We start from the raw sequence: 57,671 nt of genomic DNA on the forward strand, positions 1-57,671 counted from the left end.
TGAACCATGCCTTTGACAGCTACGCTCCACTGATCGGTGGCCAGGTTGGCGGACGTCATCAAGGTGTACTTGTATCCAGTGAGACTGGAAATACTACTCTTTACGGCATGATGGGTGTTGAAGACCGTGGTATTCTCTTCCTGGAACCAGGTACTGAAATTTATGAAGGTATGATCGTAGGTGAACATACCCGCGATAACGATATCATCGTCAACATCTGCAAAGAAAAGCAATTGACCAACGTTCGTTCGGCAACGAAGGATGAAACGGTGAAGATGAAGACTCCTCGCCTGTTCTCACTGGAAGGTGCGCTTGAGTACCTGAACGATGATGAATATTGCGAAATTACACCTAAATCTGTCCGTTTGCGCAAAAAGATCCTGAATAAGGGCGAACGCGAACGTGTAGAAAAACAGCGTAAAGCGGCGCAAGCCAGCCAAGCCTAAGTTGTTCTGAACGAATGGTTGTTTGTTCTGCCACAGTACAGCATTCCATTCTTCTTTTAAGCCGCCGGATCATTCCGGCGGTTTTTGATTTAAATAAGCCGATTTGAATTCCCTCAAATTCTTAGGATTCTTGCGGTATAAAAGCGTGTTGAATGTTATAATGTAAGCGAACTAATTCCCGGAGGGAGTGACGAGCTTTGCAGATCTGGTTCGCTGAGCATCCTATTGTCGCTTACATTGTCATTTTTATTTTATTGACTTATGTGTACAACCGCGTTTTCCGCGTGAATCAGAAGCTGCCTATCGGCAAGGAAATTGTGTTATACCTGATGATGGCGGTGGGTTCGGGCATGCTGCTCATCTTCCAGCACGACAAGCTGCCTATTATCCAGTGCCTGCTTGTGGCTGTAGGGCTTATGCTGCTTGTGCGGGTCCGCTACATGGTAGAGGCCCGGCAGAGACGTAAGGCGGCGGCAGCGGGCAAACGACAGTAATCGCAACTTTTGCCGCTTGAATTCGTCTAATAGAGAGAGCGAGCAATCGAATACCAGTTGATATGAAAAGGACCTTATTCCATTATGAGTATAAATAAAGGCAGTTTGCCTCCAAGATCAAGCGGGAATCAGAGAAGCGTCAGACCGCAGCCGAACAGCGCGGCGAGAACCGTGCAGAAGAAGAAACAAGTTAAAAAACGCGGAGCATTGGCAAGAATGGGAAGAACGCTTTTGGTTATTCTAATCATTGTCATTCTTGCCGTTCTAGGATATGGTGGCTTTCTATATTGGAAGTTTGACCAAGGCAGCTTCGGTTTAGACCAGCCGGTAAAGGCGGGACATTCCGCTTCAGAGAAGCCCATCACGATGCTGCTGCTGGGGACAGACAATCGGCCGAAACATCCTTCCAATCTGACCGATGTGATTATGGTCGTATCGCTTAATCCCAAAACCCAGTCCGCTACAGTAGTCTCGCTTCCCCGGGATACTTATGTGGAGCTTAGCGGGTACAAGAAGACCAAGATTAATGAATTTTATGCCCGGTTCAAAAGCAAGGAGAAAACCTCAGGTATTCTTGCCGAAGACGAGATGAAGACCATGATGGGCAAATACCTTGATGTTGATGTGGATTATGTGACTGTCCTTGATTTCCAGGGCTTCCGTGATGTCGTGGATGAACTGGGCGGTGTAGATGTAAATATCAGTGAAAACATGTGCTATACGGACACCGTGGATGGAACGGACATTAACCTAACCAAAGGCGCGGCACAATTGGATGGCGATGATGCGCTCGATTACGTGCGCTACCGCAAGTCGAACTGCAGCCCGAAGACCAAGGCTTCAGATGATTTTGACCGTAACAAGCGCCAGAACGAAGTTCTGCATTCATTGGTTGGACAGATGCAGTCACTGGACGGTGTTCTGAAGATCGGTAAGGTGCTCGATGCTGTAGATGACAATATGAAGACCGATATTGAGAATGAACAGATCAAGAATATGATCACTACCTATTGGAAGATTTCCAAGGAGAACATTGAATTCAAACCGGTGACCGGAACATGGCGCAGTCCATATGTATATATTAACGATGAAGAGCTGGACGCAGCCAAGAAAAGTCTCCATGACCGTATTGCCGGTATTGCACCAACATCTCAAAATTGAATGCAAGTTCGGGCATGTGCTATAATATAATAAATTGAATGTATCCAAGCCGCATAGGGGGCCTGTACTTATGTCCGAAGCCGTTGCACAGCTTAACGAAACATTGCTTACAATGCTGCAGTCGGAAACTTTTGTTCTACTGAACACTGTGGATGCGGAGACAGGCGGACCAACGTCCACCGCGATTTCCTGGATCTATGCAGTGAGCCCTTCTATTGTTCGACTTGCAGTCGACCACCGTTCCAGACTTGTGAACAACATGAAGGTGAATCCGCTGGTCACTATCACTGTTTTTGGCGAGGGTACCGTTCATGCCATTAACGGTCGTGCTTCCGTCAGGCAGGATCCGCTATCCGATGTTCCGTTCAAGATGTGCTGTTTTGATGTTGAAATTGAAGCGGTCCGCAATGCGCTTTTCTATGGCGCACAATTAGAGTCCGCCCCAAAATATGCGAAGGTATACGATGCACGTGCGGCTGATAAGCTGGACGGACAGGTGTTTGCCGCCATGCAAAAAGCCCAGTGATCAAGTCACTAGGCTTTTTTTGTCCAATTCTTTGAACCAAGACAGCTTCTATTGATTGCCTTTCGGCTTGGTATCTTCCGGAAGCTGCGGGATAATACGTCCGATAATGTCTGCCATCTCAGAGGCGAAACCAGACACCGGATGCCCCTTGCTGATGTGTTTGCCCATTTCGGCAAGTCTGCTGGATACATCCATGTCAGCAGTGACGAGCGCTTTTACACTTCTTGGATCCTTACTTCTGGGGTCCTTGCGGATGGCTTCTGCCACAGAATATTTAATGCTTCCGACCCGGGACCGGGTAAGGGCTCCATCAACATCAATACCTACTACAGCGACATTGTTCATGACGACGCAATGAGCGCCTTTTACACCGGGAACTCTTTTGGCGAGACGCTCAAAATGGTCTTTGAGTGCAACATCACTTTCACCTCTGCCGTCAGAAGGCTGTCCGGGCTGTGAATAAGGTATTGGGGCGGCAGTGGCTCCTTCACCCGATAAATTTTGCACTCCCCGGTTCCCCTGGCTGCTTAATGATTTAGCCGATTGTTTATCCTGAGGAGAGGGTGATGACTCTTTATTAGCGATACCGCAGCTTGTCAGCAGCAGCAGTACCAGCAACAGACACATTGATTTTCTCATATGTGCATACTCCTTTCGGCGAAAGATCAGGTCTTTACCTTAGCTTACCCTCGCTGAATAGAGTTATGTATGACCAATCAAACCAGGCGCTGTGGAGGGGATAACATGAAAAAGATATTTGTACTAGACACCAACGTGCTTTTGCACGACCCCAATTCGATTTTTGCTTTCAAGGAGCATGAAGTTGTCATTCCGGCAGTAGTCCTGGAAGAAATCGACTCCAAGAAGCGCAATGCCGATGAAATCGGCCGCAACGCCCGCACCGTGTCGCGCTTATTAGACGGACTTCGTGAACTCGGCCACCTGCATAGCGGTGTGGTACTGGATCATGGAGGCACGCTGAAGGTAGAGCTTAACCACCGCAGCTTCGTAAAAGTTCAAGAAATGTTCGGTGAAGTCTCCAATGATAACCGGATATTGGCTGTCGCGCTTAATTATCTCCATGAGGAGAATGAAAAGGCTGAACCGAGTCCTGTGGTGCTCGTGAGTAAAGATGTGCTCGTCCGCATCAAGGCGGATGTGCTTGGCATAACACCGGAGGATTATTTATCTGACCGTACGGGTGATCTGAATGAGCTGTACTCCGGCTATCAATCGCTGATGGTCCATCCTTCGCTGATCGATGAATATTACAGCCACCGTTCCTTATCTGTCAAACAGTTATCCTTGTCCTATCCGCTATATCCGCATGAATTTGTTATTTTAAAGGATGAGATTGGTACCGGCAAATCGGCCCTGCTCAAAGTCAACAGCGATGCTTCCCGTCTGGAGCCGCTTTATCTCGGAAATGATGCGGTATGGGGAATCAGCGCCCGCAATGCTCAACAGCGGATGGCACTGGAGCTGCTGCTCAATGACGATATCCCGCTGGTCACTATCACTGGTAAAGCGGGAACAGGGAAAACGTTGTTGGCCCTGGCTGCCGGACTGTTCAAAGTAGAAGATGAGCATAAGTACAAGAAGCTGCTGATTGCCCGTCCGGTGGTGCCGATGGGTAAGGATATCGGTTATCTTCCAGGTGAGAAGGACGAAAAGCTGCGTCCGTGGATGCAGCCCATTTATGATAATCTGGAATTTTTGTTCGATACGAAGAAGTCCGGCGATATCGATAAAATATTGATGGGTCTGGGCAGTATTCAAGTGGAGGCCCTCACCTATATTCGCGGACGTTCGATTCCGTCTCAATTCATTATCATTGATGAGGCACAGAACTTGTCCCGCCACGAAGTGAAGACCATTGTCTCTAGGGCCGGAGAAGGCAGTAAAGTCATCCTCATGGGCGACCCCGAGCAGATTGACCATCCTTATCTGGATGCGGCAAGCAACGGACTTAGCTATATCGTGGAGAAGTTCAAGCAACAGGGGATCAGCGGACATATTACCCTTGAAAAGGGTGAGCGTTCACACCTGGCCCAGTTGGCTGCCGACCTTCTGTAGGATCGGGCTAACATATCAGCTACTGTTCCAATTAGTACTCTTTCATCAGTCCAGCCGAAGCAGGGCTGCAATTTACAGCAAACAGCCGGGAGATCATTCCCGGCTGTTTGGCATTGCCCCCAAGGAATGGCGAGGTGGATTTGTGCGTCAGTAGAGCCGTTAGCGGAGAGAGCAGAATTGTTCTGGAGAAGCGTCAGCGTTCGCCTAAAAGCTTTCCGTAGGAAAGCTCGCTTCGGAAGCAGATGCTGTCCCCGGATTTACACCGTGAAATTAAATTCAATAAATCCGGGGACAACAGCGATCGGAAGAACAATCCGCACGCGGAGTGTCCAGGCTCTCCACTAGAACCATTGGTCCTCGCCATTCACACCTATATAATAGAAAGAGAACGTTTTCAACCTGGCAGACAAGCGGAGAAGCATCTGGTAAAATAGGGGGGACGAGTCATAGGCGGGAGGAGAAAGAATCATGCTGAGAAGGAGAAACTACTGGCTGTTGTTTGCTATTTTATTGCTATCGCTGACAAGCCTGTCCCCCAGCATGGAGCTGGACACCAGTGATGATACCTATCCGTTGAAGCAGCCGCTTAACCCATCGGAGCATTCCGAATCTGGCGATAAAGATAATGTTGAAAGCTTGAGCATCCGGGTGTCCATGGGCAAAGAGGAATTTAATGAACTGGAACGGATCAGCAATAACTACAGCTTGTCGAGCGGTACCCGGGTAATCTTGAGCAATGTTGACAGCGATGAAGCTGATGAGATTCTGCAGCAGGATCTGACGATTGGCCAGAGCCCGGATATTATTATGACCGACGGCCGCAACATCACGGACTTGGCGACGCAAGGCTACTTGCTGCCGGTAGATATTTACCAGAGTGTTCCCGGAAGTGCACCGCTGACCACCCTGATTCCGCAAATGCAATGGAATGGCTACGATTGGGGGGTTCCTCTTGATATTGACCCTTATGTGCTTGTATATTCGCCGAAGCGGCTCGCGGAACTGGGGATTACAGGGTTGCCCAGAAGTCTGGAACAGTGGAATGAGCTGCTTAAAGTAATTCGTGAACAGCCAGACAAGCATCGCTATCTGCTGGCAATGGATACACGTAATCCCTACGGGTATTCGGCAGTTCTGGAGAGCATGGGCGGAAGCCTGCAATCGATCAGTCCTGCTCTGCTGGAGTGGACACAATACGCAGGCAATTATTTCTTTCTCACCAGCCGTACGAACACTGACCTCTGGGATATGCTACAGGATGGTAAACTTGCAGTTGCTGCGCTCCCGCTCTCGGAATGGCAGAAGCACGGGAATTCTACACTGTCCGCAGAAGCGCCGCTTACCGCCAGCGGCGGGTCAGGGTATGAGGCAATCTACAGCCGCTTCTTCGCACTCCCCGCACAATCCGGTAATCCGGAGGCAGCTGTCAATTGGCTGTCCTATGTCACATCCAGCGCGGAACAGCTCGATTGGCTGGAGAATACGGGACGGCTTCCCGCGCTCGATGAGCTATACCGTACCGGACTGCCGGAGAGCGTGAAGCTTCCTTTTGACACCGGGCTGCTACTGGCAGACGAAACGAATCTTGAAAGTGAATCAACAGGCGGTTGGACAGCATTATCGCTGGCAGTAACACAACTGCTGACAGGAAAGCTTGATCCGGCGGGTTATGCGGCCGCAACTGAACAGTCGTCAGAATGAGAGGGAGAGCTTCACATGCAGCACACCGTCCCGGCTGCTCACTTCAGTTGCACGGAGGAAAGAGACGATTTTTGCCGGATAGAAACCTAGGTCAAATTCTTCCTCCAAAGTCTTGCGTGTAGTATCGGGCAACTCAAGGCCATTAAATAATACATGATCGACATGGAACATCAATCCGTTGACCGGTTCCTCCTGAATGGTGTAATGGCCGGTCAGCGTCAGCGATAATCCTCCGCTTTTACCGGCAGCTGTTACTTCATTATCATTGAAATGGAAGGCGAAATCCTTGAACAATTCATTCTGCGCCACCAGGAATTCATTTAGATCCTCTTCCTTTAAGGCCAAATTATAGGTCATTCCTTTACGGGTCAAGAGCCCATCGCGGCTTTGAACGAACTCTGGCAGCTGCTTCATGGCAGAGGACAACGCTTTAAAGTAGGTTTTGACTTCGTGAACCCCGATATTCTCCCAATATTTCGTGAACTCCTCCAGTAAGGCGCTCATGCTGGCCGGATCACTGCTGGATTGAATGCCTTTATTAATATCCTCATGTAGTGCCGCGATCCGATCCTTCTGCTCCACCAAAGCTGTTTTGAGCGTCGCAAGCGCTTCTGAACTGCGCTGTGCCGCGGTAAGCGTTGCTTTTAACTTCTTATAATCCACTTCATATTGAGACAGAATGTCCCGGTCTCTTCCAATAATGATTTCATAATAATCATACAAGGCCAGTAATCTGCCAATACTTTTAGCCGAAAGTACCGCAGTCAGGAGACCATCTCTCTCTCCCATATAATAAGAACGTATGATAGCACCGGCCCGTTCCCGCTGATTCTGTATTGCACTTTGCTGTGAAACAGCCCTTTTTTCGAGTAGCGATACCTTTTCCTCAAGAGCCTGCTGCTCAGCGGTGATCCTAGATATCTCCTGCTCAATTTCTGCCGAGGATAACGTCTGTTCCAGCAGCTTGCGGGTGTCCTCGTTATCAGGCATGACGGGAGGAGAGGTGCCGGACAGACCCGTTCCCGGATCCGCACTCAAAAAGTCAGGGGGCGTCAGCGGCAGCACAGTAAAGCAGAGAAGGATAAGGAGAACACAAGTATAACGGCTTTGATTATTGCGGGATCGCACCACTTCACCACCTTATAAGAATTCAGGATATGTATGTTCTATTAATATGATTAGCCCTGCTAAAATATCATACCCTCTTTTCTTTCCAAGACCTACTATGTATGCACAAAAAAACGGAAGCGCTCCTTATTAGAAGGAACAGCCTCCGTTTCTATAAACTTAGAAAAACTTACAGCGGCAGACCCATTTCAAAAATCGTCCAGTAGCTGAAGCCGGTAAATGTCAGAATCATGTATCCCCAAAAAAGCAGAATATAGGTCTTTTCTGTAAACTTCAAATATCCAAGGATCACGAAAAAAGCGGTTTGCAAAAAGAACAGCAGAGCCATCTCCGTTAAATTCCCGGCAAAAGCCATGAGTCCAATAACAAGTGTAAAAAAACCCAAGACACGAAACATGCGGTCCAAGAGAACATCCCCCTCCTGTATGTATCCGGAAATTTCTTCTTTGTAGCTATATTATAACGGCTGAAACAAACGGTGTAAACGAATTCATTGAAAAAAAGCTGATTTTCTGGAATAATTATGATTTTTGTTATAGACACGGCGTTTTATTTTGAAAATAGAGAATTTATAGTATAGCAAGTATGAGGTTTAGCCAAAATGGAAATACAATTTAGTATCAAATAGATTCTATGAACTCTAATAGAGGCATAGAAATGGAGTAAGCAGCTTTTATCCTATTCACTATCCGGCGGAGCTGCCGGTTATGAAGATGGTTATTTCATGATGTTGTTAGGAGGGTTAGGCTTTATGACAGCCGTTAGACAGGATGCTTGGAGCGCGGAAGATGATTTGATATTGGCCGAAATAACGCTGCGTCATATCCGGGAAGGCAGTACACAGCTTGCTGCTTTTGAAGAGGTGGGTGAAAAAATCGGCAGAACCTCGGCAGCATGCGGATTTCGCTGGAACAGCTGTGTTCGCAAGAGCTATGAAGATGCAATTGGAATTGCCAAGAGCCAACGCCAGAAGCGGAGCTATTTGAAAAAGCAGCCTTCCGCGAGAGGTGCACAGGTAGCGGGTCTTATTCTCGGAGACATGGAAGAGGAATACAGCCGGAGCGAGGGAATAGGCGAGAATTCTTTGTCCATTGATGCCGTGATCCGCTTCTTAAGACAGTGGAAGGGCAGTTTTCAGGAAGCTGGCCGTCAGCTGAAAATGCTTGAGAGGGATTTGCGCGAGAAAGAAGATGAATTAACAGAGCTTAGGGTGGAAAATGAAAGACTGTCCAAAGAGGTCAATCTGGCCCAAAGTGATTATCGCGTAGTCAATGATGATTACAAAGCGTTAATTCAGATCATGGACCGGGCGCGGAGACTTGCTTTTCTTAATGAAGAAGAAGATGAAATGAAGACAAGATTCAAAATGGATGCCAACGGTAATTTAGAACGGATTGAATAAACGCATATGCTTCTTCAGATCCCGCATGCAGCGGCTTACCGCCAGCGTTTGCGGGATTTTTTTATAGATAGTGATTGTTTTTCTTTTACTGGAGAAAGGATATAATGAGGAGAAATGTGTAGAAGATGGCAGGTGTCGGCATGAAAATGGATATTATCGGTGCAGGCTCACTTGGCCTTCTGCTTGCCGGAAAGCTGATTCTCTCTGGCGCAGAAGTTAGAGTGTGGTGTCGCAGCGAGGAACAAGCGGGGGAATTAACCCGATCTGGAATAACCTTAAGTTACGAAAACGGGAGGGTTAACCAGCACCTTCCGGGCACAAGCTTTCAAGCAGGACCAATAAGCGGGTTCGCGGATACGATCCTCCAGCAGCCGGGGGAATGGACGGCCATTATGCTAAAGCAAAATACGTTTCACGATACGCTGCCAGAAATTCTGGCGCCTCTTCGGCATATGAGACTCCATGTGGTTTGCTTTCAGAACGGCAATGGACATCTGGAACTTCTTCAGGAGCTTTTGCCAGAGGCTTCAGTCTGGGCTGCAGTGACTACTGAAGCTGCTAAGAGGAAGACATTAACAGAGGTTATTCATACGGGACTTGGGGAAACATTTATAGGAAAACGAAGAAACAAAACCTCAAATGTACCAAAAGACACCTTAGAGGAGGAGGATACAGCGGCAATTAGTTTGACTCATGCTCTCGCAGCAGCAGGATTCCGGGCATTGATGTCGAAAGAAGTGGATACCATGATTTACCGGAAGTTGCTATTCAATGCTGTGATTAACCCGCTTACAGCGATCTGGCGCATTCAGAACGGCGAGTTGACCGCCTCCGAGGAGCGAATACAGTTAATGAAAGAACTGTATCTGGAGGCAACCTGCGTATATGATGCCTGCGGTATCAAGGTTGATGCTCATGCGTGGGAGGATATACTTGAGGTTTGCCGGGCAACTTCGGGTAACATCTCGTCTATGCTCGCTGATGTTCTAGCGTCCAGGGATACGGAAATACGCTGGATTAATGGGAGTATTGTGGCAATGGCGGATAGCGCTGGTATTGCGGTCCCTTTACACCGCTGGATTTGCCGGATGGTAGAAGGCATGAATGTGAAGGAGAGGTGAGGCTGTTTGGAATTTCTGCGGAATTCGTTCATTTCATTAAGCGTTATTCCGGTTGTTCCTTTTTTGATTGTATATTTCATAGGAATTGGCCTCAGAAAAGAAAAGAGAAATACTTTATTACTGGCTATGGATATTACTACTTTATTTTTATTTTTTTCCGTATCGGCCTTGTTCAATAACATTTTTGGTTCGCGTTTTGGATTTTACCTTATACTACTTATTGTATTAATATCCGCTGGACTGATTGGAGGCGCTCAAAACCGCCTAAAGGGAAATGTCGACGGAAAACGTTTACTTCGGGCAGTTTGGAGACTTTCATTCTTTTTTATGGGTACCATGTATGTGCTGTTTATGGTAGTAGGCCTTATCCATTACATATCACAAGCCATGTAATGTTCCATTGCTCCGGTGAAGCGTCAACGTCACAAAACTTTTAAGTTTTAAAAAAAAAGTGTTTTCAGAAAATATTGCTCTAGATTTTTTTGACCACTGGTTGTATAATCATAAACCATATACCACATTCTATTTAGGGGGAACTGCTAGATGAAGAAGAGTAAAAGTCTATTGCTCATGATTGCAATGGTTCTCGTTATCGGCACAGTGCTTGCTGGCTGCGGCGGAAACAATGCAAACAAAGGCAACAACGCTGCGGCAACAAACGCAGCAGGCAATGAAGGCAGCACGAACACAGGCACCGCAACTGGTGACGAGAAATTGGCCGCTGACCAGACACTTAGAGTCAACCTGACTGCAGAACCACCTACTTTTGATCCCGCACAAGCTCAAGACAGCCAAGCAAACACACTGTTGAGAACTATGTATGAAGGTTTGACCCGCATGAATGACGAAACTGGTCAAGCTGAGCCGGGAATTGCTGAGAAATGGGACATTTCTCCTGACGGTTTGGTATATACCTTCCACCTTCGTGATGCTCAATGGAGCAATGGCGACCCTGTAGAAGCAGCAGACTTCGTTCGCGCATGGAAAATCGTGCTCGACCCTAATACAGACCCAACTGCACCATATGCATACCAATTGTATTACCTGAAAAATGCAGAAGAATATTACACTAAGAAAATTACAGATTTCAATGAAGTTGGCGTAAAAGCCGTTGACGCGAAAACTCTTGAAGTTACGCTGAAAGCACCAACACCTTACTTCCTTGGATTGCTGTCCTTCTATACTTACTACCCTGTACACAAATCCGTTGAGGGTAATCCTAAATGGGCAACAAACAAAGACACTATGATTACAAACGGAGCATTCACATTGACTGGATGGACTACTGGTCAATCTCTCGAAGTTACTAAAAACGAAAAATATTGGGATGCAGCTTCCATTAAACTTAGCAAAATCGATTTCTCCATTGTTAACAGTGGTGCAACTGAATTGCTGAGCTACAAAAACGGAGAACTTGATCGTGCAGGTGCACCTCATGGTGAAATCCCGCAAGAACAGCTTCCTATCGTCAAAAAAGAGCTTCCTAACGAATTTGTCTCCAAAGGAATTGCAGCTACTTATTACTATGAATTCAATGTTACTGAGAAACCTTTCAACAATGTTAAAATCCGTAAAGCACTCGCAATGTCGATTAACCGTCAAGCTCTTATCGACAATGTAACACTGGGCGGACAGCTTCCAGCATTCGGTTACGTGCCACCAGGTATCGCTGGTGCTGACGGTGAATTCCGTAATGCGGTTAAAGACGATTACTTCAAAGAAGATATTGAACAAGCCAAAACATTGCTTGCTGAAGGTATGAAAGAAGAAGGTGTGACTACACTGCCTCCAGTAGAACTGTCTTACAACACAAGTGAAGGCCACAAGAAGGTTGCCCTGGCTATCGCTGATATGTGGAAACAAGCTCTGGGTATTACTGTAAACACAGTGAACCAAGAATGGGCTGTATTTATCGACAACCGTCAAAACCTGAACTACCAAGTTGCACGTGCTGGCTGGACTGCGGATTACAATGATCCAATGACCTTCTTGGATATGTGGGTAACAGGCGGCGGTAACAATGACACTGGTTACGCTAACCCTGAATATGACAAGCTGATTGCTGATGCAAAAGCAAGCTCTGACCTGGCTAAACGCCAAGAAGATTTTGCTGCAGCTGAAAAAATGCTGATCCAGGACGATATGGTCCTGATGCCAATTTACTACTACACTAACAACTCCCTGACTAAAGAATACCTTAAAGGTGTATCTCTTGACTTCAGTGGTGCAATTGACTTCACTCGTGCTTACCTGCTTGAGCACTAAGATTCAAACTTTAGAAATTCAATTAAATAGTTAGTCGTCTGAAGGTAGCTGTACACTTCGGGATATATATGTGGAATTCCATATATATCTCTTTTTTTTGTATTTACGGATTTTTGTTAATGTTTTCACAAGCTTACAAAAATAGAAAATGGACAAATGGCCGTTTTTTGAATAGAATTCAATTGTATGTCTAAAAAATATGTCGAGGGAGGTGTTGATGGGGATGGTTCGTTATGTTGCCAATAAGTTTTTCTATATGATCGTATCGCTGTTTGTACTTATATCAGCGACTTTTTTTCTGATGAAAGCAATTCCGGGAGATCCGTTTACTGCCGAGAAAAAAGTTCCGCCGGAAATTAAAGCGCGTTTATACGAACAGTATGGTCTGGACAAGCCGCTCTATCATCAGTATTTTAAGTATTTGGGTGAAGTTGCCCAAGGAGACCTGGGTGTTTCCATGAAACGTCTGAATCAGGATGTAACTCATTTGATTGGTCAGACATTCTCATCGTCCTTGAAGCTGGGGATTTTTGCGATTATTGTGTCGGTTATTGTCGGTGTATTATTGGGAATGCTGGCAGCATTGTATCACCGGAAGTTCATTGATAGCGCTGCGATGGTTCTGGCGGTATTGGGGATTGCAGTCCCGAGCTTTGTAGTCGCGTCACTGCTGCAGTATATGTTTGCCTATAAGTTTCATATGTTTCCGGTTTCAGGATTTAAGGGCCCTATGTATTATTTCCTTCCGGTAACCGCGCTCTCGGCACAGCCGATAGCCTTTATTGCGCGTCTGACACGTTCAAGCATGCTTGAGGTGCTGCATGCAGATTATATCAAGACGGCTAAGGCTAAAGGCCTAAGCTGGTTCGCTATTTTGAGCCGCCACGTTCTCCGCAACGGAATTCTGCCTGTCGTTACATATATGGGACCCATGACAGCCAACATTGTTACCGGTTCTGTGGTTATCGAGCAGATTTTTGGAGTGGGCGGTATCGGAAAACAGTTTGTGGAAGCGATTGGTGTCCGTGACTATACCGTAATTATGGGGATCACTATTTTCTATGGTGTGCTGCTCATGTTGGCCCGCTTCATTACAGACATTGCTTATGTATTTGTAGATCCGCGTATCAAACTATCTGGAGGAAAGGAGGGCTAAAGATTGGCATCTGACAAAAATATGAGTTCGCTGGATGCGAACCTGAAACCAGAGGATTTCCAAAAAATTGGTATTGACGAGAAGCAGGCAGAAGTCATTCAACGTGAAAGTCTTTCAGCTTGGAGGGATTCCTGGGAACGGCTTCGTCAGAACAAAATGGCGATGACTGCTCTGGGTGTTCTAGCCTTGATAATTCTTGCAGCACTGATTGGTCCATTGTTCTCAAAATACAACTACTACTCTAATGATTTGCTCAGCACCAATAAGCCTCCTTCATCCAAACACTGGTTTGGAACCGATGATCTTGGCCGTGATATTTTTGTCCGTACTTGGTATGGAGCACGTATTTCACTGATTGTCGGATTGGCTGCAGCGGCAATTGACTTGCTGATTGGTGTTATTTATGGCGGAATCATGGGCTTCTTTGGCGGCCGTGTGGATAACATCATGAACAAGATTTCCGAAGTGTTGTACTCTATTCCTTATCTGCTGGTGGTTATCTTGCTGCTCGTAGTAATGGAACCAAGCTTGTTTACAATTATCGTTGCGTTGACGATTACAGGCTGGATCACTATGTCCTGGATTGTGCGCGGGGAGATTATGCAGCTGAAGAACCGTGAGTTTGTTCTGGCTTCGCGTTCCATGGGTGCAGGCTCCAGAAGACTCTTGTTCCGCCACTTGCTGCCAAATGCTGTTGGGCCCATTATTGTAACGATTACTTTGTCCGTACCAAATGCCATTTTTGCTGAAGCATTCCTCAGCTTCCTCGGTCTTGGTGTACAGGCTCCAATCGCTTCCCTGGGTTCGATGATCAGTGATTCACTGACTGGCTGGATGTATTATCCATGGCGCTTCCTGTTCCCGGCTATTCTGATCAGCTTGACCATGCTATCCTTTAATATTTTTGGTGACGGTCTACGTGATGCACTGGATCCTAAGCTGAAGAAATAGGAGGTGAATATGATGGAACCCATTCTGCAAGTCAAGGATCTGCATGTTTCCTTTTTTGTAAAAGGCGGAGAAGTACAAGCTGTCCGTGGTATGAATTTTGAAGTAGGCAAAGGTGAAACAGTAGCCATCGTCGGTGAATCCGGCAGCGGCAAAAGTGTTACCGCACAATCGATTATGCGGCTTATTCCTACCCCGCCTTCCCAGGTGAAGAAGGGCGAGATTATTTTTCAAGGACAGAATCTGCTGGACAAAAGCATGAAGCAAATGGAAACGATTCGCGGCAAAGATATTGGCATGATCTTTCAAGACCCGATGACTTCTTTGAACCCAACGATCAAGGTGGGCAAACAGATAACCGAAGTTTTGATCAAACATCAGAAAATGTCAGCGGCCGAAGCGAAAGAGCAAGGTATCGAGATGCTGAAGCTCGTAGGCATCAAAAATGCGGAGGCTCGCTTTAACCAATATCCCCACGAATTCTCCGGCGGGATGCGCCAGCGTGTAATGATCGCTATTGCCCTGGCCTGCCGCCCGGCCCTGCTGATTGCAGACGAGCCGACAACGGCGCTTGACGTAACGATTCAGGCGCAGATCATGGAAGTTATGCAAGATATGCAGCAAAAGCTCGGGACCTCCATCATACTGATTACACATGACCTCGGCGTTGTTGCCGGAATGTGTGACCGGGTCATCGTCATGTATGCTGGTGAAGTAGTGGAAACCGGAACCAGATGGGAAATCTTTAAAAATCCGCAGCATCCGTATACCAAGGGATTGCTGCGGTCGATGCCGCGTCTGGACCAAAAGAAGGGCGAGCCGTTGATCCCGATCATCGGTACTCCCCCGGATCTGATTAAACCGCCGGTCGGCTGTCCGTTCACAGCGCGCTGCAGTGAAGCGATGCATGTCTGCGAACAAATCGATCCCGGTGCAACAGAATTCAGTGAAACGCATATGGCGCGTTGCTGGAATCTGCATTCGATGGCCAAGGAGGTGCAGTTCGTTTGAGTAAGAACCTGATTGAAGTTGAAGGTCTTAAGAAGTATTTTAATGTAGGCAAGGGCAGAGTTCTTAAGGCTGTTGATAATATTAATTTCACGATTCGCGAAGGCGAAACCCTGGGTATGGTAGGGGAATCCGGATGTGGTAAAACAACTGCCGGCCGGACAGTGCTTCGTCTTTACGAACCCACTGCCGGCAGTGTGAAATACAACGGTACGGATATCTACAAATTGCCTCCGGGTAAAATGAAGGCTATGCGCCGTGATATGCAAATGATCTTCCAGGATCCGTATGCATCGCTGAATCCGCGCTTTACAGTTTCGGATATCATCGGTGAGGCACTGGATATCCACGGGATGGCTGGAAGCCGCGCGGAACGCAAAAAACGGATTGAAGAGCTGCTCGATATGGTTGGACTCAACCATGACCACGCAACCCGCTATCCGCATGAATTCTCCGGTGGACAACGCCAGCGTATCGGAATCGCCCGTTCACTTGCGGTTAATCCTAAGTTCATCGTCTGCGATGAGCCAATCTCCGCACTGGACGTATCCATTCAGGCACAGGTAGTCAACCTGCTGAAGGAACTGCAGGATCGTCTTGGACTAACATATCTCTTTATCGCGCATGACCTGTCGATGGTTAAGCATATCAGTGACCGTGTAGCTGTTATGTACCTGGGCAAAATGGTTGAGCTGGCAGAGAGTGAAGAATTGTACGCCAATCCTATCCATCCGTATACGAAGTCGCTGTTGTCGGCGATTCCAGTACCGGATCCGGAGGTTGAAGCGAACAAGAAGCGTATTCATCTGCATGATGAATTGGGTACTCCCATTTATGCGGCAGGGGAAAAAACCAATGACAGTGATTTTGAATTGGTTGAAGTATCGAAAGGCCACTTTGTAGCCAAGCAATACGCGTAAGAATATACATTCAGTCTTACTGCAATATATATTTTAGCGAAGAATACTTAGGCGGGAGCGTTCAGCTCTCGCCTATTGTTTCGTCAGCAGCTGACTGCTGGAGCGGATATGAAATTTGAGAGTATTGTAATAACGGCAGATGGAGGATGTTATTCTTTTGTTGCAAATTTGATAAACAAAGGGATTCTTTGACGCCATCCCTAACTTTGGATACAATCATAAAGAGTTTACCCGACTTAGTGATTACATATAGCATTACAGTAGAACAGGAGGCAATTGCACATGAATGTAAACCCCGAACCTCTTCCGGGCGGATCAGCACTAGCCCGCGATTATATACATCATTATGAAAAGGTAGGACATTTGTATGGCGGAGATTTCCGTAATGTAGACAGCAGAGCAGAACGTGCAGCCTGGCTGGGCAGCACTGAAGAGCTCCGGGCTGACCGTGCCGGGATTGCTGAATGTTTACGTCAATATAATATGAAGTTGAATCCTCACCCTGCAGTGATGGATTCCCTGGCTCTTCTGGAACAGAAAGGGACTTTGGTCGTTACCGGCGGCCAGCAGAGCGGCTTGTTCACGGGTCCGTTGTTTGTGATATACAAGGCAATTACTACGATTCAGGCCGCAAAGGAAGCGGCAGCGCAGCTCGGACGGCCTGTGGTTCCGCTGTTTTGGATTGCAGGTGAGGATCATGACTGGGATGAGGTCAATCATACCTATGTATTGAACCGCACAGGGGAGATCATCAGGCTTAAGCTGGATAAGACAGATGAACTTCGTTCCTCCGTCAGCGCAATCAAGGTGGAGGAAGAAAGCTGGCTGCAAATCACCGGACAATTGGACAACTTGCTGCAGGAAAGTGAATTCAAGCCACAGATTATGGAAGTGATCCGCGAATCTTCGGCTGAGGGATACAGCATGAGTGAAGCTTTTGCGAAGCTGATGGGTTCGCTGTTCGGCAGATTTGGTCTGATTCTGCTGGATTCCGCCGATCCCGCGCTGCGTAAGCTTGAAGCCCCAATGTTCAAATCTTTGATTGAACACAACGATGAATTGGAGTCCGCGTATCATACGGCGGCTGGAAGGATTACGGACAGTGGGTATGAGCTTCAGGCTGCTGTGACGGCTGGCGGGGCCAATCTTTTCTATATACATCAAGGTGCACGCCTGTTGCTCCACAAAGAGGAAGGCAGATTCACCGACCGGAAGGGTGTGGTCTCCTTTTCCCGTGAAGAATTGCTGGAGCAGCTAGAGACTCATCCTGAACGGTTTAGTAATAATGTGCTGACGAGACCGCTCATGCAGGATTATGTGCTGCCGGTACTGGCGACGGTGCTTGGTCAGGGTGAAATCGCCTATTGGGCCATTCCGAAGCCCGCGTTCGAGGTGGTGGGTGAACGGATGCCATTAATCATTCCCCGGATGTCATTCACTGTTGTGGAAGGAACACTGCATAAGCACATGGACAAGTATCAGCTTGCCTTTGGCGATGTTCTTCAGGGCTTGGACGAGAAAAAAAAGAAATGGCTCGCCGCTCAGGATGAGCTGGATCTGGAACGCCGGTTCGAAGATACGAAGACTGCGTTCACTGCAATGTACGAGCCGCTGATTGAACAACTGGGTTCCATTCAGGCGGGACTTCTGAAATTGGGTGCCAACAATAAAGACAAGATTCTGGATCAGATTACATTCCTTCAGGCCAAAGCCCAGGATGCGATGGCTAAGCAGAATGAAGCGGCGCTCCGCCAGTGGGAGCGGATTGAACTGTCTCTTATGCCGCTGGGTAAGCTGCAGGAAAGAGTATATAATGTAATGTATTATCTGAACCGTTACGGCCCGGGCTGGCTGGATGAGCTGATGTCGATCCCTGCGGAGTACAGCGGAACCCACCGCGTGATTTATATGTAAGACCGAGCTTCTTCTCTCAAAACTTTTGGATTATGCTTTCGAAGCGAATTTTGCTGTACAGCTATTCAAAGAAGCGGTTTTTCCGCAAAACTTTCAGGAGGTATCATAATGAGTTCATTGTCGAAGGAAAACAGTATTGTAGCGGATATGTCGCTGGCTCCGGAAGGGCATCTCAAAATCGACTGGGTTCGCCAGCATATGCCGGTATTGAATCGTATTCGGGAGCAGTTCGAAGCGGAGCAGCCGTTCAAGGGTTTGAAAGTGTCGATCACGCTTCACCTGGAAGCCAAAACGGCTTATCTGGCAAAGGTTGTCCAAGCGGGCGGTGCCGAGGTAACCATTACCGGTTCCAATCCATTATCCACTCAGGATGATGTATGTGCAGCATTGGTTGAGGACGGCATTACGGTATTCGCCAAATATAACCCGTCACCTGAAGAATTCAAGGCTCTGAATATCAAGGCTTTGGAAAGCAAACCGGATTTGATTATTGATGATGGCGGTGATTTTGCCACGCTGCTGCACTCGGAGCGTCCCGACCTGATGGAGAATATCCGGGGAGGCGCAGAAGAGACCACTACCGGTATTATCCGGCTGAAAGCATTGCAGAAACAGGGGATTCTCAAATTCCCGATGGTGGCCGTCAATGATGCTTACTGCAAATATTTGTTCGATAACCGTTATGGTACCGGCCAGTCCGCTTGGGACGGGATTGTCCGCACGACTAACCTGATTGTTGCCGGCAAAACAGTCGTCGTGGTTGGTTACGGCTGGTGCGGTAAAGGTGTAGCCATGCGTGCCAAAGGCCTCGGTGCCAACGTGATCGTTACTGAAGTGGACGCGATAAAAGCAGTAGAAGCTCATATGGATGGCTTTCATGTGATGCCGATGCTGGAAGCCGCAAAACGCGGCGATTTCTTCGTTACCGTGACAGGCAACCGTTATGTGATCCGCGGAGAGCATTACGATGTGATGAAGGATGGAGCGATCATGTGCAACGCGGGCCATTTTGACGTTGAAGTGAATAAGCCTGAACTGTCTGAGAGATCCGTATCCCAGCGGACGGTACGCAAGAATATTGAAGAGTACCAATTGAAGGACGGCCGCAAGCTGTACCTGCTTGCCGAAGGCCGCCTGGTGAATCTGGGTGCGGCTGATGGACATCCGGCTGAGATTATGGACACCACCTTTGCGCTTCAGGCACTTTCGCTAAAATATGTAAATGACAACTATAAGAGCATTGGCGTTAAAGTAGAGAATGTTCCTTACGATCTGGACGAGCAGGTGGCCCGCTACAAGCTGGAGAGCCTGGGGATTTCCATTGATAGCCTGACTCCGGCACAGGTCGAATATCTCGACAGCTGGAATCTCGATGCATAAACTATAGAACGTAATACAAGGTGTCCGGGCCATGTAAATGGTTCGGGCACTTTTTTTTGAAATGTAAGGCGTGTATGTGCTGAGCACTATAAAGTATCTTTCCATTCCTCGCTTTAACTGAAAGTGACTCTTGTACAGGAAGGCGAAACCGTTTTGACTTGCCGACTTGACAAATAAGAAAAAATTACCTCGCCTGTGAAAAAGGTTTTTGATTTTTAATGGCGAATCTATTATGCTTAGGTGGTGTAAAGTGGGGTAAAGTGGGGAATTAGAAGTTAGAGGTGGGGAATAATCATGTTTATGGGGGAATACCAGCATAGCATTGATGACAAAGGCCGTATCATTATTCCGGCCAAGTTCCGTGACATGCTCGGAACCTCCTTTGTAGCAACCCGCGGCCTCGACACCTGTCTTTTTGTTTATCCCATGGAAGAATGGGGAATCATGGAGCAAAAGCTCAAAAGCCTTTCACTGATGAAATCGGATGCCCGTGCCTTCAGCCGCTTTTTTTTCTCGGGAGCGACCGAATGTGTATGGGACAAGCAGGGCAGGGTTAATCTGCCGGGGAATTTGCGGCAATATGCCAAGCTGGACAAGGACTGTGTAATTCTGGGCGTTTCGAACCGGGTGGAAATCTGGAACAAGGAGCTATGGGAGCAGTACTTCGAACAGTCAGAGGAAACGTTCAACGAGATTGCCGAGAAATTGGTGGATTTCAACTTCGATCTATAACACATACAAATATTCGAATACTGCCCTGGAGGGATGCAGCTTGTTTCACCACATCACGGTGCTTAAGGAAGAAGCGACAGAAGGGCTGCACATCAAGAAGGATGGCATCTACGTGGATTGCACACTAGGCGGAGCGGGACATAGTTCTCTAATTGCCGGGAAGCTCAGCGGCGAAGGCCGGTTGATTGCCCTGGATCAGGATGACTGGGCGCTGGAGAATGCTAGGGAGCGGCTCGCTGAATACGGAGAGAAGGTAGTTTTGGTAAAAACCAACTTCCGCGATCTGGAGCAAGTGCTTAAGGAACTCCCATTTGTTCCGCAAAAGGATGGCGTTCCCCAAGTAGATGGAATTCTATACGATCTTGGTGTATCCTCGCCCCAGTTTGACGAAGGGGAACGGGGATTCAGCTATAATCACGATGCTCCGCTGGACATGAGGATGGATCAGTCCGCTCAGCTGACTGCAGCCGAAATAGTGAATACCTGGCCTGAACAGGAGATTGCCCGGGTGCTTTTCCAGTATGGGGAAGAGAAGTTCTCACGGCGGATTGCCCGAAAGATTGTTGAGCGGAGAGAAGAACACCCTGTGGAGAGCACGGGAGAGTTGGCGGAGCTGATCAAGGAAGGCATTCCGGCAGCCGCACGCAGAACAGGTGGACATCCCGCGAAACGCAGTTTTCAGGGACTCCGCATTGCTGTGAATGATGAGCTGGGTGCGTTTGAGGAAGGGCTTCACGCAGCGGTGCGCTGCCTGGCACCCGGAGGAAGAGTATCGGTGATCACCTTTCACTCCTTGGAGGACCGGATTTGCAAGCAGATTTTCAGCAGCTATTTAAGCAGATGCACATGTCCGCCCGACTTCCCATATTGTGTATGCGGTGCCGAAGGTACACTGAAGCTGATTAACCGCAAGCCGCTTGTTCCATCAGAAGAAGAGCTGGAGCAGAACACACGTGCACGTTCAGCGAAGCTGCGGATTGCAGAGAAATTGTAAATAACGATAAAGGAGAGTCAGAGATGGCCTATACCCGCGGCAACTTAGCAGTTCAACCCAAAAGAAAAGAAGAGGCAGACAGGCTTTACCGCGAGAAGACAAAAGTAGTCACAAGACGCATGGTGCTTCCGCTGCAGGAGAAACTTCTCTACATGCTGACACTAGGTGTGTTCGTACTGGTGGCTGCCACCCTGATTTGGCGTTACGTCCATATTTACGATTTGAATCTGCAGGCGCAGAAACTGGATGCCCAAATTGCTTCAACCAAGAAAGATATCGCAACGTTTCAGATGGAGAAGCAGAGCCTTGAGCAGACAGTGGCCCAGAGGGCTACTGAGCTTGGATTTATCAAGCCTTCCGAGGATTCGACCATCTATATTCCCCTGAGCAGCACGGCCACTGACGGAGACCATTAATCAGCGATTGGCGGCAATCGCAATAATAGAGTTGGTGAGGTTGGCTTATGGTGAAAAGAATAAAACTTCGCACGCTGTTTATAGGAGGGTGTATTACCCTCTTTTTTCTTGTTTTAGTCGGCCGGGTATTTTGGCTCCAGATTCTGGACGGTGAGTACTGGCAGGATAAGGCCGCAAAGCAGTGGGCCCACTCCGCAACCATCAAAGCGGTCCGCGGTGAGATTGAAGACCGAAACGGCAACGTCCTCGCCAGTGATGTGCCTGCATATACCGTTGTTGTCAACCCTGAGGTCATTGCCGAGCAGGGGATTGGCCAGGAAGTGATTGATGGGCTGCACAAGCTGCTGGGCAAACCGGTGGACGAGCTGAAGCCATTGATCGAGGCCAAGGATGATAAGACTGGCAAGTATCTCAAAAACCGTGAGATCCGCAACGAGGGCTGGAAGATAGATAAGGAGCTTAAGGATAAGGTTGTTGCCTTTTATGAAGAATTGGGCAAAAAACATGATATCCGGGAAACGGGTGTCGGGTATGTTACAGAGCAGAAACGCTATTATCCGAAGGATACACTGGCCGCTCATATATTGGGTTATACCGATAGAGACGGCAAGGCGATCATGGGGATGGAGAAGTATTTTGACAAGCAGCTGAAAGGCACGGACGGCAAGCTACTCTATCAAAGTGACGGTAAAGGGATCAAGCTTCCGGATTCTCAGGATACTTATCAGCCTGTGGTTAACGGGAGCAATATCAAACTGACGATAGACAGCACGATTCAATACTATATCCAAGAGGCTATGCAAAAGGCATATGACAAGTACAAACCCAAGAGTATAAGTGTCATAGCTGCCGACCCCAATACGATGGAAATTCTCGGTTTGGCGAATATGCCTACCTTTAATCCCAATGAGTACTGGGATCCTAATCAGAATGCCGCAGGTTTCTATAACCACGCGATCAAATCCAGATATGAGCCGGGCTCAACCTTTAAGATTGTTACGTTGGCCGGAGTAGTACAGGAGAAACTATTCAATCCAGATGATAAGTTCCAATCCGGTCAAATTTACATCAAAGGATACAGTAGACCGCTGCATGACATCAACAGAGTAGGCTGGGGGAAAATCTCATTCCTGGAGGGCGTTAAGCGTTCAAGTAACGTAGCTTTCGTTAAGCTTGGCTATGAGATGCTTGGTCAGGAGAGATTGCTGAAATACATTAATGAGTTTGGCTTTAATGAAAAAACCGGAATCGACCTGCCGGGTGAAACCATCGGTATCGTCAACCCTGACCCGAACAAGTCTGTCGAAAATGCAACCTTGGCCTATGGCCATGGTAAGGTGCTGGTTACACCGATTCAGCAGTTGACGGCAGTGTCCGCAATCGCTAATGGCGGCAAACTGATGGTTCCGCATGTGGTCAAGGAAATCACTGATCCGAATACCGGCAAGAAGACCATTACCCAGCCTGAAGTGGTACGTCAGGTGATTTCGAAGGAGAGTGCCCGTGAAACCGGCGGCTACCTGGAGCAGGTGGTCGCGGATCAGGTCAAAGGAACCGGACGGCATGCCTACATTGAAGGGTATCGTGTAGCGGGTAAGACGGGTACTGCGATTAAGGTCAACGGTACGGATTATGACCGGAACAAGGTACTGTCTTCCTTTATCGGCTATGCGCCGGTTAATGATCCCAAAATTGCGGTGATCGTCATTATTGACGAGCCGCAGGGAGAAGATGGTGGGAATGGCGGTGGAGCGGTTGCTGCTCCGGTATTCCAGGAAATTGTGTCGCAGGCGCTGCCTTATATGGGAGTGCCAAAAGTGAGCACGAATTCTGCGAACAGCACTTCCAAAACCGTTAAGACTGCTGCTGCCGCACTGCGATCCACTCCGGATCTCTCCGGTAAAACAGTACAGGCGGCCAGACAACTGCTGATTGATCAGGGCTTTGACTTTGAAGCTGTGGGGGAAGGAGCTACCGTTGTCAGCCAATACCCTGAGAAAGGGACGATGCTTGCTTCCGGTCAGCGCATCTATCTGCTGAGTCAGCAGGGAGATAAGCCTGTGATACCGGATTTGCGCGGACAGTCGCTTCGAGATGCGCTGGAGATTCTCAGCCTGCTGAAGGTTGGAATTTCAGTGGATGGCGAGGGTTACGTGTCCGGGCAAACGGAAGGGATCAAGAACGGCAAGACACAGGTCACGCTGTCGCTGAAACCCATCAATGAATACGGTGAGAATATACCTGCACCCCCTGATGAGGAAGAACCACCCGAAGAATAAGGCCACTGGCATAGGCTTGTTCTAACCCCTGTTTGTCCTGAATAGTCATGAAGATAAGAGTTCATGTCTAGAACAGCGAAAGCGGGGGGACGGAATGAAGGTTTCAAAAGTCGTAACTCGTCGGAGAATGCTGTGGACGCTGCTGGGACTGGCCTTGTTATTCGGCGCGCTGGCTGTGCGCCTGGCTTATGTGCAGCTGTCCGAAGGAGAAAAATTGAGTGCCAAAGCGGAAAGCCAGTGGCGCCGCAATATTCCTTTTACCGCCAAACGCGGTGAAATATTGGACCGGGAAGGGAATGCACTGGCTTATAATATCAGCTCGCCGACTGTGTATGCAGTTCCCGTACAGGTGAAGGAGAAGCAAAAGACAGCACAGACACTGGCTCCACTGCTCGGCATGAGCGAGATGAAGCTGGTGACTTTATTGTCCAAAAGTCAGTCATCGGTGAAGCTACAGCCCGGCGGCCGCAAAATTACGATGGAGCTGGCTGCGAGCATCCGTGATTTGCAGCTGCCGGGCATCGTTGTGGCTGAGGACAACAAACGATTTTACCCATACGGGGATTTGGCTGCGCATATTCTAGGCTTCACCGGTATCGACAATCAAGGCATTACCGGGGTGGAAAGCATATACGACAAGCTGCTCCAGGGCAGCGCAGGGGATGTTTCCTATTTGTCTGATGCCGGAGGCCGGCTGATGCCGGGTTCTTCGGAAAAGTATTCAGCTCCTCAGGACGGCCTTAAACTGCAACTGACGATAGACAAGCAAATCCAGTCCATAATGGAACGCGAGCTGGATCAGGCCATGGTGAAGTATCAGGCACAGGGCAGTTGGGCTATAGCCATGAACCCGAAGAATGGCGAAATTCTGGCCATGGCCAGCAGACCCGGATATGAGCCTGGAGCCTACAAGGAATATGATGCTGAGGTCTACAACCGGAATCTGCCCATCTGGATGACTTATGAACCGGGTTCCACCTTCAAAATTATTACCTTGGCCGCTGCGCTTCAGGAAGGCAAAGTGGATTTACAGAATGACCACTTTTTTGATCCCGGCTATATCGAGGTGGGCGGGGCCAAGCTGCGCTGCTGGAAAAAGGGCGGGCATGGCAGCCAGACCTTCCTTGAGGTGGTGGAGAACTCCTGCAATCCGGGCTTTGTAGCGCTTGGACAGCGGCTCGGTAAAGATACCTTGTTCAAATATATCCGTGATTTTGGATTTGGCGCCAAGACCGGTATTGATCTGAACGGTGAAGCAAGCGGAATCCTCTTTAAGCCTGCGCAGGTGGGACCCGTGGAGCTGGCGACCACGGCGTTTGGCCAAGGGGTGTCCGTCACGCCGATTCAGCAGATAACCGCTGTCTCGGCAGCCATCAACGGCGGCAAGCTCTACACGCCGCATGTCGCCAAGGCCTGGATCAATCCGGATACCGGGGAGACCGTTTCTGAAGTGCAGCCGGAGATGGTGCGTCAGGTCATCTCAGAGGAAACCTCGAAGAAGGTGCGCGCTGCCCTTGAGAGCGTGGTTGCCAAAGGCACGGGCCGGCCGGCTTTTATTGACGGCTACCGTGTGGGAGGCAAGACAGGGACGGCACAAAAGGTAATTAACGGCCGGTATTCTCCTACAGAGCATATTGTATCGTTTATCGGCTTTGCGCCTGCGGATGATCCGCAGATCGTAGTGTACACAGCAGTGGATAATCCTAAGGGTATTCAGTTCGGTGGTGTTGTGGCAGCTCCAATCGTGCAGAATATCCTGGAGGATTCCCTTCATTACATGAAGGTTCCGGAACGTAAAGATCAGCTTCCCAAAACCTATAAATACGGTGAAACTCCGATTGTGACGGTTCCTGATCTTACAGGGGCTACGGTACAGGATATTTATGAGGATCTGAACATGAACTTTACACTCGCCCGTTCCGGAACAGGCAATACCGTAATTAATCAGGCGCCAAAAGCGGGAGCCAGAGTCGAGCAGGGTTCGACGATACGGATTTATATGGGCGCTGAAGATGGGAAATAATGTTTGATGACGTCTTCTATTCCGAAAAATGCAGAGTGAGGGATGGCTATGAAAGTATATGAATTATCATCTTGTCTCGCGGCTTCGCGGGTATACGGGGATGGAGAGACGGAAATAACGGGACTCCAGGCGGATTCGCGCCGAGTCAAGCCCGGCGATTTGTTCATCTGTCTGCCAGGGTTTACCGTGGATGGGCATGAATTCGCTCCTCAGGCTGCAGTGAACGGCGCTTCTGCCCTGGTCTGTGAACGGAAGCTTGAGATCGATTTGCCTCAGATTGTAGTAGATGACTGCCGGTTTGCAATGGCTGTATTGTCCAATGCCTTTTTTGGTTCACCGAGCAGCCGGATGAGAATGATCGGCGTGACCGGCACGAACGGAAAAACGACGACTACCTATCTGATAGAGCGTATTATGCAGGACCAGAACGTTAAGACAGGGCTGATTGGAACCATTCAGCTGAGATATGACGGACAGACCTATCCGGCTTCCGGTACGACGCAGGAATCGCTTGAGCTGCAGCGTACGCTAAATGATATGGTTCAGAAAGGCGTGCAGTGCTGTGTGATGGAGGTTTCCTCACATGCCTTGGAGCAGGGACGGGTAAAGGGGACAGATTTCCGGACGGCCATATTTACCAATTTGACTCAGGATCATCTGGATTATCATCATACGATGGAAGAGTACAGGGCGGCTAAAGGGCTGTTCTTTTCCCGGATGGGGAATGTGATTTCACCATGGAAGGAAGAACGCAAATATGCTGTGCTGAATGCGGATGACGAGGCAAGCACTTATTTTGCTGCACAGACTGCCGCAGAGGTCATTACATATGGCATTGACACTCCAGCGAATGTCCGGGCTTCGCAAATTTCCATCACCTCCAAAGGAACTTTCTTCCATGTAGATACGTTTAAGGGAGAGACTGACATCTCACTGCGTATGGTAGGCAAATTTAATGTGTATAATGCGCTGGCTGCGATCACTGCAGCGCTGCTGGAAGATGTTACGCTTGCGGATATCAAGGCCAGCCTTGAGTCTGTAGCAGGTGTGGCTGGACGTGTGGAGTCAGTAGATGAAGGCCAGGACTTCGCGGTAATCGTAGACTACGCCCACACACCGGATGGTTTGGAAAATGTGCTGCGGGCGGTATGTGAGTTTGCTGCCGGTAAGGTTCTTACCGTCTTCGGCTGCGGCGGAGACAGAGATACGACCAAACGCCCGCTGATGGGAAAAATTGCTGCGAAATACAGCGACCATGTCTTCGTAACCTCCGATAATCCCCGCACCGAGGATCCACTGCTTATCCTTCGGGATATTGAAGCAGGGTTGCAGGAGGACGGAGTGGCACAGGACCACTATGAAATGATTGTGGACCGCAGGGAAGCGATTCGAAAAGCTATTGAAATGGCAAGCCCCAGCGATGTAGTATTGATTGCGGGGAAAGGTCACGAGACCTATCAACTGATCGGCGGAGTGGTTCATGATTTTGATGACCGCGTCGTCGCCAAAGAAGTTATAAGGGGCCGAAGCTATTGATTATAAGAACGCTGCGAAACATCGCTACCATGTGCGGGGGAGAGCTGTCCTCCGCTTACGATATGGATAAGAGAATTGCGGGAGTCGTTACCGACTCCCGCAAAATCACGCCTGCCTGCCTGTTCGTTCCGCTGGTTGGGGAACATTTTGACGGGCATGACTATAGTGCTGCGTCTTTGGCGGCAGGTGCTGCTGCCACCTTGTGGCAGAGGGATAGGGGAACTGCCCCTGCAGGGGACGGCGTGATCCTGGTGGATGATACTCTTGCTGCATTGCAGAAGCTGTCTTCCGCTTATTTATGCCAAATTTCTCCACAGGTGGTCGCCGTCACCGGCAGCAACGGAAAGACAACTACGAAGGATATGATTACAGCCCTGCTGGAGGGACAATACAAAGTCCATAAAACTGCAGGGAACTTCAACAACCATATCGGTCTGCCGCTGACGATTCTCTCCATGAGTGAGGATATTCAGATCGCTGTGCTGGAGATGGGGATGAGCTCGCGGGGAGAGATTGCACTTCTTGCCTCTTTAGCGCCGCCGGATGTGGCCGTTATTACCAATGTGGGCGAGTCCCATTTGCTGCAGCTTGGGTCCCGCAAGGAAATTGCCCGGGCCAAGCTGGAAATTGCCGAAGGACTGAAGCCGGGAGGTCTCCTGGTTTATAACGGTGATGAGCCATTGCTCTCCGAAGTTATGGCAGAGCCCGCCTTTCATACACCGGAGGGAATGAAAGGCTTCCGCTTTGGCTTGAACGCTGACAATGATGATTATCCTTCTGGAATGATGACCCATATCGGGGGGATGACCTTCACTTCCCATCTGTATGCGCAGCGCGCCTTCACGCTGCCGCTGCCGGGCCGGCATAATGTGGTTAACGCTTTGGCTGCGCTGGCGGTTGCCCGCCACTACAGCGTATCCGAAGACAGCATCGCAGAAGGCCTCAGCAAGCTTAAACTGACCGGGATGCGGATTGAAATGATGCTGGCAGCTTCGGGGCTTACTATGCTGAATGACGCCTATAATGCCAGTCCAACTTCTATGAGAGCAGCCATTGATGTGCTTCAAGGCATGAAATGCAGCGGCAAAAAAATCGCTGTGCTGGGGGACATGCTGGAACTTGGGCCGGATGAGGCGCTTTTCCATCAGGAGATCGGTGCTTACCTGGATCCATCCTTAACGGATCTGGTCTTTACCTATGGTCCTCTTTCTGCACATATCGCCAAGAAGGCAGAGGAGCGGTTTGGACCTGAACGCGTATTTGCTTTTATGGATAAAAAGGAGCTTACAGCTGCCTTGCTTAATAGAATCGATCCCAAAGATATTGTACTCTTCAAAGCTTCAAGGGGAATGCGCCTTGAGGAAGTGCTGCACAGCTTGAATGAGCACTCTCAGACAGATCCAGACAAATAGGAGGGGGTGTACCCATGGATTATCAATTACTTCTGCTGACTATTGCTGTGTCCTTTATCCTTGCGGTCATTGCCGCTCCGCTCTTCATTCCGCTGCTGCGGAGGATGAAATTTGGACAGCAGGTTCGTGATGACGGACCTCAGACTCACTTGAAAAAAGCCGGAACGCCTACGATGGGCGGAATTATCATCATGGTGGCGTTCACGCTGTCTTTTTTGAAATTTTCGGTTGTAGATTCAGACTTTTATGTCCTCTTGGTAGCTACGCTCGGCTATGGGCTAATCGGCTTCCTGGACGATTATATCAAAATTGCGTTCAAGCGTTCACTGGGGCTGACACCGCGCCAGAAATTGCTGGGTCAGCTGCTGGTTGGTGCCGTAATGTGCGGGCTGCTGATTAACGCCGGGCACAATACCGGAATCAGCATCCCGGGAACTTCGATCAGCTTTGATTGGGGAAGCTGGTTTTACTATCCGTTCATTATCATTATGATGATGGCTGTAACGAATGCAGTGAATTTTACCGATGGAGTAGATGGGCTGCTGTCGGGCGTCAGTGCGATTGCCCTAGCTGCTTTTGCCGTAGTGGCTATGCAGGCTACCTCGATTGCGGCAGGTGTTTGTGCGGCGGCAATGATCGGGGCGGTACTTGGCTTTCTCGTCTTCAATGCACATCCAGCGAAGGTATTTATGGGCGATTTCGGATCCTTCGGCATTGGTGGAGCCATTGGTGCGATTGCCATTGTTACCAAAAGCGAGCTGCTTTTTGTTGTCATCGGCGGTGTATTCGTTATTGAAATGCTATCTGTCGTGCTGCAGGTGGCCTCATTTAAAACCCGCGGCAAACGCATTTTCCGCATGAGCCCGATCCATCATCATTTTGAGCTTGGCGGCTGGTCGGAATGGCGGGTAGTTGTCTCCTTCTGGGCGGTGAGCCTGGTACTGGCGGCGGTAGGACTAATCTTAAGCAAGGGGTTGTAAAGAATGAAGCATCCGGATGAATACCGAGGTGAAGAAGTGGTCGTCCTGGGCCTTGCCAAAAGCGGTGTCCAGGTGGCCAAGGTGCTGCATGAGCACGGCGCCGTTGTAACGGTCAATGACAAAAAAGAAAGAGATCAAAGTCCCGAAGCTTCCGAATTGGAATCTTTGGGAATTTCTGTTATATGCGGAGGTCACCCGGAGGGATTAATTCATCCAGGGGTGAGCCTGGTAGTGAAGAATCCGGGAATTCCCTATTCTGTCCCTCCGGTGCAAAAAGCAATGGAGCTGGGTATCGAGGTAGTGACTGAGGTGGAGGTGGCTTACCACCTTTGCGCAGCACCTATGATTGGTATTACCGGTTCCAACGGTAAGACGACGACAACCACCTGGGTGGGGCGTATGCTGGACGCTGCGGGAATGAACCCTATTGTGGCCGGGAACATCGGCACACCGCTCTGTCAGGCCGCACAGGAGGCTCATGATGACAATTGGATGGTAGTCGAGCTTAGCAGCTTTCAACTCAAAGGTACAAAAGAGTTCCGCCCTAAGATAGGCTGTCTGCTGAATGTGGCAGAGACCCATCTGGACTATCATGGCGGTATGGAGGATTATATTGCTTCCAAGGCCAAGCTGTTTGAGCGACAAGGGCCAAGCGACACAGCGGTGCTGAACTGGGATGACCCTGTCTGTAGAGAGCTAGTGCCTTATATCAAAGCAGGAATCTTGCCATTTTCAATGACCGAAGAGCTGGTTCAGGGTGTCTTTGTCCGTCCTTCATTTGTTCAGGGTACCGAAGATGACCTTAAGCGGGTAATTGTCTATCGGGACTATTCCGAGAGTGAGACAGAAATTGCTGACGTTGATACCATCGGACTGCCGGGCCGCTTCAATGTGGAGAATGCTCTAGCTGCCTGTGGGATTGCCATCGCCGCAGGTGCAGACCCTGCCGGACTTGCCGAAGTGCTGGCAAATTTCAGAGGTGTCGAGCACCGGCTGGAATATGTAGCAGATAAAGCGGGAGCCGCTTATTACAACAACTCCAAAGCCACCAACTCCAAAGCCACCTCAATGGCGCTTGCCTCCTTCCGGAAGCCGGTTGTTCTGATTGCCGGCGGACTCGACCGCGGTTCCGATTATATGGAACTATTGCCTGTCCTCGGCGGCGTCAAAGCGCTTGTAGCGCTCGGACAGACCAAGGACAAGCTCGCGGCCGTCGCAGGCATGGCAGGAGTAAAGCGCATCATCTCCGTCGATAATGGGGAGAGCGCCGCCGCCGTGCTGCAAGAGGCCGTGCGGGAGGCTTCCGCACTGGCGGAAGCGGGAGATATTGTTCTCCTGTCTCCTGCCTGCGCCAGTTGGGATATGTTTACATCCTATGAGGAGCGCGGGCGTATTTTTAAAGAGGCGGTGCATAACCTTTAAGTAGGGGGGTGGATAAGCCCCTACTACGGATGCAAGAGGTGTGCTCCTGATGAACAAATCCCGTCATGCGCCCGATATCTGGATACTGATGGCAATTCTGTCCCTGCTGGCAATCGGCATGGTGATGGTTTACAGCGCAGGTTCTGTTTTGGGCTTCCGCAATTATGGCGATTCGTTTTATTTTGTCAAAAGGCAGCTGTTGTTTGCGGGGCTTGGTCTTGGCGCAATGTTCGTTACCGCGAACACCGATTATCTGGTGCTGAAGAGATTTGCCAGACCCGCGCTGTTGATCTGCTTCATTCTGCTTGTCATGGTGCTGATCCCCGGTATCGGCGTTGTGCGCGGCGGAGCCCGAAGCTGGCTCGGCATCAGTTCTTTCGGGATTCAGCCCTCCGAATTCATGAAGATGGGGATGATCCTCTTTCTCGCCAATTGGCTGGGAAAGGATGATTATGATATCTCTGCCTTCACAAAAGGGTTGCTGCCCCCGCTCGCACTGATCGGCTCCGCATTTGCCCTTATTATGCTCCAGCCGGATCTGGGGACTGGCACCGTCATGTTCGGCGCTGCCCTCATGATGATTTTTACTGCCGGAGCGCGTATGAAGCATCTGCTCTCCCTGGGCTCTTTGGGAGTGGTTGGGTTTGCTGCGCTGGTTGCTGCAGCTCCTTACCGTCTGCAGCGGATTACAGCATTTCTGGATCCTTGGTCCGATCCGCTGGGGAAGGGCTATCAGATTATCCAATCGCTCTATGCAATTGGCCCCGGCGGTCTTGGCGGTCTGGGACTTGGCATGAGCCGGCAAAAGTACAGCTACGTGCCTGAGCCGCAGACCGATTTTATTTTTTCCATTTTGGCCGAGGAGCTTGGTTTCATTGGTGGGCTGATTGTACTGGCCCTGTTCCTGATTCTGATCTGGAGGGGGATGAAGGTGGCAATGAGTTTGCCCGACCGGTTCGGCAGCTATTTGGCGGTAGGCATCGTCTGTATGGTGGCCGTTCAGGTCATCATCAACATTGGCGTTGTCATCGGCCTAATGCCGGTTACAGGCATCACGCTTCCGCTGATCAGCTATGGGGGCTCATCGCTGACTCTAATGCTCACAGCGCTCGGCATTTTACTTAACCTATCCCGTTATGCGAGGTGAAAGACATGCGTATCGTATTAAGCGGCGGCGGCACAGGCGGACATATTTATCCTGCTGTCGCTGTTGCAAGGCAACTGGAAGCGGAAGAAGAAGGCTCGGCTTTTCTGTATATTGGCGGAAAGCGTGGGCTGGAGAGCAAGCTGGTTCCGCAAGAGAACCTTCCGTTCAAATCGATTGATATCACAGGTTTCCGCCGCAAGCTATCTATGGACAATGTGAAGACTGTGATGCGTTTTCTGAAAGGGGTCAAAGCCTCCAAGGCAATGCTCAGGGAATTTAAGCCGGATGTCGTGATCGGCACCGGCGGTTACGTATGCGGACCGGTGGTTTATGCGGCCTCCAAACTTGGAATTCCTACCCTTATTCATGAGCAGAACGCGATACCGGGGCTGACGAACCGTTTTCTCAGCCGCTATGCTGATACGGTTGCCGTTAGCTTTGAAGGAACGGAGTCGGCGTTTCCCGGTGGGAAAAATGTAATCTATACCGGGAATCCCCGGGCGACCACTGTAACCACCGCGAACCCCCAGCGCGGCTTTGCTTCACTCGGTATTCCTGAGGGTAGTACGGTGGTTCTGATGGTCGGCGGCAGCGGCGGAGCAAGAGCCATAAATCAGGCTATGATTGAGATGGCTCCATTTGTGGGTAAGGGTAATGGTGTTCATTATGTATATGTAACTGGTGAGTCCTATTTCGAAGAAACCCGCAAAGCTCTGCGCGAAAAGCTGGGAGGCGTGCCGAATTGGCTGCATCTTCTCCCTTACATCCATAATATGCCTGAGGTGCTGGCTTGTACTTCCCTTATCGTGAACCGGGCGGGCGCTTCATTTCTGGCTGAAATTACTGCACTAGGTATTCCCTCTGTTCTAATCCCGTCCCCTAACGTGACGAATAATCACCAGGAGGCGAATGCAAGACAATTGGAACGTGAAGGCGCAGCTGTCGTGCTGCTTGAGAAGGATTTGAACGGCCAGTCACTGATGGAGGCTGTACAGAAAATTATCAGTGCGGAGTCCGTGCGCAAGCAAATGTCTGAAGCCTCGCGGCGTTTAGGCAAAAGGGATTCTGCGGCACTTGTCGTTAGCGAGCTGCGCAGGCTGGCCGCAATGCGGAAGTCATAGCGGAGAGACTTGCTTCCATCAGGCTGGAAGCCACTTCCTGTTATTGGTCTTCACTGTCACACACCCGAGGGCACGAACATAGGATAATCCTATAATCGTGACTATCACCCAGAGCACTTCCGGTCCATGAAATGCGGGCACGGACTGCTTTTCCTGACCGTAATTGATTTTTGTACAGGAAGTGCTTGTGGTGGGTGAGCGGTAATCTCGGAGGTGATACATTGGACAAATTGGTGATTGAGGGTGGAACCCCCCTGTCAGGCACCATACGTATCCATGGAGCAAAAAATGCGGCACTGCCGATTCTGGCGGCTAGCCTGCTTGCCGAAGGAGTTCACTCACTGCATAATGTGCCGAAGCTGCTGGACATTGAGACGATGCTGCACATTCTGGAACGGCTGGGGTGCAGTTGCGCTCACGAGGACGATACAGTAACGATGGATACTTCGTCTGTGGATACTTCCCATGTTCCAGAGGATCTGATGCGGCAGATGAGATCCTCAATTTTTCTGATGGGGCCGCTGTTATGCAGATTTGGCGAGGTGACGATTTACCAGCCGGGAGGCTGTGCGATCGGCGAACGCAAGATTGATCTTCACCTCCAGGGGCTCAAACAGCTAGGTGCGGAGATTGAGGAAGTTAACGGACGGATTTCCTGCCGGGCTGCCAAGCTGACGGGAAGCGATATTCATCTGGATTATCCGAGTGTCGGGGCGACAGAGAATATTATGATGGCCGCTGCTATGGCGGAAGGCACTACAACGATATCTGGCGCGGCCAGAGAACCTGAAATTCAGGATCTCCAGAATTATCTGAACAAAATGGGTGCTCAGATCATAGGCGCAGGTACCGATACGATTACGATTCAAGGGGTCAAAAAACTGCAGCCCTGCAGCTACGAGGTGATCCCGGATCGGATTGTAGCCGGTACAGTGATGATCGCAGCGGCTGCGACACGTGGAAATGTGACATTGACCCATACGAATGCCGGGCATCTAACCTCGCTTATTCATGTGCTTAGACGGGCTGGTGTTCAAATTACAGTGTGCAATGATATAATTAATATCAGCTGTATGGGACGTCCCCGTGCGGTAGAGAGAATCGTAACCTCTCCTTACCCTTCCTTTCCCACAGACTTGCAGTCTCAAGTGATGGTACTGCTGTCACTGGCCGAAGGATTCAGTGTGATCAAAGAGACTGTATTCGAGGGACGCTTCAAGCATGTAGAGGAAATGGCCCGTATGGGTGCGGATATCTCTATTGATCTGAACCGTGCATTTATACGCGGGGTGCAGAGGTTATACGGAGCTACGGTGGAAGCTACCGACCTGAGGGCAGGGGCTGCCCTGGTGATCGCTGGACTCGCAGCTCAAGGTACTACGGTAGTTGAGCAGGCGCACCATATTGACCGCGGATATGATGGCATTGAGAAGCTGTTCCAGAAGCTTGGAGCACGCATCAGCCGCAAAGTACCTGTGCCGGGTCCGTTAGATTTGGCCAATTAAAGCTCCCTGTCTCCTTCAGCTTCACGCGAGGGAAGGAGACAGGGCCTTATTACGGAGATATGAGAATGCCTAAAACCCGTTTACCTCTGCTTAAAGAGGACAAGCCAAGCAAAAAAATGAGCCGGAAGGTCACAATGATCCTGCTGCTGCTGTTCATTGCGCTGCTGGCCGTGATTTTTTTTCGTTCGTCGCTCAGCCGCATTACAGAGATTCACTTTCAGGGTAATAAGTACACGACCCGGGAAGAGCTGATGTCCCAAAGCGGGCTTTCGGTCGGAGGACAGTTCTTTGCCGTCTCTAAGACATCCGTGAAGAATTCCCTGAAGGAGCTTAAGACCATCCAAGAGGCTTCGGTAATCAAAAGTTTTCCTGGCACGGTTACCATTACTATCAAGGAATATCCTGCAGTTGCTTATGAATTGGACCCGTCAGGTGAACTTGAAGCCATTCTGTCCAGCGGGGCGGCTGTAGGCGTGAATGAGTCCGGAATTGCGGTGGAGAAGCCTATTCTGACAGGCTGGGACGCTAAGGACCTTTATAAGGCCAAGCTGTGCCAGGTACTCGCCAGCATTCCCAATGAACTGACCGGTGATATTTCCGAGATCGTACCTTCACCGACGCTATCCTTTCCGGACCGGATTAAGCTTTATACACGTTCGCATTTTGAAGTCATAACAGCGATTTCTCTGCTTAAGGATAAGGTGGAATATTTGAATCAGGTCATTGAGACCGAGGAACCTGGACTGATTAAGATGCTGGAAGCCGATTCCTATGTTCCGTTTCAAGCTCCACAAGAAACAAATGAGGACAAAGCAGACACACAAGAGTAAATAGTCCCTACTAATAGAGCGGGAAAAATGCTACAATCGGATTTACGGGCAATAAGCTGGATCCCTCTTTTTTCTCCGGATTTTTTGAACGAATGCCGTAAATATGGATGATGTTTCTTGTTTACACTTATTTTACTGTATAGTCTTCTAGTTTCATTGATTTTTAGGAAAGCATCTATGTTTATGCGGAATGCTTGTTATATTATTCCAATCAAAAAAATTGTAGAAAAAAGAGGGAAAGGATTAGGTATGTTGAATATGTACAGAGAAGTTTCCCGGGACCGGGAGCAAACTGTTTTACTGGCTTCACCATCTATTTTGATCATAACAGGAGGTGCCATAGAGCTTGAGCAACAATGACATCATTGTTAGTTTGGACATCGGTACATCCAAAGTTCGGGCAATAATTGGGGAAGTTACCAATGGAACCTTTAATATTATTGGCGTTGGATCTGCTGATTCAGAAGGAATACGGAAAGGTGCGATAGTAGATATCGACCAGACTGTGCAATCGATCAAAAGTGCGGTAGACCATGCGGAGCAAATGGTAGGCATCCAAATTTCCGAGGTCTACGTCGGCATATCCGGCAATCATATCGGACTACAGTCCAGTCACGGTGTTGTAGCTGTTCAGAATGAGGACCGTGAGATTGGTGAGGATGACATTGACCGGGTAATCAAAGCTGCGGAAGTCATCGCACTGCCTCCTGAACGCGAAGTGATTGATGTTGTCGCCAAACAATATATCGTAGACGGTCTTGAAGGTATCCAGGATCCGCGCGGAATGATCGGTGTCCGTCTGGAAGTTGAGGCAACGATCATTACCGGAGCCAAAACGCCAATACATAATCTGCTTCGCTGTGTAGAGAAATCAGGGCTGAAAGTTAAAGATCTTGTGCTGATGTCTCTTGGAGCTGGTGGATTGGCGCTTTCCAAAGATGAGAAATCAATGGGCGCTGTACTGGTAGACATCGGTGCAGGTTCAACGACGATAGCCGTATATGAAGAGGGTTCCCTTTGTGCAACATCCACGATTCCGATCGGCGGAGAATTTGTAACGAATGATATTGCCTACGGACTTCGGACACTCACAGACCAGGCAGAGAAGGTCAAGCTGAAATATGGCTGCGCCTGGGTTGATGATGCCGCTTCGGATGTAGTATTCAAGGTGTTACGTATCGGAAGCAATGTTGAAAAAGAGTTCAACCAGGAAGATTTGGCTGCAATTATCGAGCCAAGAGTGCAGGAGATTTTTCATCTGATCCGCCAAGAAGTGAAACGGCTTGGTTACACGGAGCTTCCCGGAGGTTATATACTTACGGGTGGAACTGTATCCATGCCTGGTGTTTTGAAGGCGGCGCAAACTGAACTATCTGCCTCTGTACGCATAGCTGTGCCTGATTATATCGGTGTCCGGGACCCTGGTTTCACCGGTGGTGTAGGCATCCTGCACAATGTTGTCCGCAGCTACCGGGGACGCAACAGTGGCGGAGGAAGCGGCAACAAGAAAACGGTCAACCGAAACAAGCAGAACGCCGTTCCAAGCCAAGATACCGGGAAGAAGCCCGGTTTGGTGGAACGTCTTAAGAATATGTTCAGCGAGTTCATATAAGTGTAAGTCCAGATATACTTGGACCGGCCATCCAAGCACTATTCTAGGGGGAGATGGAACAATATGTTGGAATTTGATTTTGAAATGGGGAGCTTGGCTCAAATAAAAGTCATCGGCGTGGGCGGCGGCGGAAGCAATGCTGTCAACCGGATGATTGAAAATGGCGTTCAGGGTGTTGAATTCATCACAGTTAATACAGATGCCCAAGCGCTGCATATGGCCAAATCGGAGCATAAGCTGCAAATCGGGGACAAGCTGACCCGGGGATTAGGCGCTGGTGCCAATCCTGAGGTGGGCAAGAAAGCGGCCGAAGAATCCCGCGATCTGATTTCCAATACGCTTAAGGGCGCAGATATGGTATTTGTGACCGCGGGCATGGGTGGCGGTACAGGTACAGGGGCTGCGCCTGTTATTGCTGAAATCGCCAGAGAATGCGGGGCGCTGACAGTTGGCGTTGTGACGCGTCCGTTTACTTTTGAAGGAAGAAAACGTTCCAACCAGGCAGAACTTGGTATTGAAGCGTTGAAGGAAAAAGTAGATACCCTTATCGTCATTCCGAATGACCGGTTGCTTGAAATTGTCGACAAGAAAACACCGATGCTGGAAGCCTTCCGCGAAGCGGACAACGTGCTCCGGCAAGCGGTGCAAGGGATCTCCGATCTTATTGCCGTTCCGGGTCTGATCAACCTTGACTTTGCCGATGTGAAGACGATTATGACAGAACGCGGTTCTGCATTGATGGGCATCGGAGTTGCCACCGGTGAGAACCGTGCCTCGGAAGCGGCCCGCAAAGCCATTATGAGCCCACTGCTCGAAACTTCTATTGAAGGTGCGCGCGGCATAATCATGAACATAACTGGCGGCTCGAACCTCTCCTTGTATGAAGTCAACGAAGCTGCCGAGATTGTGAATTTCGCTTCTGATCCTGAAGTCAATATGATTTTCGGGGCCATGATTGAGGAAAGTATGAAGGATGAAATTAAAGTTACGGTGATTGCTACCGGCTTTGAACATAAGGCATCCCCTGTTGCGCCTAACCGACGACCGGCAACGAGCAACGAGCCTGCGGCGGATAAGAACGCGAATTTGCGTCCTTTCGGCAATCAGACCACCTCTGATCAGCTGGATATTCCGACGTTCCTGCGTAATCGGACACGCGGCAACAACGATTAGTCATAACTGAATACAACTTTACGGAAGCACCGTATCCCCTTAGCCATGAGCTGTGGGCGGATACGGTGTTTTTTGTTTTTTAAGCTGATATAATACGGATAACGGGAGTGGTTATGATGGAATTGCTGGACCCCCGCGTGGATTTTGTATTCAAAAGAATTTTTGCAAGCGAAAGTAACAAGGATGTGCTGCTGGCTTTTTTGAACCGTATTCTTATGGATGCCGGGGACGCTCCCTTGAATGAAGTGGTGCTCCTAAACCCGTATACAGATAAAGATGACCCGCTGGATAAGCAGTCAATCTTTGATATCTGGGCAAAAACGGAGGACGGAAAGCTGATCAATATCGAAATGCAGCTGTTCAACAGATATGATATGGAGAAGCGGACCTTATATTACTGGAGCAAACGCTACTCCGGCCAGTTGCAAACTGGCGGCAGGTACACAGAGCTCAAAAAATGCGTAACGATTAATATCTTGAATTATAAGGTATTACCTAATGAACACACTCACAGTGTCTTTCATTTACGGGAGGACACCAGCGGTTCACGACTGACAGATGACATAGAGATTCATTTCCTGGAACTGCCTAAGCTGAATCAGCCGGCGGTTCCGGGTGAGAGCGGTTTGGTCAATTGGCTGCTTTTTTTGAAAGGGAGCGACAATTCGAATTGGGAGGTACTTCGGATGAATGAACCAGCTTTGAGAAAGGCAATGGAAACACTGGAATTTTTAAGTCAGGATTCTGAAGCCCGGCGTAAATATGAAGACCGTCAGAAGTTTCTGCATGATGAAGCCTCGCAAAGAGACGGTGCTCAAAGAGAAGGTTTCGCTAAAGGAATGCAAGAAGGAAAACAAGAAGGTATCAAGGAAGGTATCAAGGAAGGTATCAAGGAAGGTATCAAGGAAGGCAAGAAAGAAGGTTTGAGAGAAGGCTTGAGGGAAGGTAAGCTCGAAGTAGCAAAGAACCTGCTGGCTATGGGGTTGGACCTCTCATCCATACAGGCTGCGACGGGTCTGACAGAAGAAGAAATACAATCTATCGAATGAATACCAAGTATACTAAACCGGAGTCAGCCCTACAAAGGCTGGCTTTGGTGCAAATATTAAGAATTTATATGCTTCGCGCTATTTCTCGCTGAAACGGATACCGTCCTTAAATGGATGGTATCCGTTTCTACTTGGTTTAGGGATTAGTTAGTGAATGCGCGCTCAGCAGCCCCCGCTAGTACATGGAGCTGTACCACTGCTTCCTGTAGTCGGGCTTTGCGAACGAGTCGCTTGTTACAGTTAAGGTAGCATATAACGGCATGACGCTATAAACCGACAAAAAAACCTCAGGATTGCCCCCCAAGTTTAGACAGACTTTGGATAAGAGTCTTTCTATACTAATCTTATCGTCCAAATAGGGAGCTGGAACCTTGGTCTTTCGGATAGATACCACGCTTACAGGCAGGTGAGTCCACTGGTTGTTTATATTGACTTGATTTTCACTGCCAATTTGCTGATCGATGGTATTCTGTTGTGGCTGACAGGCTGGCTGGTCAAGCAGAAGGTCTCTTGGTGGCGGCTCATTAGTTCGGCGCTGGTTGGCGCACTCTATGTGGTGATGATGTTTGTGCCGGAGCTTTCGTTCCTGTACACCTTTCTCATCAAGTTTGGATTGTCGGTTGTCATGTTGTGGATCGCTTTTGGTTTCAGAAGTCTGCAAAGCTACCTTCGGGCGTTGGGGGCATTCTATATCATTAATTTTGCAGCGGCCGGCGGCATTGTCGGCGTTCACTATTTGCTGCAGAGCTCAGGCGACATCTGGAACGGGATTCTATTCACCTCCTCGGGCGGCCAAGCTTACCGGCTGAAAATCGGGTTTTGGTTCGTGCTTGCGCTTTTACCTCTGCTGCTGTTTCTCTTCAAGATGATCCATTCCTCCAGAACCCGGAGAGAGCAGCTAGAAACGTATATTGGCGAGGTTTGCGTAGAGATCGAGGGTGTGCGCGTGTCATGTCCCGGACTGCTGGACACCGGGAACCGTCTGAACGATCCATTGACCCGGATTCCGGTAATGGTAATGGAAGCATCACTGTGGGAGGGACATTTACCAGGCTCCTGGAAAGGAAGGCTTACCCAGATTAGTGCCGACAAGCTTCTTCTGGAAGCGGACGGGCAGTCCTTTGCCTGGCAGGACAGATTGCGGCTAGTGCCCTACAGGGGAATCAATCGCGGAGCATCGTTTATGCTTGCGCTGAAGCCGGATCTGGTGACGATAAAGCTTGGGGAGGAGACTTTTTTCAGCAAAAGGGTTCTCATCGGGCTGGATGGCGGAACACTGTCGGGAGACGGTGCGTACCGGGCGGTCATACATCCTGACCTGACCCAAAGAGAGTCCCCTGCAAAGGCGGCGGTGCCTTCCTGAGCACGAAAGAGCTGGGTGTGCAACAACCCCGTCGTTGGAACAGATGCGGCAGAAGGGCCAGGGGACAAATAACTACCTCAGGGCAACGGTGTACTTCTTGAAGGAGGAACAATAATGGCCAAATGGAAGATTGTGTTGCAGCTTCAATATTACCGCATGCTTTTTCTGCTGGGGCTGAAGAGTCAGGAAATCTATTATATCGGTGGAAGCGAGGCTTTGCCCCCACCCCTTACGAGAGAGGAAGAAGAGTTTTTGCTTCAGCGGCTCTCAAGCGGTGATGCGGCAGTACGCGCCATGCTGATTGAACGCAACCTGCGGCTGGTAGTCTATATTGCCCGCAAATTCGAGAACACTGGCATCAACATTGAGGATCTCGTATCCATCGGGGCGATTGGCTTGATTAAGGCTGTTAACACCTTTGATCCGGAGAAAAAAATCAAGCTTGCTACCTACGCCTCGCGCTGTATTGAAAATGAGATTCTGATGTATTTACGGCGTAACAGCAAAACCCGGAGCGAGGTTTCTTTTGATGAACCGCTGAATATCGACTGGGATGGCAATGAGCTGCTGCTCTCGGATGTGCTGGGCACAGAGAATGACACCATCTACCGTAACATTGAAGAACAGGTGGACCGCAAGCTACTGCAGAAGGCGCTGGAAAAGCTCAGTGAGCGAGAAAGACTGATCATGGAGCTGCGTTTCGGACTGCGCGGCGGGGAAGAAAAAACACAAAAAGACGTTGCCGATCTGCTGGGAATCTCTCAATCTTACATTTCACGATTGGAAAAAAGAATTATCAAGCGTCTGCGTAAAGAGTTCAACAAGATGGTGTAAGCTGAAGAGGCAAGGAATAAAATGCCGGACCGGGGAGATAATGTACAGTAATGTTTCTCCTTGGGAGGTAAATCATCATGACCCGAAATAAAGTCGAGATTTGCGGTGTGGACACCGCCAAACTGCCCGTTCTAACGAATGTGGAAATGCGGGAATTGTTCACTTCGCTGCAGCAGCAGGGCGAGCGATCCGCCAGAGAGAAATTGGTAAACGGTAACCTTAGACTTGTGCTTAGTGTGATTCAAAGGTTCAACAACCGGGGAGAGTTCGTTGATGATCTGTTCCAGGTAGGCTGCATCGGGTTGATGAAAGCCATCGATAATTTTGATCTATCGCAAAATGTAAAGTTTTCCACCTACGCGGTACCGATGATCATTGGTGAAATCCGCCGGTACTTACGGGACAACAACCCGATCCGGGTATCTCGCTCCCTGAGGGACATTGCCTACAAAGCATTGCAGGTGCGTGACAGTCTGACCAATCAGAATTCAAGGGAACCGACGATTTTTGAAATCTCCGAGGCGCTTGGGGTTCCCAAAGAAGATGTGGTATTTGCTCTTGATGCCATTCAGGACCCGGTCTCTTTGTTCGAACCTATTTACCATGACGGCGGAGATCCCATTTATGTGATGGACCAGATCAGCGATGACAAGAATAAGGATGTTTCGTGGATCGAGGAAATTGCGCTCCGTGAAGCGATGCAGCGGCTGGGGCAGCGGGAGAAGCGGATTCTGTCGATGCGTTTTTTTGAAGGGAAAACCCAAATGGAGGTTGCGGACGAAATCGGCATCTCCCAGGCGCAGGTCTCCCGGCTTGAAAAGTCGGCTATACAGCAGATGCAAAAGCATGTTAAGTCATAAACACACATAACAGGAATGTCACTAGGGTGGTCTGGAAGCGTGGGAAAGCGCTCCTAGAGCATCCTTTTTATATTGCTTCGAGCAATAGCCAAATGAATCATAAGCATGTTGCCAAGCCTGCGGGGCATATATTGGACTATACGTCTGAATGTACAGGGGTGGCGAAAGTGAACGATGATTCGATAGGCAGCAGCAAGAAAATGAGGATCTCCGATTTTCAGACGAAGGATGTGATCAATATTGTCGACGGGAAGCGGCTCGGGCAGATCAGTGATCTGGAGCTGGATCTCCGCCGCGGTGTGATTGACGCGATCATTATCCCGGGGTATACGCGTTTTATGGGCCTCTTTGGTGGAGGTACGGATCTGATCATTCCCTGGCGGAATATCGTGAAGATCGGCGCTGATGTCGTGCTCGTCAAGATGGAGGAAATCCGGATGCCGCAAAATCAGGAAGAGCGGGAGACCATGTATTTGGAACGGGGAGACCGCACCGATCGGCGCACTTATTGACTGGGGGCGTCTTAAATCGCATGTTCTTTAAAAAAGAAGGCAAATCCGTTTCTACATGTTTATTTTGGGGATGTATGAAGTAGGAGATTGCCAAAGCTGGTTCATCAGCAGTTTGACCCCACTCTGTGAGGGTATCTTGTGGTACACTTAGGCGGAGGTGAAGATATGGAACCGTTTATTCAAAAAGGCGGCACGCCTATGCTGCTTCATCTGGAACCTTGGTGTGCGGTGCATGCTGAAATCACGGCAGGCTTCACAGGAAGACAAGGTGGTATAGGCAAGGTGCCTTATGACAGCTTTAATTGTGCCTTTCATGTTGGGGATGAACCGGAAGACGTGCTCGGGAACCGTAAACTTCTTGCCGAGAGCCTCGGGTTTACACTACAGGATTGGACCTGTGGAGAGCAAACTCATGGAAAAGATATAGCAGTGGTCAGAGTGGAAGACCGCGGCCGGGGCAGTCTGGACAGAACATCGGCTTATCAAGCAACGGATGGTTTGCTTACTAATGTGCCAGGTGTGCTGTTGGCCTCTTTTTATGCCGATTGTGTTCCCCTTTACTTCTATGATCCTCAGCAGCAAGTGGTAGGACTCGCACATGCAGGCTGGAAAGGGACCGTAGCGGAAATTGCCGCCGCGATGGTAGGCAGAATGGAGACTGTTTATGGCAGCCGTCCGCAGGATATTCTTGCCGGAATTGGACCTTCCATTGGCGACTGCTGCTATGAAGTGGATGATTATGTGATGGATCATGTCCGCCGGCTGGAGGGGGAACTGAAGCCCGTGACACCTTCCGCAATTCCTCAGGACCTTTACAGAACATCGGAAGAGGATAGTCACAAAAGCATGCTGAACTTGAAAGAAATGAATCGACGCATTATGATTAAAGCAGGAATATTGCCGACTCATATCGAATGTACATCATGGTGTACAAGCTGTAATCAGGATCTGTTCTTTTCTTACCGGAAGGAAAACGGAGTTACAGGAAGAATGACGAGCTGGATCGGAATAAAGGAGAGCTGAACGTTGACACTGCAGGAAAGAATAGCCGGGGTAGAGGAACGTGTAGCACGTGCCTGTGCGGCAAGTGGCCGGGATGTGGCGGACGTCAAGGTTATCGCAGTGACGAAATATGTGTCTCTGGAAACGGTATCCGCTGTGCTGGATGCAGGCCTTGAGGATATCGCCGAGAGCCGCTGGCAGGATGCCGAACCGAAATGGAACGCCCTGGGACATAAGGGAACCTGGCATTTCATCGGACATTTACAGACCAATAAGGTGAAGGATGTTATCGGTAAATTTCAATATATACACTCGCTTGACCGCCTGTCACTGGCGCGGGAACTGCACAAAAAGGCTGAAGCGGCAGGACTTACCGTCAATGTTTTTCTGCAGGTGAACATCTCAGGAGAAGACACGAAATTTGGTCTTGCTCCTGAGGAGGTGCCGGGTTTTCTACGCGATATTGCCGCTCTGCACCGCGTAAAGGTCATTGGACTGATGACTATGGCACCTTATGAAGCGGAACCGGAGCAGACCCGTCCTGTCTTCCGCGGACTTAGAGAGCTCCGTGATGAGCTGAATCTGCTCGCTTTGACACCTGAGCCTATACAAGAGCTGTCGATGGGAATGTCGAATGATTTTGAAGTGGCGATAGAGGAAGGAGCCACCCGGGTACGCCTGGGAACGGTATTAGTAGGTCATGAGGAGGGAGAATGATGGGCGTGATGAACCGTTTTATGAGTTTTTTGGGCTTGCAGGAGGAAGAGGAAATTGTAGAGCGGGAGCAAATATCCCGCGATGAAGATGAATATGAGCCCGCCCCTGTAGAAACCCGCAAAAATCAGCGGGCGAACGTCGTCAGTATTCATTCCCAAAAGAATGTGAAAGTCGTGCTGTATGAGCCCCGTTCTTATGAAGAAGCTCAGGAAATTGCTGACCATCTCCGGGCCCACCGCACGGTGGTAATCAATCTGCAGCGTGTCAGGAATGACCAGGCGATGCGGATCATTGATTTTCTCAGCGGAACTGTTTATGCCCTGGGTGGAGGAATCTCCAAAATTGGGGGCAATATATTCATGTGTACCCCGGATACTGTTGAAATTCAAGGCTCCATTTCGGAGATTCTGGGTGAGGATCAAGACTACAACAGAATGAGGTGAATGGGTTTTGTCCCAAATCAATCTAATTATTGAAATTCTATACAATATCTACTTTGCAATGATCTTGATCTACGTGCTCATGTCCTGGCTGCCGAATGTACGGGACAGCTTCATCGGTGAACTGCTCGGCAAGCTGGTGGAACCGTATCTGTCACCGTTCCGGCGGTTTATCCCGGCGTTGTTCGGCACCGTTGATATTTCCCCGATTATTGCACTGTTCGTGCTGGAATTTGCGAAAACCGGATTGCAGTACATTGTTGCATATGTATTTTAGGCTGCTGCGATGAAGAATGAAATTTACGGACATTTCCACCCCGATGAACGGCAATTTGTGGACAAGGCCTGGGAATGGGTTACCTCTGCAGGAGAATACCACGAAACCAGGCTGACTGAATTTTTGGATCCCCGCCAAGGCTTTATTCTCCAGACACTTGTGAACCGTCATCCCGATGTAGCCGTAAGGTGGGAGGGGGGGACCGAAGAAGCTGAACGGAAGCGTGCCTTGGTGGCTCCCGATTACCGGGACCTTGAGGAAGATGATATGGAGCTGAGGGTGCTCGCGATTTCCTCGGGAGAACAGAAATTCCTCGAATTGGAACATGGCGACTATATGGGGGCGATCCTTGGCCTGGGAATCAAAAGAGGCAAAATCGGTGATATTCATGTGCTTCCGGATGGGTGCCATGTAGTCGTCGCTGAGGATATTGCCAATTATTTAGCAATGAATCTGACCGGTGTGCACCGGATCAATGTCAGCACAGAGATTTTACCGTTGTCCAGTCTGCGTAGCAGCAGTGTTAAGCTGGAGAAACTGGAGCTTACGGTAGCTTCGCTGCGGCTTGATGGTATTGCTGCAGATGTGACCCGGCTTAGCCGGAGCAAAATTCTTGCTCCCATCAAAGCAGGCCGCGTCCGCGTCAACTGGAAGGTAGAAGAAGACCCTTCCTGCGGGCTCAAGGACGGTGACATGGTTTCCATTCAGGGTTTTGGACGCTTCAAGGTTCTGGAGATCGGGAGTCTGACCAAAAAAGGCCGTTACCGGGTGCAGGTTGGCAAATTTGTCTGAATTTCATGCAGGAATCCGGCACGGCTTGTCGAAATTGAATATCTCTATAGGGAGACAAACATTTTGCAAGCTGGACGCCGATACTTGTAGAAGAGGCGGACCGTAGCGGACACCCGAGTATACTTGATTTATAAAGGACATATAGTAATATCCTAAGCCCGAACTTATAGTTCTAGCAGAAACGGATACCGTCCTTAAAAGGACGACGAAACCGTTTCCACTTGAATACAGTCTTTCTTCTTTGTCTTCGGACAAATTAAAGTTCAGGGGCACAAGAGGTCCGAAATTTCTAGGAGGTGCACAGCATGCCATTAACACCGCTCGATATACATAACAAGGAATTCTCTCGGAGAATCCGCGGTTATGATGAGGACGAGGTCAACGAATTTCTGGATCAGGTGATCAAGGATTATGAGAGCGTCATCCGTGAGAACAAAGAGCTGCACAATCAGCTGTTGTCCATTCAGGAGCGGCTTGATCATTTTGTGAATATTGAAGAGAGTTTGTCCAAGACCATTCTCGTTGCTCAGGAAGCTGCAGATGATGTGAAGAACAACTCCAAGAAGGAATCACAGCTGATTATCAAGGAAGCTGAGAAAAACGCCGACCGGATTATCAACGAAGCACTGTCCAAATCCCGCAAGGTTGCAATCGAGACAGAAGAACTGCGCAAGCAGGCCTCAATCTACCGTACCCGGTTCCGGACACTGCTCGAAGCTCAGCTGGAGCTGCTGTCCACAGATGACTGGAATGCCCTGGAGAGCCGTGAAGTGAGCGAGAATACGCTCTGAATACCAGACTGTTCTCTTCAAGATTGACATTTTCACTTAAAACGTCTATAACTAGAACATATCTGTAATCTGTTCATATCTATTCGATGACGGGACAAGTACGATAAGGTAACGTTCTCCAGAGAGTCGGCGTTTGCTGTGAGCCGATGTTCATGCCTTGCTCGGAAGATCTTCCCCTAGAAGCTAAGCTGAAGCGTTAACAACGTGTGTAAGCTTAAGCCGTCTGCCGGACGTTATCCCGGACCTGCGTGGCTATCTTTACGCAGAACTGAGATTGTGCTGAATACACTCCCCTTAAGGATGTGCGTGAGGTGCAGAATTAGGGTGGTATCGCGAGCGTCGTCTCGCCCCTTTGGGGCGGGGCGACGCTTTATTTATGTTTACATCCCCCTAAATCCCCCTTCCAAGGGGGACCCCAAGGGCTGGCCGCCCTCTGGACACCCGCAATAAGGGATTATCGAGGAATGATGGACGTCTGCGGAAGGGAAAGGATTTGTTCGGCGGGGGGAGCGGCCCTTCTTAGGCTCCCCATGCGGGGACGCCTGCAGGGCCTTACATGCGACCAGAGCGAAGAGCCAAACAAGCGCGGCGGGCTTCGCCACACGCCGCCAAGGGCTCCCGGCCCAGCGCTGCCCTACGGGTTCGCGGGCCGGAACGCCAAGGGCTCCCGGCCCAGCGCTGCCCTACGGGTTCGCGGGCCGGAACGCCAAGAACTCCCGGCCCAGAGCTGCCCTACGGGTTCGCGGGCCGGAACGCCAAGAACTCCCGGCCCAGAGCTGCCCTACGGGTTCGCAAGCCGGAACGCCAAGGCTCCCGGCCCAGAGCTGCCCTACGGGTTTGCGGGCCGGAACGCCTGAGGTAGAGCGTGCCGCTTGCGGCGACAAGCGGGCACTACCGCCACATTAAATCAAAACCCGCCACCCTCTTGGAGGTAGACAACATTCCAGGTGTCCAGAGGGGGGACCCCTTGGGGCCCTCCCTTGGCTAAGGGAGGGTTTGGGAGGGATCGAAAAGATTCGAAAAGGGTTTAAGACAAAACCACGGAAGGATTGACCTATCATGCAAAAAGTAGATGTCAGAGAAAAAGCACGGGCCAGAGACGTCCGTATCTTGAAGAAATGGAGCGACGAAAATACGTTCCGCAGATCTATGGAGAACCGTGAAGGCCGCCCGAATTATGTATTCTACGAAGGTCCGCCGACGGCAAACGGTGTGCCGCATATCGGGCACGTGCTGGGCCGGGTTATCAAAGACTTTGTCGGCCGCTACCAGACAATGAAAGGCTACCGGGTGGTGCGCAAGGCGGGCTGGGATACTCATGGCCTGCCGGTAGAACTCGGCGTACAGAAGAAGCTGGGCATCTCTGGTAAGCAGGATATTGAAGAATATGGTGTGGAGAAGTTTATCAAGGAATGCAAGGAAAGTGTCTTCGGATACGAGAAGCAGTGGCGCGAGTTCACGGAAGCCATCGGTTACTGGACCGATCTCGACAATCCCTATGTAACCTTGGACAATACGTACATTGAAAGTGTATGGAATATCCTCGCTACGGTTCATGAGAAAGGGCTGCTGTACCGCGGACACCGCGTAAGCCCGTATTGCCCAAGCTGTCAGACGACACTAAGCTCGCATGAAGTGGCACAGGGCTACAAGACAGTCAAGGATCTCAGTGCAACCGCCAAGTTCAAGCTGGAGGGCAGCGGAGATTATGTATTAGCCTGGACGACTACACCTTGGACCCTTCCGGCACACATGGCGCTGGCGATGAATCCGGATATGGAATATGTACGTGCCCAGCAGGAAGACGGCGTGTATATCCTGGCGAAGAATCTTGCGGATGAAGTACTGAAGGGCGATTACATGATCCTGTCCACACACAAGGGAACGGATTTCATCGGACAGAGTTATACACCGCCATTCGGATACATCAAGGCGGAGAAACACAATGTAATCGTAGGAGCCTCTTTTGTTACGGATTCCAGTGGTACCGGGATCGTACACATGGCTCCGGCACATGGGGAAGATGACTATAAGAGCTGCCGCGATAATGGTATCAGCTTCGTGAATGTGGTCGATACATCCGGGAAATATACCGATGTGGTTTCTGATTTTGCCGGACGGTTTGTGAAGGATTGCGATCTGGATATCGTGAAGGTGCTCTCCGAGAAAGGGCTGCTGTACAGCAAAGAGAAATACGAGCACAGCTATCCGTTCTGCTGGCGCTGCGATACTCCACTGCTGTACTATGCAACAGATAGCTGGTTTATCCAAACCACTGCAATCAAGGACCAGCTCATTGCGAACAACAACAGTGTGGATTGGTACCCGGATCATGTGCGTGAAGGCCGATTCGGCAAATTCCTGGAGGAACTGGTCGATTGGAACATCAGCCGTAACCGCTATTGGGGAACTCCACTGAATATCTGGGTCTGCCAGGATACAGGCAAGGAATTTGCGCCGCACAGCATCGCTGAGCTGAGATCGATGGCGATAGGCGAGGTGCCTGAAGATATCGAGCTGCACAAGCCTTACGTAGACAACATCAAGCTGCGCAGCCCGTTCAGCGAAGGCGGAGAGATGGTGCGGACCTCCGAGGTCATCGACGTATGGTTCGACAGCGGCTCGATGCCGTTCGCCCAGAGCCACTATCCTTTTGAGAATGAAGATAAGTTTGAGGACCAGTATCCGGCAGACATGATCTGCGAAGGGATTGACCAGACACGCGGCTGGTTCTACAGCTTGCTCGCCGTGTCGACGTTGTTCAAGGGCAAAGCACCGTACAAAGCAGTTATTGCCCACGGCCACATCTTCGATGAGAATGGTCAAAAAATGTCCAAATCCAAAGGCAATGTCATTGACCCTTGGGAAATCATGAACGAATACGGCACGGATGCATTCCGCTGGGCGATCCTCTCCGACAGTGCGCCATGGAACAACAAACGCTTCTCGCGCGGCTTGGTGGGTGAGACCAAATCCAAAATTGTGGATACGCTGGTCAATACCCATGCATTCCTTACGCTGTATGCCGGCATTGACGGTTACGATCCGGCAGATCACCCGTTCCAAGTGTCGGAGCATAAGCTGGACCGCTGGATTCTCTCCCGCTTGAACAGCCTGATTCTCGTGGTGGACAAAGGCCTGGCCATTAATGATTTTGTCAATACGTCCAGGGCTGTTGAGAATTTTGTGGATGAGCTGAGCAATTGGTATATCCGCCGTTCCCGTGACCGTTTCTGGGGCAGCGGCCTGGGCGAAGAGAAGCTCGAAGCCTACCGCACATTGACGCATGTCCTGTTGACCACAGCTGCCCTGATGGCACCCTTTACACCGATGCTGTCCGAGGATATCTTTACGAACCTGGGTGGCGGCGAAAGCGTACATTTGGTTGACTATCCGGTGGCGGACGAGAGTCTGATCGATCTTGAACTGGAGCAGGATATGGAGAGTGCAAGACAAATCGTTGAACTGGCCCGCAATGTCCGTAATGAGTCGGGCATCAAGACACGTCAGCCGTTGTCCGAACTGATTGTATCCATCGACCGCAGCTTCCATGTAGCCGATTATGAAGAGATCATCAAGGAAGAGATCAACGTAAAAGAGATTGTGGTGGAGCACAGCGACAGCGGATTCGTTGATTTTACATTGAAGCTTAACCTCAAGGTAGCTGGCAAGAAGTACGGTAAAAACGTCGGCTTCCTCCAGGGCTTCCTGAAGGCACTCGACAGTGAGGCTACCCGCAAAACGGTACAGGAGGGTGTCATTGCCATTGTCTCTCCGGAAGGGGAAGAACTGCAGATCACCTCTGAAGAACTGCTTGTAGAGAAGCAGGCTAAACCTGGTTTTGCCTCTGCTTCCGGGTACGGGCTCACTGTAGCGCTGAATACAGAGATCACACCTGAACTGGTGCAGGAAGGCTGGGTGCGTGAGATTGTGCGGGCGGTGCAGGATTACCGTAAACGCCTGGATCTGCCAATCGATAAACGGATCGCATTGACACTCAAGTTAGACGACGAGCTCAAAGCTGCGGCTTTGGCATTTGAACATGTACTTCGTGAGAATGTGCTTGTAACTACGGTTGATTTTGATGGAGAGCAACTTTTTGAGACAGTAGATGCCGGTGGCAAATCGATCGGAATGCACATCGAAGTCTAAAGCCCTGCATGACCTGTCCCCAACTGGCATATACTAGCGGCAAAGGAAAAGGTTCTAGGGGTTAGCAGCAAAATGACGAGCCCGGTAAGGAGAGTCTGCTCTCTTTTGACCGGGCTCGTTTGTGTGGACCCTTTAGTGACGCTAGGGAGGAGTCAATGCCATGGAGGGTCGGGAAGGGGACAAGCACCGGTTCGGGAAAACCGGAAGAATCTCCATCAGAACATCAGGGGCTGGCAGAAGTTCGAACGGCATCAAGGAGAATCCGTATGACATTCCGCAGGAAGAAAAGCTGAATGCCGTCTACCGGCTGACAACGGGATTGGTCCAGCAAATGGAGAAAGCGAGGATTGCCGAGTACACGCAGCTCCTGAATTCACCCTGGCGTCTGATTTGGCTGAATGTATTGTCGGGAACAGCGCGGGGACTGGGGATCGCGCTGGGTTTTACCTTTTTTGCCGCGACCATTATTTACGTGCTTCAGGTTCTTGGAGCACTTAATCTGCCGATCATCGGCGACTACATTGCAGATATCGTGCGGATCGTACAGCATCAGCTGGAGCTGAAGACTTTCTAAGGGAGATCATACAGGAAAATAGTAAAGAGTAGCCCGCGGGCTACTCCCTTTCCTTTTTGGCCTGAGGATCAAGCAGGTAGCTTCCTTCTTCACTGTCCATATAATGGCGGTAGCTTGATCCCTTAATGACCATCGTATGGTTTCCGGCAATGTCGGTGGCGATAAAGTTTTCCCAAGGCTCTACAAAGCCCTCAGTTTCATCAGCTTCAATCTCCATATCATTATAAGAGGAAATATCATTGCCTTCGGCCATGGCGGGTGAATTGGAACTGCCCCAGCTCTCCACAATCTGCCAGGCATCTTCACCGTCGAATCCGTTCTGCTCATGTTCATCCAGACTGGTGCGCCCGAACGGCGGGGATAGAAACTCCTCTTCTGCAGGCCTCGTAAAGGGCGAGCTTTGGCGGGGATTATGCTCTTTACAGAAGCGGGTAAGCGGTACGGCATTCAAACGTTCAAGGGGAATCGCTTCACCGCAGACTGCACAGATTCCATATGTTCCTTTATCCATGGCAGCCAGGGCGGCGGCGATGTCATCAAGTTCATGCTCATCACGCTCCAGCAGTGAAATATCCATGGACCGGTGATACAACTCCGTAGCGGCATCGCCTGGATGGTTGTCGATCTCGGTCAGGTCTCCCGTCATGTCACGCATGGAGTCCTGCAGCCCGTAATGCGCATTATTTTTTAGTCTATGCTCGATATCTTCCCGCTGCTGAATGACCGCAGCCCGCAGCTTTGAGAGCTGTTCTGCTGGCAGATGGCTCATGGGTGTTAGCTCCTTTCGTGTCGCTTCCTTAGCATCGTACATTTCCAAACGGTTTCGGATGCTTCTTGGATAGGTTGACCGGAGAGCCGGTTTTTTAGCGATGGCAAATCCTCCCCGGTTTGGAGAGAGTGGCTATGTCCTTGCAATAGACGGCTTCTTGAGGCCTGTGCTACAATATACAAGTCTTTATACAGTATTCGTACCGCTTTCAGCGGGAAAAATAAGAACGGAGTGACAACTTCTGTGGTGTACTATCTGATAGCGCTAATCGTATTTTTGGTGGACCAGGGTACCAAGTATTTAATTGCTACCCGGCTGGAGCTCGCGGAGCAGATCCCGGTAATCAAGGATTTTTTCATCATTACCTCCCACCGCAATCAAGGAGCGGCTTTTGGTATTCTTCAGGGACAGCAATGGTTCTTTTTTCTGATTACCGTTATAGTGGTTGCCGGAATCGTCTGGTATTTGAACAAGGCCAGAGCGACCCGGAAGCTGCTGCCCACTGCACTGGCCCTAGTGCTTGGCGGAGCCGTAGGCAATTTTTTGGACCGGCTGCTGAACGGAGAGGTTGTTGACTTCCTGATGTTCAATTTCGGCAGCTACACCTTTCCAATCTTTAACGTAGCCGACTCGTGCATTGTTGTCGGTGTGGCGCTGATTATTCTGGATACGCTGCGTGATATGAAGAGCGGAGATGAAATCACCGAAGTGAAGGAAACCAAGGAAGTTAAGGAAGGGAATGAATGATTTGAATAAGGACGTCAATGAGCAGGCGGCAACCGGCGCCTTCGAAGAAGATAAGGACGTCACCGAATGGATTGTTGCCGGAGCAAATGCCCGGGAACGGATTGATAAATATATTACGGAGTCCTGGGAAGAAGAGGTTTCCCGCTCACAGGTGCAGCTCTGGATCAGCGGCGGACATGTAACCGTTAACGGTGCCCCGGTCAAAGCGAATTACAAGCTGACCGAAGGTGATGTGGTTGGGGTTACTGTACCTGAAGCAGAGGTTACGGATCTGATTGCTGAAGATATTCCGCTTGAAGTGGTGTATGAAGACGGCGATGTTATCGTAGTGAACAAACCGCGCGGAATGGTGGTCCATCCGGCAGTGGGTCATCCCTCCGGGACCCTGGTCAATGCGCTGATGTACCACTGCAAGGATCTGTCAGGCATTAACGGCGAGATTCGTCCAGGAATTGTACATCGTATTGACAAGGACACCTCCGGACTGATTATGGCGGCCAAAAATGATGCCAGTCACGCCTCGCTCGCAGCCCAGCTTAAGGAGCATAGTGTAACCCGCCGCTACATAGCTGTAGTGCACGGCAATCTGTCTCATGACAAGGGTACGGTTGATGCCCCCATAGGCCGTGATCCGCATGACCGCAAGCTCTATATTGTAACGGAGAAGAACAGCAAACGTTCCGTGACTCATTTTACCGTGCTGGAGCGTTTTGGTGATTATACTCTACTGGAGCTACAGCTGGAGACTGGCCGTACGCATCAGATTCGTGTGCATATGAAGTTTATTGGTCATCCTCTGGTCGGAGATCCAATTTATGGACGCAGCAAAGGAACAACCATGAACGGACAAGCCTTGCATGCCGCTGTTCTGGGATTTGTGCATCCTTCTACTGGTGAATATATGGAATACAGTGCGCCGATTCCGGCGGATATGGAAGAAGTGCTATTTACTCTGCGCAGCAGATAAGTACAAATCAAGTGAATATAAATCCATGGTTTTGAAGGCGGATTTGCGTCATATTTAATTCATGGGAACAAGCAGAAACGGTTTCACTGTCCTTACAGGGAGCCAATGCTTATATTTAATAATTAGCCAGGAGATGAGACGAAGATTATGAGTATTGAACAATATCAGGATACCTTCATTCAGACTAATTTTGCAGACCGCATCGGCGGCGCGAACTATGGCAAAGATACAGCCATCTACAAATTCGAGAAAATCAAACGCGCTAAAGCATCGGCGAAACAGGATTTTCCGAACATTGAGCTGATTGATATGGGTGTCGGTGAACCGGACGAAATGGCGGATGAAGGCATTGTCGCCAAACTCGCTGCAGAAGCAGCCAAAGAAGAAAACCGCGGATATTCGGACAACGGCATTCCTGAGTTCAAGGCCGCCGCAGCAGCTTACCTTAAGGAAGTTTTCCGTGTGGACGGCATTGATCCTGTAACCGAGGTTGTCCACTCCATTGGTTCGAAGCCGGCGCTGGCGATGCTGCCGTCCTGCTTCATTAACCCAGGTGATATTACGATTATGACGGTTCCGGGCTATCCGGTGCTGGGTACCCACACCAAATATCTGGGTGGACAAGTATTCACGGTGGAGCTCAAGAAGGAAAACCATTTCCTGCCGGACCTGAACTCCATTCCGGAGGATGTTGCCCGCAAGGCGAAGCTGTTATACCTGAACTATCCTAATAATCCAACGGGCGCTAGTGCGACTCCTGAATTCTTCAGCGAGGTTGTAGCCTGGGCAAAGAAGTATGATGTGGTTGTAATCCACGATGCTCCTTATTCTGCTTTGACCTATGACGGTAAGAAGCCGCTCAGCTTCTTGTCTGTACCTGGTGCTAAGGATGTCGGTGTAGAACTTCACTCCCTGTCCAAGTCCTACAACATGACAGGCTGGAGAATCGGGTTCGTAGCTGGTAATCCGCTGGTAGTCAAAGCGTTCAGTGATGTGAAGGACAACAATGACTCCGGTCAATTCATTGCTATTCAAAAAGCAGCAGCCTATGGTCTGGCTCATCCAGAGATTACTGAAGCGATAGCCGCCAAGTATTCCCGCCGCCATAACATGCTGGTAGACGCGCTGAATAGCCTGGGCTTCTCCGCAGAGAAACCCAAAGGATCTTTTTTCCTTTATGTGGCTGCTCCAAAAGGGATCAAAGGCGGACGCCGCTTTGAATCCGGCGAAGACTTCTCGCAGTTCCTGATCCGCGAGAAACTGATCTCCACTGTGCCTTGGGATGATGCAGGCCCATTCGTGCGCTTCTCTGTAACCTTCGTCGCCAAAGGCGAAGAAGAAGAGAAACGTGTCATTTCCGAAATTCAAAGACGTCTTAGCGACGTTGAATTCGAATTTTAATTGATTTGGTTCCTGAAAAGCTGCCGCGGAGAAATCTGCGGCGGCTTTTTTTTATGGATAAACTAAACTAACAAGTGGAGAGTCATCCCACATAAAAAGGAGAACGTCAGCACATCCGGATTAAAGAGGCATATGATGAACATTTCTGGACGACGATCTTTAGATTTGGCTGGCTTTGACTATATGGGTATGGCCGTTTTTAGCTTCCTTAGAACAATAAAAAAACAGTGTTTTAGTCGTTGGACCAAACACTGTTTTTTCATTTCATGTTGTATGTTTTCCAATTATGGGGAACTGAACTCGTAAATAGGCTATGAAAAATATGTTAAAATGGATAATTATTGAATGATAAATCATACTGTTGTCCAGGGGAATGGTCCAACTTCAGGCCGGACAGACCTGCATTTGGTAGGCTTTCCAATAGAGGCCGATGGTTTGACGCGCGCGACTGAGCAGATCACCGATCTCTTCAAACGTATGTCCTTCAAAAGGAAACCAACTCTAAACTTCGACTCACGCTTTATTGATTCTAGGTTAACAAAAAAAGGGAGGGTTATTACATGAAAAAACTTTTTTTCGTTACGTTAATTAGCTTATTATTTCTGATCGCTTGTTCTTCTCAACAAAAGTATTCTTCCGCAAATGAAGCCATAAAGTCCCTAGAAAAGAACATTACACAAATTAAATCACCTGGAGACAAGAATCTTGATGGTATTCAACCTGTTAGCTATAAACTGAATAACGAGGAAATCATAAGGGTTTACGATTTTGGGTCGGAGGAAAAACAAGAAATTGGAAAAAAGTTCTTTGAAGAGAGCATTCAGCTTCTCAGTTCCCACGCACCAATTGTTTATCAATCTGGAAAGTATTTAGTTCTTTATTACAGCCATGTTGATTCAAAAACTCGAACACCCAAGCTAAACGAAACAAAGTACGGAGAGAAAATAGAAAAAGCGCTCAAAAGTATATAGCAATCTGTAGACCCTAATTGTTTCTCCAGGAATCGTGTCTCCCTTGATAAGGTGGTGATGGATAATGAGATTTCGCAACAACAGTAAGATGTTTCGAATAATAATTACACTTCTTTATCCCTTTACAATATTTTGGTTACTATGCTTAAGAGGCACACTAGATTCCTGGTTAATTCCTATAATTGTAACGATTCTTTTTTGCTTGCTCTGGGATAACTTGCGCCAATTAATTACATCAACAATATTAATGTGGGTTATAGCAGTACCTCTGTGGTGGTTACTTATTGAGCGCACAAAAGAAGGACAGGCTGCTATAATGTTCAGTAATTCATTGCCGTTTATAATACTAGCATTTATATTTATTGTTCTGATACCCGAGATTTTATTAGTTAGTATTAAAAATTCCTTTTTAAATAAATTTCTGTAGGAGCGGAGCGTCCGCCTTTAGGTTTGGATTTTAACCGCAGACAGCGGAACAAATTTAAAAAATCCAAACCTAACAGCGGCCGGAAGTCCAAACATTCCCCGCAGTTGCGGCCGTCACATAACAAACTGTGTTTTTTAGTTCCTCCTCCTATTTGACACCCGCCGCAACATCTGTCATAATTTCTGTAGTTGAATATGC

The 57,671-nt window shown here is 49.4% G+C and carries 53 protein-coding genes and 1 other annotated feature (1 of these 54 only partly in view); of the genes, 49 read left to right on the top strand and 4 right to left on the bottom strand.

From position 1 onward, the window contains the following. The 4 genes from typA to ACTJKB_RS07085 all read left to right on the top strand — a co-directional run. Positions 1-446 carry the 3' end of a translational GTPase TypA gene (gene typA / locus ACTJKB_RS07070; RefSeq protein ID WP_074085677.1) on the top strand. It extends 1,399 nt beyond the left edge of the window, so only the last 446 of its 1,845 coding nucleotides appear in the window; the start codon falls outside the window, past its left edge; it ends in the stop codon at positions 444-446. A 197-nt stretch (positions 447-643) separates the two neighbouring features. Beyond that, on the top strand, positions 644-940 hold the full coding sequence (locus ACTJKB_RS07075; protein ID WP_074085676.1) for a YlaH-like family protein: 297 nt from the start codon (positions 644-646) through the stop codon (positions 938-940). An 84-nt stretch (positions 941-1,024) separates the two neighbouring features. Beyond that, on the top strand, positions 1,025-2,101 hold the full coding sequence (locus ACTJKB_RS07080; protein ID WP_440832832.1) for an LCP family protein: 1,077 nt from the start codon (positions 1,025-1,027) through the stop codon (positions 2,099-2,101). A gap of 70 nt (positions 2,102-2,171) precedes the next feature. Further along, positions 2,172-2,627 (top strand): pyridoxamine 5'-phosphate oxidase family protein, encoded by a 456-nt coding sequence (locus tag ACTJKB_RS07085; protein ID WP_074112266.1) that lies wholly within the window; start codon positions 2,172-2,174, stop codon positions 2,625-2,627. 48 nt (positions 2,628-2,675) lie between these two features. Here the strand turns inward: ACTJKB_RS07085 and ACTJKB_RS07090 are convergent, their stop codons facing one another. Next, positions 2,676-3,266, bottom strand: a complete 591-nt coding sequence (locus ACTJKB_RS07090) for a YhcN/YlaJ family sporulation lipoprotein (protein ID WP_440832834.1) — start codon at positions 3,264-3,266, stop codon at positions 2,676-2,678. A gap of 105 nt (positions 3,267-3,371) precedes the next feature. Here ACTJKB_RS07090 and ACTJKB_RS07095 point away from each other — a divergent pair, with 105 nt between their 5' ends. Together ACTJKB_RS07095 and ACTJKB_RS07100 are read left to right on the top strand one after the other, a co-directional pair. Then, complete coding sequence (locus tag ACTJKB_RS07095; protein WP_440832836.1) at positions 3,372-4,703, top strand: PhoH family protein; 1,332 nt, start codon at positions 3,372-3,374, stop codon at positions 4,701-4,703. A gap of 468 nt (positions 4,704-5,171) precedes the next feature. Beyond that, positions 5,172-6,404 carry an extracellular solute-binding protein gene (locus ACTJKB_RS07100; RefSeq protein ID WP_440832838.1) on the top strand — a complete coding sequence of 411 codons (1,233 nt, stop codon included), beginning with the start codon at positions 5,172-5,174 and terminating at the stop codon, positions 6,402-6,404. On the opposite strand, the gene ACTJKB_RS07105 is transcribed toward ACTJKB_RS07100, so the two are convergent. Together ACTJKB_RS07105 and ACTJKB_RS07110 are read right to left on the bottom strand one after the other, a co-directional pair. After that, a complete protein-coding gene (locus ACTJKB_RS07105) occupies positions 6,396-7,532 on the bottom strand; it encodes a coiled-coil domain-containing protein (protein ID WP_440832840.1) in 1,137 nt (378 codons plus the stop codon). The genes ACTJKB_RS07100 and ACTJKB_RS07105 overlap by 9 nt on opposite strands. A 169-nt stretch (positions 7,533-7,701) precedes the next feature. After that, positions 7,702-7,938, bottom strand: coding sequence for a DUF2626 domain-containing protein (locus tag ACTJKB_RS07110; protein WP_440832842.1), 237 nt, complete (start codon positions 7,936-7,938; stop codon positions 7,702-7,704). Positions 7,939-8,283: 345 nt separating this feature from the next. On the opposite strand from ACTJKB_RS07110, the gene ACTJKB_RS07115 reads away from it, so the two are divergent. The 39 genes from ACTJKB_RS07115 to ACTJKB_RS07305 all read left to right on the top strand — a co-directional run bounded on the left by ACTJKB_RS07115 (position 8,284) and on the right by ACTJKB_RS07305 (position 52,191). Further along, positions 8,284-8,934 carry an RsfA family transcriptional regulator gene (locus ACTJKB_RS07115; RefSeq protein ID WP_440832844.1) on the top strand — a complete coding sequence of 217 codons (651 nt, stop codon included), beginning with the start codon at positions 8,284-8,286 and terminating at the stop codon, positions 8,932-8,934. 125 nt (positions 8,935-9,059) lie between these two features. Next, complete coding sequence (locus tag ACTJKB_RS07120; protein WP_440832846.1) at positions 9,060-10,055, top strand: ketopantoate reductase family protein; 996 nt, start codon at positions 9,060-9,062, stop codon at positions 10,053-10,055. 6 nt (positions 10,056-10,061) lie between these two features. After that, on the top strand, positions 10,062-10,448 hold the full coding sequence (locus ACTJKB_RS07125; RefSeq protein WP_440832848.1) for a DUF3397 domain-containing protein: 387 nt from the start codon (positions 10,062-10,064) through the stop codon (positions 10,446-10,448). A gap of 150 nt (positions 10,449-10,598) precedes the next feature. Continuing rightward, positions 10,599-12,320: a peptide ABC transporter substrate-binding protein gene (locus tag ACTJKB_RS07130; protein WP_440832850.1), complete on the top strand. Its 1,722-nt coding sequence runs from the start codon at positions 10,599-10,601 to the stop codon at positions 12,318-12,320. A 223-nt stretch (positions 12,321-12,543) separates the two neighbouring features. Beyond that, entirely contained in the window at positions 12,544-13,476 is a 933-nt protein-coding gene (locus ACTJKB_RS07135) for an ABC transporter permease (protein ID WP_440833853.1), read from the top strand. Positions 13,477-13,497: 21 nt separating this feature from the next. Then, positions 13,498-14,427: an ABC transporter permease gene (locus ACTJKB_RS07140; RefSeq protein WP_440833855.1), complete on the top strand. Its 930-nt coding sequence runs from the start codon at positions 13,498-13,500 to the stop codon at positions 14,425-14,427. A gap of 12 nt (positions 14,428-14,439) precedes the next feature. Then, positions 14,440-15,435, top strand: coding sequence for an ABC transporter ATP-binding protein (locus ACTJKB_RS07145; protein WP_074112256.1), 996 nt, complete (start codon positions 14,440-14,442; stop codon positions 15,433-15,435). After that, positions 15,432-16,352, top strand: a complete 921-nt coding sequence (locus tag ACTJKB_RS07150) for an ABC transporter ATP-binding protein (RefSeq protein ID WP_440832852.1) — start codon at positions 15,432-15,434, stop codon at positions 16,350-16,352. Before ACTJKB_RS07145 ends, ACTJKB_RS07150 begins: the two co-directional genes overlap by 4 nt. A gap of 282 nt (positions 16,353-16,634) precedes the next feature. After that, a complete protein-coding gene (gene bshC / locus ACTJKB_RS07155; protein WP_440832853.1) occupies positions 16,635-18,266 on the top strand; it encodes a bacillithiol biosynthesis cysteine-adding enzyme BshC in 1,632 nt (543 codons plus the stop codon). A gap of 108 nt (positions 18,267-18,374) precedes the next feature. Next, positions 18,375-19,646, top strand: coding sequence for an adenosylhomocysteinase (locus tag ACTJKB_RS07160; protein ID WP_440832855.1), 1,272 nt, complete (start codon positions 18,375-18,377; stop codon positions 19,644-19,646). 294 nt (positions 19,647-19,940) lie between these two features. After that, positions 19,941-20,378, top strand: a complete 438-nt coding sequence (gene mraZ / locus ACTJKB_RS07165; RefSeq protein ID WP_020427850.1) for a division/cell wall cluster transcriptional repressor MraZ — start codon at positions 19,941-19,943, stop codon at positions 20,376-20,378. Positions 20,379-20,418: 40 nt separating this feature from the next. Next, positions 20,419-21,372 (top strand): 16S rRNA (cytosine(1402)-N(4))-methyltransferase RsmH, encoded by a 954-nt coding sequence (gene rsmH / locus ACTJKB_RS07170; RefSeq protein ID WP_440832856.1) that lies wholly within the window; start codon positions 20,419-20,421, stop codon positions 21,370-21,372. 23 nt (positions 21,373-21,395) lie between these two features. After that, positions 21,396-21,788 carry a hypothetical protein gene (locus ACTJKB_RS07175; protein WP_440832858.1) on the top strand — a complete coding sequence of 131 codons (393 nt, stop codon included), beginning with the start codon at positions 21,396-21,398 and terminating at the stop codon, positions 21,786-21,788. 47 nt (positions 21,789-21,835) lie between these two features. Beyond that, positions 21,836-24,067 (top strand): penicillin-binding transpeptidase domain-containing protein, encoded by a 2,232-nt coding sequence (locus ACTJKB_RS07180; protein WP_440832859.1) that lies wholly within the window; start codon positions 21,836-21,838, stop codon positions 24,065-24,067. Positions 24,068-24,161: 94 nt separating this feature from the next. Then, positions 24,162-26,090 (top strand): stage V sporulation protein D, encoded by a 1,929-nt coding sequence (locus ACTJKB_RS07185; protein WP_440832861.1) that lies wholly within the window; start codon positions 24,162-24,164, stop codon positions 26,088-26,090. Positions 26,091-26,138: 48 nt separating this feature from the next. Continuing rightward, on the top strand, positions 26,139-27,626 hold the full coding sequence (locus ACTJKB_RS07190) for a UDP-N-acetylmuramoyl-L-alanyl-D-glutamate--2,6-diaminopimelate ligase (protein WP_440832863.1): 1,488 nt from the start codon (positions 26,139-26,141) through the stop codon (positions 27,624-27,626). Then, the gene (locus tag ACTJKB_RS07195) at positions 27,623-29,038 is read left to right on the top strand and encodes a UDP-N-acetylmuramoyl-tripeptide--D-alanyl-D-alanine ligase (protein WP_440832865.1); all 1,416 of its coding nucleotides are present in this window, start codon (positions 27,623-27,625) and stop codon (positions 29,036-29,038) included. The genes ACTJKB_RS07190 and ACTJKB_RS07195 overlap by 4 nt, the downstream gene beginning before the upstream one ends. Positions 29,039-29,052: 14 nt before the next feature. After that, positions 29,053-30,018, top strand: a complete 966-nt coding sequence (gene mraY / locus ACTJKB_RS07200; RefSeq protein ID WP_074085654.1) for a phospho-N-acetylmuramoyl-pentapeptide-transferase — start codon at positions 29,053-29,055, stop codon at positions 30,016-30,018. 3 nt (positions 30,019-30,021) lie between these two features. Then, entirely contained in the window at positions 30,022-31,440 is a 1,419-nt protein-coding gene (gene murD / locus ACTJKB_RS07205) for a UDP-N-acetylmuramoyl-L-alanine--D-glutamate ligase (RefSeq protein WP_440832866.1), read from the top strand. 49 nt (positions 31,441-31,489) lie between these two features. Then, a complete protein-coding gene (spoVE, locus tag ACTJKB_RS07210) occupies positions 31,490-32,587 on the top strand; it encodes a stage V sporulation protein E (protein WP_440832868.1) in 1,098 nt (365 codons plus the stop codon). 5 nt (positions 32,588-32,592) lie between these two features. Then, a complete protein-coding gene (gene murG, locus ACTJKB_RS07215; protein WP_440832870.1) occupies positions 32,593-33,708 on the top strand; it encodes an undecaprenyldiphospho-muramoylpentapeptide beta-N-acetylglucosaminyltransferase in 1,116 nt (371 codons plus the stop codon). Positions 33,709-33,929: 221 nt separating this feature from the next. Next, positions 33,930-35,213 carry a UDP-N-acetylglucosamine 1-carboxyvinyltransferase gene (murA, locus tag ACTJKB_RS07220; RefSeq protein WP_440832872.1) on the top strand — a complete coding sequence of 428 codons (1,284 nt, stop codon included), beginning with the start codon at positions 33,930-33,932 and terminating at the stop codon, positions 35,211-35,213. Positions 35,214-35,278: 65 nt separating this feature from the next. Continuing rightward, on the top strand, positions 35,279-36,043 hold the full coding sequence (locus ACTJKB_RS07225; RefSeq protein WP_440833856.1) for a cell division protein FtsQ/DivIB: 765 nt from the start codon (positions 35,279-35,281) through the stop codon (positions 36,041-36,043). Positions 36,044-36,160: 117 nt separating this feature from the next. Next, positions 36,161-36,403, top strand: coding sequence for a hypothetical protein (locus ACTJKB_RS07230; RefSeq protein ID WP_440832873.1), 243 nt, complete (start codon positions 36,161-36,163; stop codon positions 36,401-36,403). Continuing rightward, a complete protein-coding gene (gene ftsA, locus ACTJKB_RS07235; RefSeq protein ID WP_440832875.1) occupies positions 36,390-37,655 on the top strand; it encodes a cell division protein FtsA in 1,266 nt (421 codons plus the stop codon). Before ACTJKB_RS07230 ends, ftsA begins: the two co-directional genes overlap by 14 nt. Positions 37,656-37,718: 63 nt before the next feature. Next, the gene (gene ftsZ, locus ACTJKB_RS07240; protein ID WP_440832877.1) at positions 37,719-38,828 is read left to right on the top strand and encodes a cell division protein FtsZ; all 1,110 of its coding nucleotides are present in this window, start codon (positions 37,719-37,721) and stop codon (positions 38,826-38,828) included. A gap of 113 nt (positions 38,829-38,941) precedes the next feature. Beyond that, positions 38,942-39,877 carry an Rpn family recombination-promoting nuclease/putative transposase gene (locus ACTJKB_RS07245; protein ID WP_440832878.1) on the top strand — a complete coding sequence of 312 codons (936 nt, stop codon included), beginning with the start codon at positions 38,942-38,944 and terminating at the stop codon, positions 39,875-39,877. 406 nt (positions 39,878-40,283) lie between these two features. Then, on the top strand, positions 40,284-41,240 hold the full coding sequence (spoIIGA, locus tag ACTJKB_RS07250; protein WP_440832880.1) for a sigma-E processing peptidase SpoIIGA: 957 nt from the start codon (positions 40,284-40,286) through the stop codon (positions 41,238-41,240). A gap of 114 nt (positions 41,241-41,354) precedes the next feature. Next, positions 41,355-42,074, top strand: a complete 720-nt coding sequence (sigE, locus tag ACTJKB_RS07255) for an RNA polymerase sporulation sigma factor SigE (protein ID WP_440832882.1) — start codon at positions 41,355-41,357, stop codon at positions 42,072-42,074. A 77-nt stretch (positions 42,075-42,151) separates the two neighbouring features. Next, positions 42,152-42,934 carry an RNA polymerase sporulation sigma factor SigG gene (gene sigG / locus ACTJKB_RS07260; RefSeq protein ID WP_019909334.1) on the top strand — a complete coding sequence of 261 codons (783 nt, stop codon included), beginning with the start codon at positions 42,152-42,154 and terminating at the stop codon, positions 42,932-42,934. Positions 42,935-43,134: 200 nt separating this feature from the next. Next, positions 43,135-43,446: a YlmC/YmxH family sporulation protein gene (locus ACTJKB_RS07265; protein WP_440833858.1), complete on the top strand. Its 312-nt coding sequence runs from the start codon at positions 43,135-43,137 to the stop codon at positions 43,444-43,446. Positions 43,447-43,611: 165 nt separating this feature from the next. Further along, a complete protein-coding gene (gene pgeF / locus ACTJKB_RS07270) occupies positions 43,612-44,469 on the top strand; it encodes a peptidoglycan editing factor PgeF (RefSeq protein WP_440832884.1) in 858 nt (285 codons plus the stop codon). Between the two features lie 3 nt (positions 44,470-44,472). Beyond that, the gene (locus tag ACTJKB_RS07275; protein ID WP_440832886.1) at positions 44,473-45,165 is read left to right on the top strand and encodes a YggS family pyridoxal phosphate-dependent enzyme; all 693 of its coding nucleotides are present in this window, start codon (positions 44,473-44,475) and stop codon (positions 45,163-45,165) included. Beyond that, positions 45,165-45,608 (top strand): cell division protein SepF, encoded by a 444-nt coding sequence (locus ACTJKB_RS07280; protein ID WP_074085641.1) that lies wholly within the window; start codon positions 45,165-45,167, stop codon positions 45,606-45,608. The genes ACTJKB_RS07275 and ACTJKB_RS07280 overlap by 1 nt, the downstream gene beginning before the upstream one ends. A gap of 7 nt (positions 45,609-45,615) precedes the next feature. Next, positions 45,616-45,882 carry a YggT family protein gene (locus ACTJKB_RS07285; protein ID WP_440832888.1) on the top strand — a complete coding sequence of 89 codons (267 nt, stop codon included), beginning with the start codon at positions 45,616-45,618 and terminating at the stop codon, positions 45,880-45,882. Positions 45,883-45,891: 9 nt separating this feature from the next. Continuing rightward, entirely contained in the window at positions 45,892-46,674 is a 783-nt protein-coding gene (locus ACTJKB_RS07290; protein ID WP_440832889.1) for an RNA-binding protein, read from the top strand. A gap of 305 nt (positions 46,675-46,979) precedes the next feature. Continuing rightward, positions 46,980-47,465, top strand: a complete 486-nt coding sequence (locus ACTJKB_RS07295) for a DivIVA domain-containing protein (protein ID WP_074085638.1) — start codon at positions 46,980-46,982, stop codon at positions 47,463-47,465. 77 nt (positions 47,466-47,542) lie between these two features. After that, positions 47,543-47,820: a binding site (T-box leader), on the top strand. Positions 47,821-48,524: 704 nt separating this feature from the next. Continuing rightward, positions 48,525-51,617, top strand: coding sequence for an isoleucine--tRNA ligase (gene ileS / locus ACTJKB_RS07300; protein WP_440832891.1), 3,093 nt, complete (start codon positions 48,525-48,527; stop codon positions 51,615-51,617). A gap of 160 nt (positions 51,618-51,777) precedes the next feature. Next, a complete protein-coding gene (locus tag ACTJKB_RS07305; protein WP_440832893.1) occupies positions 51,778-52,191 on the top strand; it encodes a DUF5665 domain-containing protein in 414 nt (137 codons plus the stop codon). 40 nt (positions 52,192-52,231) lie between these two features. On the opposite strand, the gene ACTJKB_RS07310 is transcribed toward ACTJKB_RS07305, so the two are convergent. Further along, positions 52,232-52,960 (bottom strand): TraR/DksA C4-type zinc finger protein, encoded by a 729-nt coding sequence (locus ACTJKB_RS07310; RefSeq protein WP_440832895.1) that lies wholly within the window; start codon positions 52,958-52,960, stop codon positions 52,232-52,234. A gap of 243 nt (positions 52,961-53,203) precedes the next feature. Between ACTJKB_RS07310 and lspA the strand changes: the two genes are divergently transcribed. The 4 genes from lspA (at position 53,204) to ACTJKB_RS07330 (ending at position 57,046) form a co-directional block, all read left to right on the top strand. After that, on the top strand, positions 53,204-53,707 hold the full coding sequence (gene lspA, locus ACTJKB_RS07315) for a signal peptidase II (protein ID WP_440833859.1): 504 nt from the start codon (positions 53,204-53,206) through the stop codon (positions 53,705-53,707). Further along, positions 53,700-54,674 carry an RluA family pseudouridine synthase gene (locus tag ACTJKB_RS07320; RefSeq protein WP_440832896.1) on the top strand — a complete coding sequence of 325 codons (975 nt, stop codon included), beginning with the start codon at positions 53,700-53,702 and terminating at the stop codon, positions 54,672-54,674. Before lspA ends, ACTJKB_RS07320 begins: the two co-directional genes overlap by 8 nt. Before the next feature lie 147 nt (positions 54,675-54,821). Then, entirely contained in the window at positions 54,822-56,075 is a 1,254-nt protein-coding gene (locus ACTJKB_RS07325) for an LL-diaminopimelate aminotransferase (protein WP_440832898.1), read from the top strand. Positions 56,076-56,635: 560 nt separating this feature from the next. Then, a complete protein-coding gene (locus tag ACTJKB_RS07330) occupies positions 56,636-57,046 on the top strand; it encodes a hypothetical protein (RefSeq protein ID WP_440832899.1) in 411 nt (136 codons plus the stop codon). Positions 57,047-57,671 lie beyond the last annotated feature (625 nt).

The sequence above is a fragment of the Paenibacillus sp. 22594 genome (assembly GCF_052044425.1).
Classification (GTDB): Bacteria; Bacillota; Bacilli; order Paenibacillales; family Paenibacillaceae; genus Paenibacillus_AQ.

Coding starts and splice junctions, on each gene's coding strand:
- ACTJKB_RS07080 (WP_440832832.1), top strand. CDS start 1,025: ATGAGTATAAATAAAGGCAGTTTGCCTCCAAGATCAAGCGGGAATCAG.
- ACTJKB_RS07085 (WP_074112266.1), top strand. CDS start 2,172: ATGTCCGAAGCCGTTGCACAGCTTAACGAAACATTGCTTACAATGCTG.
- ACTJKB_RS07090 (WP_440832834.1), bottom strand. CDS start 3,266: ATGAGAAAATCAATGTGTCTGTTGCTGGTACTGCTGCTGCTGACAAGC.
- ACTJKB_RS07095 (WP_440832836.1), top strand. CDS start 3,372: ATGAAAAAGATATTTGTACTAGACACCAACGTGCTTTTGCACGACCCC.
- ACTJKB_RS07100 (WP_440832838.1), top strand. CDS start 5,172: ATGCTGAGAAGGAGAAACTACTGGCTGTTGTTTGCTATTTTATTGCTA.
- ACTJKB_RS07115 (WP_440832844.1), top strand. CDS start 8,284: ATGACAGCCGTTAGACAGGATGCTTGGAGCGCGGAAGATGATTTGATA.
- ACTJKB_RS07120 (WP_440832846.1), top strand. CDS start 9,060: ATGGCAGGTGTCGGCATGAAAATGGATATTATCGGTGCAGGCTCACTT.
- ACTJKB_RS07130 (WP_440832850.1), top strand. CDS start 10,599: ATGAAGAAGAGTAAAAGTCTATTGCTCATGATTGCAATGGTTCTCGTT.
- ACTJKB_RS07135 (WP_440833853.1), top strand. CDS start 12,544: ATGGTTCGTTATGTTGCCAATAAGTTTTTCTATATGATCGTATCGCTG.
- ACTJKB_RS07140 (WP_440833855.1), top strand. CDS start 13,498: ATGAGTTCGCTGGATGCGAACCTGAAACCAGAGGATTTCCAAAAAATT.
- ACTJKB_RS07145 (WP_074112256.1), top strand. CDS start 14,440: ATGGAACCCATTCTGCAAGTCAAGGATCTGCATGTTTCCTTTTTTGTA.
- bshC (WP_440832853.1), top strand. CDS start 16,635: ATGAATGTAAACCCCGAACCTCTTCCGGGCGGATCAGCACTAGCCCGC.
- ACTJKB_RS07160 (WP_440832855.1), top strand. CDS start 18,375: ATGAGTTCATTGTCGAAGGAAAACAGTATTGTAGCGGATATGTCGCTG.
- mraZ (WP_020427850.1), top strand. CDS start 19,941: ATGTTTATGGGGGAATACCAGCATAGCATTGATGACAAAGGCCGTATC.
- ACTJKB_RS07175 (WP_440832858.1), top strand. CDS start 21,396: ATGGCCTATACCCGCGGCAACTTAGCAGTTCAACCCAAAAGAAAAGAA.
- ACTJKB_RS07180 (WP_440832859.1), top strand. CDS start 21,836: ATGGTGAAAAGAATAAAACTTCGCACGCTGTTTATAGGAGGGTGTATT.
- ACTJKB_RS07185 (WP_440832861.1), top strand. CDS start 24,162: ATGAAGGTTTCAAAAGTCGTAACTCGTCGGAGAATGCTGTGGACGCTG.
- ACTJKB_RS07190 (WP_440832863.1), top strand. CDS start 26,139: ATGAAAGTATATGAATTATCATCTTGTCTCGCGGCTTCGCGGGTATAC.
- mraY (WP_074085654.1), top strand. CDS start 29,053: ATGGATTATCAATTACTTCTGCTGACTATTGCTGTGTCCTTTATCCTT.
- murD (WP_440832866.1), top strand. CDS start 30,022: ATGAAGCATCCGGATGAATACCGAGGTGAAGAAGTGGTCGTCCTGGGC.
- spoVE (WP_440832868.1), top strand. CDS start 31,490: ATGAACAAATCCCGTCATGCGCCCGATATCTGGATACTGATGGCAATT.
- murG (WP_440832870.1), top strand. CDS start 32,593: ATGCGTATCGTATTAAGCGGCGGCGGCACAGGCGGACATATTTATCCT.
- ACTJKB_RS07225 (WP_440833856.1), top strand. CDS start 35,279: ATGCCTAAAACCCGTTTACCTCTGCTTAAAGAGGACAAGCCAAGCAAA.
- ftsZ (WP_440832877.1), top strand. CDS start 37,719: ATGTTGGAATTTGATTTTGAAATGGGGAGCTTGGCTCAAATAAAAGTC.
- ACTJKB_RS07245 (WP_440832878.1), top strand. CDS start 38,942: ATGATGGAATTGCTGGACCCCCGCGTGGATTTTGTATTCAAAAGAATT.
- sigE (WP_440832882.1), top strand. CDS start 41,355: ATGGCCAAATGGAAGATTGTGTTGCAGCTTCAATATTACCGCATGCTT.
- sigG (WP_019909334.1), top strand. CDS start 42,152: ATGACCCGAAATAAAGTCGAGATTTGCGGTGTGGACACCGCCAAACTG.
- ACTJKB_RS07265 (WP_440833858.1), top strand. CDS start 43,135: ATGAGGATCTCCGATTTTCAGACGAAGGATGTGATCAATATTGTCGAC.
- pgeF (WP_440832884.1), top strand. CDS start 43,612: ATGGAACCGTTTATTCAAAAAGGCGGCACGCCTATGCTGCTTCATCTG.
- ACTJKB_RS07280 (WP_074085641.1), top strand. CDS start 45,165: ATGGGCGTGATGAACCGTTTTATGAGTTTTTTGGGCTTGCAGGAGGAA.
- ACTJKB_RS07290 (WP_440832889.1), top strand. CDS start 45,892: ATGAAGAATGAAATTTACGGACATTTCCACCCCGATGAACGGCAATTT.
- ACTJKB_RS07295 (WP_074085638.1), top strand. CDS start 46,980: ATGCCATTAACACCGCTCGATATACATAACAAGGAATTCTCTCGGAGA.
- ileS (WP_440832891.1), top strand. CDS start 48,525: ATGCAAAAAGTAGATGTCAGAGAAAAAGCACGGGCCAGAGACGTCCGT.
- ACTJKB_RS07305 (WP_440832893.1), top strand. CDS start 51,778: ATGGAGGGTCGGGAAGGGGACAAGCACCGGTTCGGGAAAACCGGAAGA.
- ACTJKB_RS07310 (WP_440832895.1), bottom strand. CDS start 52,960: ATGAGCCATCTGCCAGCAGAACAGCTCTCAAAGCTGCGGGCTGCGGTC.
- ACTJKB_RS07320 (WP_440832896.1), top strand. CDS start 53,700: ATGAATGATTTGAATAAGGACGTCAATGAGCAGGCGGCAACCGGCGCC.
- ACTJKB_RS07325 (WP_440832898.1), top strand. CDS start 54,822: ATGAGTATTGAACAATATCAGGATACCTTCATTCAGACTAATTTTGCA.
- ACTJKB_RS07330 (WP_440832899.1), top strand. CDS start 56,636: ATGAAAAAACTTTTTTTCGTTACGTTAATTAGCTTATTATTTCTGATC.